At 65.2% G+C, this 56945-nt stretch carries 52 protein-coding genes and 2 tRNA genes (2 of these 54 running past the window's edge); 20 read left to right on the forward strand and 34 right to left on the reverse strand.

Translation table 11 applies throughout. The features are described 5' to 3' along the window. The 3 genes from CN97_RS04455 to CN97_RS04465 form a co-directional block, all read right to left on the reverse strand. Window positions 1–517 carry the 5' portion of an ATP-binding protein gene (locus CN97_RS04455; RefSeq protein WP_035707718.1) on the reverse strand. 992 nt of this gene lie to the left of the window's left edge, so the window shows 517 of its 1509 coding nt (coding positions 1–517); it begins with the start codon at window positions 515–517; its stop codon lies beyond the left edge, outside the window. Window positions 518–610: 93 nt separating this feature from the next. Next, window positions 611–2500, reverse strand: a complete 1890-nt coding sequence (locus CN97_RS04460; protein WP_035707721.1) for a propionyl-CoA synthetase — start codon at window positions 2498–2500, stop codon at window positions 611–613. A 72-nt stretch (window positions 2501–2572) separates the two neighbouring features. After that, a complete protein-coding gene (locus CN97_RS04465) occupies window positions 2573–4852 on the reverse strand; it encodes an NADP-dependent malic enzyme (protein ID WP_035707724.1) in 2280 nt (759 codons plus the stop codon). A 418-nt stretch (window positions 4853–5270) separates the two neighbouring features. Between CN97_RS04465 and CN97_RS21495 the strand changes: the two genes are divergently transcribed. From CN97_RS21495 to CN97_RS04495, 6 genes are read left to right on the forward strand one after another with little or no spacing between them, the layout of a single operon-like run. Further along, window positions 5271–5657, forward strand: a complete 387-nt coding sequence (locus CN97_RS21495) for a cytidine deaminase (protein WP_035708351.1) — start codon at window positions 5271–5273, stop codon at window positions 5655–5657. Then, window positions 5657–6964: a thymidine phosphorylase gene (locus tag CN97_RS04475; RefSeq protein ID WP_035707726.1), complete on the forward strand. Its 1308-nt coding sequence runs from the start codon at window positions 5657–5659 to the stop codon at window positions 6962–6964. Before CN97_RS21495 ends, CN97_RS04475 begins: the two co-directional genes overlap by 1 nt. Beyond that, a complete protein-coding gene (locus CN97_RS04480; RefSeq protein WP_035707729.1) occupies window positions 6961–8166 on the forward strand; it encodes a phosphopentomutase in 1206 nt (401 codons plus the stop codon). Before CN97_RS04475 ends, CN97_RS04480 begins: the two co-directional genes overlap by 4 nt. Continuing rightward, window positions 8163–9143 carry an adenosine deaminase gene (locus tag CN97_RS04485; RefSeq protein ID WP_035707732.1) on the forward strand — a complete coding sequence of 327 codons (981 nt, stop codon included), beginning with the start codon at window positions 8163–8165 and terminating at the stop codon, window positions 9141–9143. Before CN97_RS04480 ends, CN97_RS04485 begins: the two co-directional genes overlap by 4 nt. Further along, on the forward strand, window positions 9140–9772 hold the full coding sequence (gene upp / locus CN97_RS04490; RefSeq protein ID WP_035707735.1) for a uracil phosphoribosyltransferase: 633 nt from the start codon (window positions 9140–9142) through the stop codon (window positions 9770–9772). The genes CN97_RS04485 and upp overlap by 4 nt, the downstream gene beginning before the upstream one ends. Before the next feature lie 9 nt (window positions 9773–9781). Next, window positions 9782–10336 (forward strand): SPOR domain-containing protein, encoded by a 555-nt coding sequence (locus CN97_RS04495; RefSeq protein ID WP_084683991.1) that lies wholly within the window; start codon window positions 9782–9784, stop codon window positions 10334–10336. 6 nt (window positions 10337–10342) lie between these two features. Here the strand turns inward: CN97_RS04495 and CN97_RS04500 are convergent, their stop codons facing one another. The 7 genes from CN97_RS04500 to CN97_RS04530 form a co-directional block, all read right to left on the reverse strand. Beyond that, on the reverse strand, window positions 10343–11362 hold the full coding sequence (locus CN97_RS04500) for a hypothetical protein (protein WP_035707740.1): 1020 nt from the start codon (window positions 11360–11362) through the stop codon (window positions 10343–10345). A gap of 180 nt (window positions 11363–11542) precedes the next feature. Further along, on the reverse strand, window positions 11543–13741 hold the full coding sequence (locus CN97_RS04505; RefSeq protein ID WP_035707743.1) for a 3-hydroxyacyl-CoA dehydrogenase NAD-binding domain-containing protein: 2199 nt from the start codon (window positions 13739–13741) through the stop codon (window positions 11543–11545). 23 nt (window positions 13742–13764) lie between these two features. Continuing rightward, window positions 13765–14976, reverse strand: a complete 1212-nt coding sequence (locus tag CN97_RS04510) for an acetyl-CoA C-acetyltransferase (protein WP_035707745.1) — start codon at window positions 14974–14976, stop codon at window positions 13765–13767. A 10-nt stretch (window positions 14977–14986) separates the two neighbouring features. Further along, on the reverse strand, window positions 14987–15625 hold the full coding sequence (locus tag CN97_RS04515) for a glutathione S-transferase family protein (protein WP_035707749.1): 639 nt from the start codon (window positions 15623–15625) through the stop codon (window positions 14987–14989). A gap of 36 nt (window positions 15626–15661) precedes the next feature. Then, window positions 15662–17440 carry an acyl-CoA dehydrogenase C-terminal domain-containing protein gene (locus CN97_RS04520; protein WP_035707753.1) on the reverse strand — a complete coding sequence of 593 codons (1779 nt, stop codon included), beginning with the start codon at window positions 17438–17440 and terminating at the stop codon, window positions 15662–15664. A gap of 105 nt (window positions 17441–17545) precedes the next feature. Continuing rightward, complete coding sequence (locus CN97_RS04525) at window positions 17546–17998, reverse strand: MerR family transcriptional regulator (RefSeq protein WP_084683992.1); 453 nt, start codon at window positions 17996–17998, stop codon at window positions 17546–17548. A gap of 95 nt (window positions 17999–18093) precedes the next feature. Further along, window positions 18094–18489 (reverse strand): MerR family transcriptional regulator, encoded by a 396-nt coding sequence (locus CN97_RS04530; protein WP_035707756.1) that lies wholly within the window; start codon window positions 18487–18489, stop codon window positions 18094–18096. A gap of 114 nt (window positions 18490–18603) precedes the next feature. Here CN97_RS04530 and CN97_RS04535 point away from each other — a divergent pair, with 114 nt between their 5' ends. From CN97_RS04535 to CN97_RS04545, 3 genes are read left to right on the forward strand one after another with little or no spacing between them, the layout of a single operon-like run. Next, on the forward strand, window positions 18604–19029 hold the full coding sequence (locus CN97_RS04535) for a PaaI family thioesterase (RefSeq protein ID WP_035707759.1): 426 nt from the start codon (window positions 18604–18606) through the stop codon (window positions 19027–19029). A gap of 1 nt (window position 19030) precedes the next feature. Continuing rightward, window positions 19031–19537 carry a PaaI family thioesterase gene (locus CN97_RS04540; protein ID WP_035707762.1) on the forward strand — a complete coding sequence of 169 codons (507 nt, stop codon included), beginning with the start codon at window positions 19031–19033 and terminating at the stop codon, window positions 19535–19537. A gap of 10 nt (window positions 19538–19547) precedes the next feature. Beyond that, window positions 19548–20153: a zinc metalloprotease gene (locus tag CN97_RS04545; protein WP_035707765.1), complete on the forward strand. Its 606-nt coding sequence runs from the start codon at window positions 19548–19550 to the stop codon at window positions 20151–20153. Here CN97_RS04545 and CN97_RS04550 read toward each other — a convergent pair. From CN97_RS04550 to CN97_RS04590, 9 genes are all read right to left on the reverse strand, one after another. Then, window positions 20146–20979, reverse strand: a complete 834-nt coding sequence (locus CN97_RS04550) for a substrate-binding periplasmic protein (protein ID WP_165496672.1) — start codon at window positions 20977–20979, stop codon at window positions 20146–20148. The genes CN97_RS04545 and CN97_RS04550 overlap by 8 nt on opposite strands. A gap of 155 nt (window positions 20980–21134) precedes the next feature. Continuing rightward, window positions 21135–22895, reverse strand: coding sequence for a pyrroloquinoline quinone-dependent dehydrogenase (locus CN97_RS04555; RefSeq protein ID WP_035708358.1), 1761 nt, complete (start codon window positions 22893–22895; stop codon window positions 21135–21137). Window positions 22896–22959: 64 nt separating this feature from the next. Beyond that, window positions 22960–23559, reverse strand: a complete 600-nt coding sequence (locus CN97_RS19725) for a c-type cytochrome (RefSeq protein ID WP_051910954.1) — start codon at window positions 23557–23559, stop codon at window positions 22960–22962. Between the two features lie 145 nt (window positions 23560–23704). Further along, entirely contained in the window at window positions 23705–24535 is an 831-nt protein-coding gene (locus CN97_RS04565; RefSeq protein ID WP_035707771.1) for a type 2 periplasmic-binding domain-containing protein, read from the reverse strand. After that, window positions 24532–25347: an ABC transporter permease gene (locus CN97_RS04570; protein ID WP_035707773.1), complete on the reverse strand. Its 816-nt coding sequence runs from the start codon at window positions 25345–25347 to the stop codon at window positions 24532–24534. Before CN97_RS04570 ends, CN97_RS04565 begins: the two co-directional genes overlap by 4 nt. 310 nt (window positions 25348–25657) lie before the next feature. Continuing rightward, on the reverse strand, window positions 25658–26638 hold the full coding sequence (locus CN97_RS04575) for an ABC transporter ATP-binding protein (RefSeq protein ID WP_035707776.1): 981 nt from the start codon (window positions 26636–26638) through the stop codon (window positions 25658–25660). A gap of 14 nt (window positions 26639–26652) precedes the next feature. Further along, complete coding sequence (arsC, locus tag CN97_RS04580) at window positions 26653–27009, reverse strand: arsenate reductase (glutaredoxin) (RefSeq protein WP_084683994.1); 357 nt, start codon at window positions 27007–27009, stop codon at window positions 26653–26655. Then, on the reverse strand, window positions 27000–28058 hold the full coding sequence (locus tag CN97_RS04585; RefSeq protein ID WP_035707777.1) for a quinone-dependent dihydroorotate dehydrogenase: 1059 nt from the start codon (window positions 28056–28058) through the stop codon (window positions 27000–27002). The genes arsC and CN97_RS04585 overlap by 10 nt, the downstream gene beginning before the upstream one ends. Continuing rightward, window positions 28055–28393, reverse strand: coding sequence for a DUF952 domain-containing protein (locus CN97_RS04590; RefSeq protein WP_035707778.1), 339 nt, complete (start codon window positions 28391–28393; stop codon window positions 28055–28057). The genes CN97_RS04585 and CN97_RS04590 overlap by 4 nt, the downstream gene beginning before the upstream one ends. Window positions 28394–28559: 166 nt before the next feature. Here CN97_RS04590 and CN97_RS04595 point away from each other — a divergent pair, with 166 nt between their 5' ends. The 3 genes from CN97_RS04595 to CN97_RS04605 all read left to right on the forward strand — a co-directional run bounded on the left by CN97_RS04595 (window position 28560) and on the right by CN97_RS04605 (window position 31964). After that, window positions 28560–30134: a bifunctional metallophosphatase/5'-nucleotidase gene (locus CN97_RS04595; RefSeq protein WP_035707782.1), complete on the forward strand. Its 1575-nt coding sequence runs from the start codon at window positions 28560–28562 to the stop codon at window positions 30132–30134. Window positions 30135–30360: 226 nt separating this feature from the next. Then, a tRNA-Gly gene (locus tag CN97_RS04600) sits at window positions 30361–30434 on the forward strand. 87 nt (window positions 30435–30521) lie between these two features. Further along, on the forward strand, window positions 30522–31964 hold the full coding sequence (locus tag CN97_RS04605; protein ID WP_084683995.1) for a tyrosine-type recombinase/integrase: 1443 nt from the start codon (window positions 30522–30524) through the stop codon (window positions 31962–31964). Window positions 31965–31972: 8 nt separating this feature from the next. On the opposite strand, the gene CN97_RS04610 is transcribed toward CN97_RS04605, so the two are convergent. The 13 genes from CN97_RS04610 to CN97_RS04670 all read right to left on the reverse strand — a co-directional run bounded on the left by CN97_RS04610 (window position 31973) and on the right by CN97_RS04670 (window position 41650). Continuing rightward, complete coding sequence (locus CN97_RS04610; RefSeq protein ID WP_035707787.1) at window positions 31973–32314, reverse strand: hypothetical protein; 342 nt, start codon at window positions 32312–32314, stop codon at window positions 31973–31975. Further along, on the reverse strand, window positions 32311–32730 hold the full coding sequence (locus tag CN97_RS19730) for a BRO-N domain-containing protein (RefSeq protein WP_165496673.1): 420 nt from the start codon (window positions 32728–32730) through the stop codon (window positions 32311–32313). The genes CN97_RS04610 and CN97_RS19730 overlap by 4 nt, the downstream gene beginning before the upstream one ends. A gap of 281 nt (window positions 32731–33011) precedes the next feature. Then, entirely contained in the window at window positions 33012–33980 is a 969-nt protein-coding gene (locus tag CN97_RS04620; RefSeq protein ID WP_035707789.1) for a hypothetical protein, read from the reverse strand. A gap of 352 nt (window positions 33981–34332) precedes the next feature. After that, a complete protein-coding gene (locus tag CN97_RS04625) occupies window positions 34333–34719 on the reverse strand; it encodes a BRO-N domain-containing protein (RefSeq protein WP_051910956.1) in 387 nt (128 codons plus the stop codon). Next, window positions 34716–34919 (reverse strand): hypothetical protein, encoded by a 204-nt coding sequence (locus CN97_RS04630; RefSeq protein ID WP_035707795.1) that lies wholly within the window; start codon window positions 34917–34919, stop codon window positions 34716–34718. The genes CN97_RS04625 and CN97_RS04630 overlap by 4 nt, the downstream gene beginning before the upstream one ends. 213 nt (window positions 34920–35132) lie before the next feature. Next, window positions 35133–35318 (reverse strand): hypothetical protein, encoded by a 186-nt coding sequence (locus CN97_RS04635; protein WP_088217056.1) that lies wholly within the window; start codon window positions 35316–35318, stop codon window positions 35133–35135. A 291-nt stretch (window positions 35319–35609) separates the two neighbouring features. Beyond that, window positions 35610–36266 (reverse strand): recombinase family protein, encoded by a 657-nt coding sequence (locus CN97_RS04640; RefSeq protein ID WP_035707799.1) that lies wholly within the window; start codon window positions 36264–36266, stop codon window positions 35610–35612. A gap of 1103 nt (window positions 36267–37369) precedes the next feature. Further along, a complete protein-coding gene (locus CN97_RS04645; protein WP_035707802.1) occupies window positions 37370–37633 on the reverse strand; it encodes a hypothetical protein in 264 nt (87 codons plus the stop codon). A gap of 418 nt (window positions 37634–38051) precedes the next feature. Continuing rightward, window positions 38052–38492, reverse strand: coding sequence for a hypothetical protein (locus CN97_RS04650; protein WP_088217051.1), 441 nt, complete (start codon window positions 38490–38492; stop codon window positions 38052–38054). 14 nt (window positions 38493–38506) lie between these two features. After that, window positions 38507–38908, reverse strand: coding sequence for a MarR family winged helix-turn-helix transcriptional regulator (locus CN97_RS04655; RefSeq protein ID WP_207391653.1), 402 nt, complete (start codon window positions 38906–38908; stop codon window positions 38507–38509). Between the two features lie 138 nt (window positions 38909–39046). After that, on the reverse strand, window positions 39047–39418 hold the full coding sequence (locus CN97_RS04660) for a VOC family protein (RefSeq protein WP_035707810.1): 372 nt from the start codon (window positions 39416–39418) through the stop codon (window positions 39047–39049). Window positions 39419–40098: 680 nt separating this feature from the next. Beyond that, a tRNA-Arg gene (locus tag CN97_RS04665) sits at window positions 40099–40175 on the reverse strand. A gap of 59 nt (window positions 40176–40234) precedes the next feature. Next, window positions 40235–41650, reverse strand: coding sequence for a sensor histidine kinase (locus CN97_RS04670; protein WP_035707811.1), 1416 nt, complete (start codon window positions 41648–41650; stop codon window positions 40235–40237). Window positions 41651–41892: 242 nt separating this feature from the next. Here CN97_RS04670 and rpmH point away from each other — a divergent pair, with 242 nt between their 5' ends. From rpmH to CN97_RS04695, 5 genes are read left to right on the forward strand one after another with little or no spacing between them, the layout of a single operon-like run. Beyond that, complete coding sequence (gene rpmH, locus CN97_RS04675) at window positions 41893–42030, forward strand: 50S ribosomal protein L34 (RefSeq protein ID WP_035707816.1); 138 nt, start codon at window positions 41893–41895, stop codon at window positions 42028–42030. A gap of 25 nt (window positions 42031–42055) precedes the next feature. Further along, window positions 42056–42556: a ribonuclease P protein component gene (gene rnpA, locus CN97_RS04680; RefSeq protein WP_051910957.1), complete on the forward strand. Its 501-nt coding sequence runs from the start codon at window positions 42056–42058 to the stop codon at window positions 42554–42556. After that, entirely contained in the window at window positions 42553–42789 is a 237-nt protein-coding gene (gene yidD, locus CN97_RS04685; RefSeq protein ID WP_035707821.1) for a membrane protein insertion efficiency factor YidD, read from the forward strand. Before rnpA ends, yidD begins: the two co-directional genes overlap by 4 nt. Further along, on the forward strand, window positions 42789–43658 hold the full coding sequence (ttcA, locus tag CN97_RS04690; protein WP_035707825.1) for a tRNA 2-thiocytidine(32) synthetase TtcA: 870 nt from the start codon (window positions 42789–42791) through the stop codon (window positions 43656–43658). Before yidD ends, ttcA begins: the two co-directional genes overlap by 1 nt. Window positions 43659–43715: 57 nt before the next feature. Next, window positions 43716–45254, forward strand: a complete 1539-nt coding sequence (locus tag CN97_RS04695) for a VOC family protein (protein WP_035707828.1) — start codon at window positions 43716–43718, stop codon at window positions 45252–45254. Between the two features lie 4 nt (window positions 45255–45258). On the opposite strand, the gene CN97_RS04700 is transcribed toward CN97_RS04695, so the two are convergent. Together CN97_RS04700 and CN97_RS04705 are read right to left on the reverse strand one after the other, a co-directional pair. Continuing rightward, on the reverse strand, window positions 45259–45816 hold the full coding sequence (locus CN97_RS04700; protein WP_035707832.1) for an NADPH-dependent FMN reductase: 558 nt from the start codon (window positions 45814–45816) through the stop codon (window positions 45259–45261). A gap of 91 nt (window positions 45817–45907) precedes the next feature. Further along, the gene (locus CN97_RS04705; protein ID WP_140418224.1) at window positions 45908–54841 is read right to left on the reverse strand and encodes a GH36-type glycosyl hydrolase domain-containing protein; all 8934 of its coding nucleotides are present in this window, start codon (window positions 54839–54841) and stop codon (window positions 45908–45910) included. 707 nt (window positions 54842–55548) lie between these two features. Between CN97_RS04705 and CN97_RS04710 the strand changes: the two genes are divergently transcribed. The 3 genes in view from CN97_RS04710 to CN97_RS04720 are tightly spaced (at most 38 nt apart) and all read left to right on the forward strand, a layout consistent with a single transcriptional unit that may run on beyond the window. Continuing rightward, window positions 55549–56355 (forward strand): S49 family peptidase, encoded by an 807-nt coding sequence (locus CN97_RS04710; RefSeq protein ID WP_035708384.1) that lies wholly within the window; start codon window positions 55549–55551, stop codon window positions 56353–56355. 1 nt (window position 56356) lies between these two features. After that, window positions 56357–56542, forward strand: a complete 186-nt coding sequence (locus CN97_RS04715) for a hypothetical protein (protein WP_035707834.1) — start codon at window positions 56357–56359, stop codon at window positions 56540–56542. Window positions 56543–56580: 38 nt separating this feature from the next. Continuing rightward, window positions 56581–56945 carry the start of an SDR family oxidoreductase gene (locus tag CN97_RS04720; protein ID WP_035707836.1) on the forward strand. Its footprint extends 418 nt past the window's final position, so 365 of the gene's 783 nt are visible here — the first part of the coding sequence; it begins with the start codon at window positions 56581–56583; its stop codon lies off the right edge, out of view.

Here is a 56945-nt window from a genome sequence, read left to right on the forward strand (position 1 = left end):
AACCGGGGCCGGTATCCTCCACCCGGAAGAGGATCGTGTCGTCTGGAAGCCGGGAGACATCCATCGTCACGCCGCCCTGATCGGTATATTTGATCGCATTGCTGAGGATGTTGGACAGGATCCGCTCCAGCGATATCCGCTCCAGCCCGATCGTCTGTGGCAGATCGTCTCCCACCCGAAGCGCGAATGTCAGCCTGTGTTCCTGCGCCCGCCCGGACCAGCGCATCTCCAGATCGTAGAGCAGGCGGGCAAAGTGGATATTCGTCGGATGAACATCGGTGGAGCCGTCCTCTCCCGGCAGAAGGCTCAACCCCTCCTCCAGCAACAGGGCCATGCCTTCGCCGGCCGCCCGGATGCGCTCGAGCTGGAGGCGGGTCGCTGGGTCCAGCCCCGACTGGTCGATAAGGCGGAGCGCACCGATGATGTCCGACATTGCGGCGCGGAGGTCATGCCCCAGCAACGACAGGCGGGAGGCTCGCTCCCCCCGTGCATCAGACCCCGGCGCCCGTTCCGTCATCGTCAACCCTCTCGCAGAACGCCGTTCTGGCTGCCCGGATCGCAGGATACATCCAGGCGGTGAACAGGCGGTAAAGAGATCACCCACGCCGTCTCAGGCGTTTGCGTGCCCCATGCCCTGGAGCGCGGTGGCGATTTCGTCCAGCACTCCCGGATCGTCGATCGTCGCGGGCACCTTGACCCGCTCGCCGTCCGCGATCTTCACCATCGTGGCCCGCAGGATCTTGCCCGAGCGCGTTTTCGGCAAGCGGTTCACCACCACGGCGCGGCGAAAGGCGGCGACCGGGCCGATCCGCTCCCGAACAAGGGCCACGCACTCCCGCACGATCTGTTCTTCGGGCGTTCTGACGCCCTTCTTCAGCACGAGAAAGCCCAGCGGTACCTGCCCCTTCATCTCGTCCGAGGCGCCGATCACCGCACATTCCGCCACGTCGGGGTGGCTGGCCAGCACCTCCTCCATGGCCCCGGTGGAGAGGCGGTGGCCCGCGACGTTTATCACATCGTCGGTGCGCGCCATGATATAGAGATAGCCGTCCTCATCCACCAATCCGGCATCGCCCGTCTCGTAATAGCCCGAGTAGCGGCTGAGATAGGCCTTCTGGAAACGCTCGGGAGCATTCCAGAGCGTCGGGAGCGCGCCGGGCGGCAGGGGCAGGCGGATGGCCACGGAGCCGAGCATCCCCTGCGGCACGCATTCGCCATCCTCGTCCAGAATGCAGAGGTCGTAGCCGGGCATGGCAACGGAGGGCGAGCCGGGTTTCACCGGCAATTCCTCCAGCCCCAGCGGGTTCGCGGCGATAGCCCAGCCGGTCTCCGTCTGCCACCAGTGGTCGATGACCGGCACATGCAGGTGATGCTGCGCCCAGCGGATCGTTTCCGGGTCGGCCCGTTCCCCCGCGAGGAACAGGGCGCGGAACCGGCGGAGGTCATATTCCCCGATCAACTGGCCCTCGGGATCCTCCCGCCGGATGGCGCGGATCGCGGTCGGCGCGGTGAACATGCATTTCACCCGGTTCTCCGCGATCGTCTTCCAGTAGACGCCGGCATCCGGCGTGCCGACGGGCTTACCCTCGAACACGATGGTCGTCGCCCCGATGAGCAGCGGAGCATAGCAGATATAGCTGTGCCCCACGACCCAGCCGACGTCGGAGGCCGCCCAGAACACATCACCCGGCCCGATGTCATAGATATTCCGCATGGACCACAGAAGCGCCACCATATGCCCGCCGGAATGGCGCACCACGCCCTTTGGCTGGCCGGTCGTGCCGGAGGTATAGAGGATGTAGAGCGGGTGGTTGCCCTCCACAGGCAGGCAGGGCGCGGGTTCCGCGCCGTATTGGAAGCTGTGCCAGGGAATGTCGCGCCCCTCCACCAGCCGGGCGATTTCCTGCTCCCGCTGGAGGATGACGCAGAACTCCGGCTTGTGGCGGGAGAGGTCGATGGCACCGTCCAGCAGGGGCTTGTAGTGCACGATCCGCCCCGGCTCGATCCCGCAGGAGGCGGCGAGGATGGCCTTGGGCTGACAGTCGTCGATCCGGGTGGCAAGCTCGGCGGCGGCAAAGCCTCCGAACACGACGGAGTGGATCGCGCCGATGCGGGCGCAGGCCAGCATCGCCTCCACCGCCTCGGGCACCATCGGCATGTAGATGATGACCCGGTCGCCCTTGCCGATGCCGCGCGCCGCCAGCGCGCCGGCAAGCCGCGCCACCCTGTCCTGAAGCTCCGCAAAGGTGATGCCCTTGCGCAGATGGGTCACGGGGCTTTCATGGATCAGCGCGATGTCATCGCCACGGCCTGCCGCGACATGCCGGTCCACCGCGTTCCAGCAGGTATTGGACAGCCCGTCGGCGAACCATTCATGGAACGGCGCCTCGCCGGAAAGGGCGCGGGTCGGCTGGCGATCCCAGTCCACGGCGCGGGCGGCGTCGAGCCAGAATCGCTCCGGGTCGTCTCGCCAGCCCGCATAGACCTCCGCATATCCCATGACCGTCTCCTCCCGTTCCCTCGGAAGAAGACTAACGCCGCGCCCGCATCTTCCGCAACGGGCGCGAACGGGTCAGCCGTATTGCGCGACAGGCGTTCCCGCGAGCGCGGAGATGTTGAGCAGCCCCCGCGTGGTGATCGAGGGCGTCACCACATGCGCCCGGTTCGCAAGACCCATCAGGATCGGCCCCACTTCCAGCCCGTTGGCCCGCATCTTCAGGATGTTGCGGATACCGCTGGCCGCATCGGCATCGGCAAAGATCAGCACGTTTGCCGGCCCCTGGAAGCGGGCATTGGGGAAGATCCGGTCGCGGGTCGACTGATCCAGCGCGGCATCGACATGCATCTCGCCCTCATAGGCGAAATCGGGTTTCCGCGCGTCGAGGATTTCCAGCGCCTTGCGCATGCGCATACCGCTCGACGTATCGAGGTTGCCGAACTGCGAATGGGAGCAGAGCGCGACCTGCGGGACCATGCCGAAGCGGCGGACATGGCGGGCGGAGGCGATGACCGTCTCCGCGATCTGCTCGGGCGTGGGCTCCGGGTTCACCTGCGTATCGGCAATGAACAGCGGGCCTTCCTCGAGGATCATCAGCGAAAGGGCCCCGATCGGCACCCGCCCGTCGCGGCTGAGCACCTGACGGATATATTTCAGGTGCCACAGATACTGCCCGAAGGTGCCGCAGATCATGCTGTCGGCTTCCTCGCGGTAGACCATGATCGCGGCGATGGCGGTGGTGTTGGTCCGCATGATCGCGCGGGCCAGGTCGGGCGTGACGCCGTCGCGCTGCATCAGCTCGTGATAGGTGCCCCAGTAGTCGCGATAGCGGGGGTCGTTCTCCGGGTTCACCACCTCGAAGTCGCGGCCCGGACGAATGGGCAGTCCGGCACGTTCAAGCCGTGTCTCCACCACCTCTGGCCGGCCGATGAGGATCGGCTTGTCGGTGGTCTCTTCCAGCAGGGCATTGGCGGTGCGGAGAACCCGCTCATCCTCGCCCTCTGCAAACACGATGCGGCGGGAGGCGCTGGAGGCGGCCTCGAACACCGGACGCATGATGAGGGAGGAGCGGAAGACGGAGCCGTCCAGCTTCTGCTTGTAGGTGGCGATATCGGCCACCGGGCGGGTGGCGACGCCGGTTTCCATCGCGGCGCGGGCAACAGCGGGGGCAATGACGCCCATCAGTCGCGGATCGAAGGGCTTGGGGATCAGGTAATCCCGCCCGAAGCTCATCCGCTCCCCGGAATAGGCGGCGGCGGCCTCCGCGCTGGTGGTCGCACGGGCGAGGGCGGCGATGCCCTCGATGCAAGCGAGCTTCATTTCGTCATTGATCTCTGTCGCGCCGACATCCAGCGCGCCGCGGAAGATGAACGGGAAGCAGAGCACGTTGTTGACCTGGTTCGGGAAGTCCGAACGGCCGGTGGCGATGATCGCGTCGGGGGCCACCGAACGGGCCAGATCGGGAGCGATCTCCGGCGTGGGGTTCGCCAGCGCGAACACTATGGGGGCGGGGGTCATCCTCGCCACCATCTCCGGCGTCAGCACACCGGGGCCGGAGAGGCCGAGGAACATGTCCGCCCCTTCGATGACATCGGCAAGGCTGCGGGGTCCGCCGGGCTGGGCGAATTCCGCCTTCTGCGGCGTCATCTCCTCCTCCCGGCCCTCATGGACGAGACCGGCGAGATCGCAGAGCCAGATGTTCTCGCGCCGCACGCCGAGCTTCACCAGCATGTTGAGGCAGGCGATACCCGCCGCCCCGCCGCCGGTGGAGACGAGCTTGATGTCCTCGAACTTCTTGCCCGCGACAAGCATTGCATTGGTCGCGGCGGCACCCACGACGATGGCGGTGCCGTGCTGATCGTCATGGAAGACGGGAATGTTCATCCGTTCCCGACAGAGCTTTTCAACGATGAAGCAGTCGGGCGCCTTGATGTCTTCAAGGTTGATCGCGCCGAAGGTGGGTTCCAGCGCGCAGACGATCTCCGCCAGCTTCACGGGATCCTTTTCATCCAGTTCGATGTCGAAACAGTCGATCCCGGCGAATTTCTTGAACAGAACGGCCTTGCCTTCCATCACCGGCTTGGAGGCCAGCGCGCCGATATTGCCCAGCCCCAGGACCGCTGTCCCGTTGGAAACGACGGCCACAAGGTTTCCGCGCGAGGTATAGCGCCGCGCGGTGGAGGCATCTGCCTTGATCTCCAGGCATGCCTCGGCCACGCCTGGCGAATAGGCGCGCGACAGGTCGCGGCCATTGGCGAGCGGCTTGGTGGCGCGAACCTCCAGCTTTCCCGGTTGCGGGAATTCATGGTAGTCGAGCGCTGCCTGCCGGGCGTTCTCCTGCCGGGTTTCCTCCATCTGGACTCTCCTGCCCTCTGCCGCTTGCGGGATCTAGTTTAATGCTGAACTATCTGCGGCAAGCGCCAAACTGCCCCCTTTGGCGAGCGGATTCAAGGGCGGGTTTCGTGGGCAGGTCGCTTGCATCGGTGGAATGATCGCCGCAAAGTCTCATCAGACCCGCAAGGCAGAGCCATTCCACAAGCGGGGCCATGGCAAGGAGGCCGGTGTGTCCAAATCCGACGGATCGAAGGCGGAGGGGGCGAAAGCCGCAAGCACCGGCGCAGAGGATGCGGAAGTTGTCGCGGCGCAAGGTCGCGGTGACCCGGACGGACCCGCAGGCAAAGCGAGCAAGAGCCGGAGCAAAGGCGCCGAAGCCGCCGCGACAGCGGAGGCCGGGGAGGCGCCCCCCCTTGGTCATGGCGATCCCGATGAGGCGTTGAAGGATGCCGCGCGGCGCGTGCGCGAGAATGCCTATGTGCCCTATTCCGGCTTCAAGGTCGGTGCGGCAATCCGCAGTGCGTCGGGCGCGATCCACATGGGCTGCAACGTGGAGAATGCAGCCTATCCCGAGGGCACCTGCGCAGAGGCCGGAGCCATTGCGGCCATGGTGGCGGCCGGCGATCTCCGTATCGCCGAGGTCGCCGTGATTGCCGACAGCCCCCATCCCGTCCCGCCCTGCGGTGGCTGCCGGCAGAAGCTGGCGGAGTTCGGTGATCCGGAGGTGCTCGTGGTGATGTACAACACCCAGGGAGAGATGCTGCGGACCACCATCCGCGATCTGTTGCCGGGTGGGTTCAGCGTCGACTACATGCTGCGTTCCTGATGCCCGCGCCGCTTTCCCCGGCGGCGGTCATCGCTGCCATCCGGGATGGGCAGGCCGTGCCGCAGGGGGCGCTGGCGACTTTTGCCGCAGGGCTGGCGACGGACGAGGTGGGAGATGCGCAGGCAGGGGCCTTTGCGATGGCCGTGCTGCTGCGGGGCCTTGGACCGGCAGGCCGTGTGGGTCTGACGGAGGGGATGCGGGATTCGGGAAGGTCGCTGCGCTGGGATCTGCCCGGCCCGGTGATCGACAAGCATTCGACCGGGGGCATAGGGGATTGCGTATCGCTGGTGCTGGCGCCGCTGCTGGCCGCGGCAGGGGCTTTCGTGCCGATGATCTCCGGGCGCGGTCTGGGCCATTCCGGCGGCACGCTCGACAAGCTGGAGGCGATCCCCGGTTGGCGGGCGGAGCTTGATCCCACGGCCTTTGCCCGCATCGTGCGGGAGGAAGGCGCGGCGATCGTTGCGGCCTCCCCGGACATCGCCCCGGCGGATCGGCGGCTTTACTCGATCCGCGATGTGACCGGAACGGTGGAAAGCATCGACCTCATCACCGCTTCCATCCTGTCCAAGAAGCTCGCCGCCGGGATAGGCGGTCTGGTGCTGGATGTGAAGGCAGGCTCGGGCGCGTTCATGAAGACCTATGCGGAGGCGGAAATACTCGCCCGCGCGCTGGTGGAGACTGCGGTATGGGCAGGTTGCCCCACGATTGCCCTCATCACCGGGATGGAGGAGCCGCTGGCCCCCGCGCTGGGCAATGCGCTGGAGGTGGCGGAGGCCATGGCCGTGCTGGAAGGGGCGGCGGGCCCGCTGCGTGACGTGACGCTCGCCCTCGGGGCGGAGGCGCTGGTGCTGGCGGGGCTGGCCGCCCCTGCCGAAGCGGAGGACAGGCTGACACGGCTTCTCTCCTCCGGCGCGGCGCTGGAACGGTTCGGGCGCATGGTGGCCGCGCAGGGTGGTCCACGGAATTTCACCACCCGCTGGCGCGAGATGCTCCCGGTTGCGCCGGTCGTGGCCCCCGTGTTTCCGCTGGCGAGTGGCATAATGTCCGGCGTGAAGGGCGCAGAGCTTGGGCGGATCGTGGTGGAGCTTGGCGGTGGACGGCGCTATCTGGGGGATCGGATCGACCCTGCGGTGGGCCTGTCCGCCGTCGCGCGGATCGGAACACGGGTCGGCCCGGAGATGCCGATCGCCCTGCTTCACGCGGCGGACGAGGCGGCTTGGCAAAGGGCGGCGGAGGCACTGCGCGCAGCCGTCGTACTGGGCGGGGACGCAGCCCCGCCTGCACGGATACTGGGACGGATCGCATGACACGCGCCTTTCTGATCGTGATGGACAGCGTCGGCTGCGGCGGTGCGCCGGACGCCGCCGATTTCGGTGACGCGGGCGCGAATACGCTCGGGCATATCGCGCTCGCTTGCGCCGAGGGCCGCGCGGAGGAGGGGCGCTCGGGGCCGCTCCGCATGCCGGTGCTGGACAGGCTTGGGCTGGGCGCCGCCATCCGCCTTGCCTCCGGTCTGAAGGCCCCGGGGTTAGGGGCGCGCGGAGCGCCGGAGGGTCTGTGGGGCGCAGCGACCGAGGTGTCGCGCGGCAAGGACACGCCTTCGGGGCACTGGGAGCTGGCCGGTGTGCCGGTCCCGTGGAAGTGGCACTACTTCCCCGATGAGATACCCGCTTTCCCGCCCGAGATCACGGCGGAGGTCTGCCGACTTGCCGGAACGGCCGGTATCCTTGGCAACTGCCATGCCTCCGGCGTGCCGATCATCGAGGAACATTGCGCGGCACATCTGCGGACCGGCTGGCCGATCTGCTACACCTCTGCCGACAGCGTGTTTCAGATCGCGGCGCATGAGGAGGCGTTCGGTCTTGACCGGCTGCTGAAGCTCTGCGCCGATCTTGCGCCGATGCTGCATGCGATGCGGGTGGGCCGGGTGATCGCGCGACCGTTTACGGGAACGCTGGAGACAGGCTTCAACCGTACCGCCAACCGGCGAGACTTTGCCGTGGCGCCGCCCGCACCCACGCTGCTCGACTGGGCTCATGATGCGGGGCGCGTCACCCATGCGGTGGGCAAGATCGGTGACATCTTCTCGCATCGCGGCATCACGAAGCTGCACAAGGGGCAGTCGGATGCAGCGCTCTTCGACCATCTGATCCGTCTGGCCGGGGAGGCGGAGGATGGCTCCCTCACCTTCGCCAATTTCGTGGAGTTCGACAGTCTCTACGGGCATCGCCGCGATGTGTCGGGTTATGCGCGCGCTCTGGAGGGGTTCGACGCGCGGGCGGGTGCATTTCTCGACCTGATGCGCCCCGGCGATCTGGCGGTCTTCACCGCCGATCACGGCAACGATCCCACCTTCCGCGGCAGCGACCACACGCGGGAGCGGGTACCGGTTCTGGCCGCCGGGCGCGGCGCCGGAGAGATCGGGTTGCGCGGTTACGTCGATGTGGCGGCGAGCGTCGCCACGCATCTGGGCCTGCCGCACCACGGACCGGGAAGGAGCTTCCTGTGAGCCTCGCCGATCTGCCGAAGGTGGAACTTCACCTGCATCTTGAAGGCGCAGCCCCGCCCGGCTTCATCCGCGGCCTCGCGCGCGAACGGAACGTGGATATCGAGGGGCTGTTCGATGAGCGGGGCCAGTACCGCTTCGAGGGCTTCACCGGGTTTCTGAAAGCCTATGACGCGGCGACCACCGCGCTTACCTCGCCTGCGGACCATGCCCGGCTGCTGCGCGTCGTGCTGGAAAGCAGCGCGGAGCAGGGGGTGATCTACACCGAGCTTTTCCTTTCGCCCGATCTCTGTGGGGGCGCTGATCTTGCCGCCTGGCGGGATTACGTGGCGGCGTTCACGGAAGTGGCGGAGGAGATGTCGGGTGATATCGCCTGCCGCGGTATCGTCACCTGCATCCGGCATCTCGGGCCTGAGAGGGCCAAGCGCACCGCCCTCTGCGCGGCGGAGACGATGGGGGGGTTCGTCACCGGTCTGGGGCTTGCGGGCGATGAGCGGATCGGCGCGGCGAAGGATTTCGCCTGGGCTTTCGACCTTGGCCGTGAGGCGGGGCTGGGTCTTACCGCCCATGCAGGGGAGTTCGACGGGCCAGCCTCCGTCGGCGAGACGCTTCGTGACCTTGGTGTCAGCCGCATCGGCCATGGTGTCCGCGCCATCGAGGATCTGGCGCTGGTAGACGATCTGGCGGAACGCGGCGTGGTTCTTGAATGCTGTCCGGGGGCGAATATCGCACTGGGACTTTACCCCGGCTGGCGGCGGCATCCGGTGGGCGAGCTCTACCGGCGCGGGGTGCGGGTCACGCTCTCCACCGACGATCCGGCGTTCTTCCGAACCGGGATGGCGCGCGAATACGAACGGTTGCATGATGCCTTCGACTGGGACGAGGGCGTGTTTCGCGATATGGCACGTACCGCGCTGTCGGCCGCCTTCTGTGACGAGGCGACACGCGCAAGACTGATGAAACGTCTGGAGGACGCATGACCGAACATCTCACCGTCGTCACCCATCCGCTGGTGCAGCACAAACTGACCATCATGCGGAAGAAGGACACGTCCACCGCTTCCTTCCGCCGCCTGCTGCGGGAGATCAGCCAGCTACTGGCCTATGAGATCACCCGTGACCTGCCGCTGACCTCCACCCGTATCGAGACGCCGCTGCAGGAGATGGACGCGCCGACGATCGAGGGCAAGAAGCTCGTCCTCATCTCCATCCTGCGGGCGGGCAACGGCCTGATGGACGGTATTCTGGAACTGATCCCCGCAGCGCGGGTGGGCTTCGTCGGCCTGTATCGCGACCCGGAGACGCTGCAACCCGTGCAGTACTACTACAAGGTGCCGAGCGAGCTGGACGACCGGATGGTCATCGCCGTCGATCCGATGCTTGCCACCGGAAACTCCTCCGTGGCCGCCATAGACCTGCTGAAGAAATCCGGGGCGAAGAACCTGCGGTTCCTGTGTCTCCTCGCCTCTCCCGAGGGGGTCAAGCGGATGCAGGAGGCGCATCCCGACGTGCCGATCGTCACCGCCGCTGTGGATGAACGGCTTGATGACCATGGATATATTGTTCCCGGCCTAGGGGATGCGGGAGATCGCATGTTTGGCACAAAATAGGCGAAAAAGTTGTTGTCCTACAATCGCTATACGTGCAGTCTCCGTGAAAAGACTACCGCAGGGACAGCAGGCCTTCGGACGGTGCTGGCAGCGGGCGTGATCGCGGCCTTCGGGTTCCCCTCCGCCGCCAGCGCCGACGATGCCCCCTCCGTCCCTCCACCCGCAGGTTATGCGGCGGGCGAATTCACCGATACGCAGGGCTGTCTGTTTTCGCGCGTGGAGCAGGGCGACCGTCTGCTCTGGGCGCCGCGTTACCGTGCCGATGGCAGCCAGCGCTGCGACGGGCCGGTGGAGGCGGGCGCCGCCGAATGCCCGCTGCCGACGGACGTCGGGCGCTACGCACAGGCAGGGGTCTATGTGGATCTTGCCAATGCCCGGAACGCGGCGGCGGAGGTGCGTGCGCTGGGACTTCCCGTGAATATCGTGCGGCTGACCCGGAATCCGGAAGGGCGGCACTCCGTGGTGGCCGGTCCCTTCAACGGGCGGGACGCTGCGCGTCAGGGGCTGGGCGCGCTGCGGTGCAACGGCTTCCCGGATGCCTTCGGCCGGAACGGGCTGCGCTGAGCCGCATCAGCGCGCGCAGATCCCTTGCAGGCCCACCCATTCCGTATCAGTCAGGATAGGGGGCGCGGCGGCAGTGCGGAACGGATCGCCCGTCCGCAGAGCTTCGGTGTGGGCGTTTGTCGGATCAATGGCCTGTGCATAAGGCGTGGAAGGCACCTTTGCCGCCGCGAATCGCGACAAAAGGGTTTTGGGATCGACGTCGGACACAGGCGCTGCCAGCAGGGCATCGGCAAGGCCGCGAACGGCGGTAGGGGGCAGTTCGCCGGTGGTCAGCAACCGGAAGGTCGCCAACAGACCGGCATGCTCCAAGAGCGGCAACAGGGGATCGGCAGCATCCGCGCGCACCTGCTCTGCCAGCACATGGCCCGCGGCGACCTCCTCGTTGTCCTGATCCTCCAGAAGACTGCGACGCAGCAGGATACGCCCGCCTGGCAGATGGACGGCATCGGCAGACCCGTTCGGCACAACCGAGATGCCGCCCGGCCGCCCGTCGGAAAGCCGCGCCCACATCTTGCGCAACGCGCGATCACCGTTGGGCGTGGAGCAGACCGGTCCGGTGAGGCGGACCATGTCGCGCAGGACGAGTTCCCCGATCGCTTCCCGGGTGGCCTGCGGCACGGCGGCAGCGGTGTGGCGGGTAAGGGCGGTCGGCAGGAAAAGCACCGCCGCGATCAGCAACCCGCCGACAAGCAGCGCGATCAGCGGGGCCCGCAACCGACCCTCCTTGGGACGCTGCGATTCGATGACCCGGCGGACCTGTTCGATCGCGTTGATCATCAGGTCATCGTCGATCTCCAGCGTTTCGCCCGCCGAAGGGTCGGGGCTGTATCGCGCGGGAAGATCGCCGGGGTTCAGCCGCTCCAGCGCCGGCAGGGACCAGTGCGTAAGGGCAAGAGAGGTCTTGATATCCGACAGGATGAGCGAGGCGTCCCCAAAGGAAACGACCACCTCACGTGCTTCCGCGTCGGGCGCTTCACGCCACCAACCGAAACATTCCAGTCGCTGGTACCGGGTAAGCGCCGTCATCTTCCCACGGAACCTTGCTGCAACGCCGAAGAAATCATGGGTGCAAGATAGCCGAGCCTGCAGGGAGCCACAATCGGCCCGAAAGCAGATGCGCGACCTTCTTCCAACGCCGGCTAAACAACGAATTTTCAGAAATATTCGGGACGGGAGCCGGGATCGCGGGGATCCCGGCCCGCTTGGTCAGGCGGCTTTGGCAGCGGGGGCGAAGCGCCCGTAGAAGGTTTCGCCCTTGGCGGCCATGTCGCGGAGCAACTGCGGTGCAGCGAAGCGCTCGCCATACCGCGCGGTCAGATCGTCGGCGATCTCCACCGCCCGGGCCGCGCCCATCATGTCGAGCCAGGAGAACGGCCCGCCCGACCACGGCGCAAAGCCCCAGCCGAGGATGGCCCCCACATCGCCTTCGCGGATGTCGGTCAACACGCCTTCCTCCAGCGCGCGAACGGCCTCCAGCGTCTGCACGAACATCAGCCGGTGTTCGACATCGCTGAGCGCCGGCTGCTCCTCCACATGCGGATAGCGGTCGGCGAGACCGGCCCAGAAGCCCTGCCGTTTGCCCTTTTCGTCATAGTCGTAGAAGCCCGACTTCGACTTGCGGCCCATGCGGCCCTGATCTGCCATCCAGAACAGCACCTCGTCCACCGCGCCGTCGGGATAGGCATTGCCCATCGCCGCCTTGGTGGCCTTGGCGATCTTCACGCCGAGGTCGATGGAGGTCTCGTCCACCAGCTGCAGTGGGCCGAGCGGCATGCCCATCAGCTTGGCCGCATTCTCGATCAGCGCCGGCTCCGTGCCCTCCTTCACCAGCCGCACCCCTTCGTTGATGTAGGGGATGATGCAGCGGTTGGCATAGAAGAAGCGGGCATCGTTCACCACGATCGGCGTCTTGCGGATCTGGCGCACGAAGTCGAGCGCCTTGGCAACCGCCACGTCGCCCGTCTCCTTGCCGCGGATGATTTCCACCAGCGCCATCTTGTCCACGGGGGAGAAGAAGTGGATGCCGATGAACTCCTTCGGGTGGCGGGAGGCTTCGGAGAGCAGGGTGATCGGCAGGGTGGAGGTGTTGGTGGCGAAGATCGCCTCCGGTGCTGCCTCCTCCGCCTGCTTCGTCACCTCGGCTTTCACCTTCGGATCCTCGAACACCGCTTCCACGATCAGATCGACGCCCTTGAGCGCGGCATAGTCGGTCGTGGCGGTGATGCGAGAGAGCACCTCGTCCTTCTTCTCCGCCGTAACCTTCCGCTTCTCGATCCCCTTATCGAGGATGCCGGCGGTATACGCCTTGCCGCGATCGGCCGCTTCCTGCGTGCTGTCGATGAGCACGACCTCGATCCCCGCATTGGCGGAGACATAGGCGATGCCCGCGCCCATCATGCCCGCGCCCAGCACACCGAGTTTCTTGACGCTCTGATCCGGCACGTCGGGGCGGTTTGCACCCTTCTCCAGCGCCTCCTTGTTCAGGAAAAGCGAGCGGATCATCGCGGCGGAGGAGGGGTTCAGCATGACATGCGTGAACCACCGCGCCTCGATGCGGATGGCCTGATCGAAGGGGACGAGCGCCCCTTCATAGACGGCGGAGAGCAGCGCCTTGGCCGCCGGATAGACCCCTTGCGTCTTGCCGTTCACCATGGCGGAGGCGCCGACGAAGGTCATGAACCCCTGTGCGCTGTAGGGGGCGCCGCCGGGCATCTTGTAGCCCTTCGCATCCCAGGGTTTCACCAGGTCGGCGTCCTTGGCGGAAAGCACCCACTCCTTGGCCTTGGCCAGCAGCTCCTCGGGCGCGACCACCTCGTCGATCACGCCCTGCGCCTTCAGCGCCTTCGGCGACTGGAGCTTGCCTTCGAGCAAGAGCGGCGCGGCCATCATCGCGCCGAGCTTCCGTGCGAGCCGCGTGGTGCCGCCCGCGCCCGGAAAGATCCCGACGAGGATTTCCGGCAGGCCGAGCCGCGCTTTCGGATTGTCCGCCACGAAGATGCGGTGCGTGGCCAGCGGCAGTTCGAGGCCGATGCCCGCTGCCGTGCCGGGAAGGGCGGCGGCGATCGGCTTGCCGCCTTTCAGCGTCTTGGGGTCCATCCCGGCGCGTTCGATCTTGCGGAACAGCGCATGGATTTTCATGATCCCGTCGAACAGGCCCTGCGCGGGCTCCGCACCCGCCGCATCCTTCATCCGGCCCAGAACGTTGAGGTCCATTCCGCCGGCGAAGTCCCTCTTGCCGGAGGTGATGACGATGCCCTTCACGTCCGGGTCGGCAAGGGCCTTGTCCACAGCGGCGTCAAGCTCGTTCAGACCATCGAGGGTCATGACGTTCATCGACTTGCCGGGCATGTCCCAGGTGATGGTGGCGACGCCGTCGGCGTCCGTGGCGTAATGAAATTCGGTCATGGAAGTCTCCCTGCTTCGCCGGATCAGACGCGTTCGACGATGGTGGCCGCGCCCATGCCGGAGGCGACGCACAGCGTGGCGAGGCCGGTGCTCTTGCCCGACCGTTCCAGTTCATCAACCAGCGTGCCGAGGATCATCGCTCCCGTCGCGCCGAGCGGATGGCCAAGCGCGATGGCCCCGCCGTTGACGTTCACGCGATCTGCATCGACGTTGAACGCCTGCATGAAGCGCAGCACCACGGCAGAGAATGCCTCGTTCACCTCGAACAGGTCGATGTCGGAAATCGACATGCCGCTGTCGCGCAGGATTTTCTCCGTCGCGGGCACCGGGCCGGTCAGCATGATGGTGGGATCGGTGCCGATCTTCGCCGTCGCGCGGATACGGGCACGCGGCTTCAGGCCATATTTCTCCCCGAACTCCTTCGAGCCGATGAGGATACCCGCCGCGCCGTCCACGATACCGGAGGAGTTGCCCGCATGGTGGACATGCTCGATGCGCTCCAGATGCGGATATTTCATGATGGCGATCTTGTCGAAGCCGGGCATCTGTTCGCCCATGTCCTTGAAGGACGCCTTCAGTGCGCCGAGCGACTGCATGTCGGTGCTGGGCCGCATGTATTCATCACGATCAAGGATCGGCAGGCCGTTGATGTCCCGAACGGTCATGACGGAGCGGTCGAAGCGCCCTTCCTCCCAGGCCTTGGCGGCGCGGCGCTGGCTTTCCACGGCCAGCGCATCCACATCCGTCCGGGAGAAGCCGTATTCCGTGGCGATGATATCCGCGGCGATGCCCTGCGGCACGAAGTAGGTGGACATGGCGATGGAGGGATCGACGGCGATGGCGGCCCCGTCGGAACCCATCGCGACGCGGCCCATCATCTCCACCCCGCCGGCGACATAGGCCTGTCCCGCCCCGGCCTTGACCTGATTGGCGGCGAGGTTCACCGCCTCCAGGCCGCTGGCGCAGAAGCGGTTGATCGCAAGGCCCGGCACCGATTCCGCGAAATCGGAGGCCAGCACGGCCGTCCGAGCAAGGCAGCCGCCCTGTTCGCCGACCTGGGTGACATTGCCCCAGATCACATCCTCGACCGCCCGCGTATCGAGGTCGGAGCGCGATTTCAGTTCATTCAGCACCAGCGCCGAAAGGCGGGCGGCGGTGACCTCATGCAGGCTACCGTCGGTGCGGCCCTTGCCGCGCGGCGTGCGGACGGCGTCGTAGATGTAAGCTTCGGACATTGGTCCTCCTTCAGAGGCCGCGGTCGGAGGGCCGACCGGGCATCATGTCATAGGGATGTTTCCAGCCGGGCAGGGCGGCGATGTTATCGAGCCAGCGGTCGATATTCGGCCAGGCCTTCCGGTCGAAGGTGAAGGGTTCCGGGTAGTAGAGGTAGCCGCAGCAGGCGGTATCGGCGAGGCTGGGCAGATCGTTCACGATGAAGTCGCGCCCCTCCAGATGCGAATCGAGCACTTTGAACGCATCACGCAGGCGTCCCGACAACCACCGGATCACTTCCTGCGGGCGTTTCTCCTCCGGGACGAAGTTCATCAGGAACCGCAGGGTGCCGGCCTGAGAGGACATCTTGTGATTGTCCCACAGCACCCAGCGCATGACCTCCTGCCGCAGGTGGTGGTCCTGCGGCAGCAGTTTTCCGGTCTTTTCCGCGATATGGTACTGGATGAGTCCCGATTGGCTCAGCACCTCATCCCCGTCCCGCAGCACGGGAACCTCGCCCATCTCGTTCAGCGCGCGGAATTCCGGGGAGCGGGCGTCTCCGTGAAAGAAGTTCACGAAGACCGGCGTCCAGTCCACCCCCGCGAGGGTCATGGTGAGCGCCGCCTTGTAGGAATTCCCGCTTTCGCCGAAGCAGTAGAGCTTCATCGCCATTCCGTCATCCTCCCTTTGACGGGCGGCAGCATGGCCTCAGAACCCTGCCACGTCGAGCGTCATGACCGGCTCGGCCCCGGACGTGATCCGGGCAAGGTGCATCCCCGTCGCCGGAAGCTGGCGCGCCATGTAGTAGCGCCCCGTGGCGATCTTGGCGTTGAGGAAATCGGCGTTGCCATTGCCCGCAGCGAGCAGTTCTTTCGCCGTCTTCGCCATGCGCGCCCACATCAGGCCCAGACAGACATGCCCGAACAGGTGGACGAAATCGTTCGACCCGGAGAGCGCCGCATTCGGGTTCTTCATGCCGTTTTCCATGAAGAACATGCCCGCCGACTGCAGATCCTTTGAAGCGGCCTTCAGCGGATCGAGGAAGCCCGCCTTCAACTCGGCATCGCCCTCGTTCTCCTTGAGGAAGGTTTTCACCATGTCGAAGAAGGCCATGACATGTTTGCCGCCGTCCTGCGCCAGCTTCCGGCCGACGAGGTCCAGTGCCTGCACGCCGTTCGCGCCCTCATAGATCATGGTGATCCGTGCATCGCGCACGAACTGGGAGACGCCCACTTCCTCGATATAGCCATGGCCGCCGAAGATCTGCTGGGCCTGCACGGCCATTTCGAAGCCCTTGTCGGTCTGGAACGCCTTCAGCACCGGGGTCATCAGGGAGATCAGCCCTTCGGCATCCTGATCGTCGAGCCGCTTGGAGCGGTCGATGAGATGTGCGCCCCAGAAGGTGAAGGCGCGTGCCCCCTCGATGAAGCTCTTCTGATCCATCAGGCTCCGGCGGATGTCGGGATGCACGATGATCGGATCGGCCGGACCTTCGGGGTTCTTCACTCCGGTCACGTCGCGGCCCTGCAGCCGTTCCTTGGCATAGGTCAGCGCGTTTTCGTAGGCGGCCACGGCCTGCGCATAGCCCTGCAGGCCCACGCCCAGACGCGCCTCGTTCATCATGGTGAACATCGCGCGCATCCCCTTGTGGAGATCGCCGATGAGCCAGCCCTTGGCCCCGTCGTAGTTCATCACGCAGGTGGCGTTGCCGTGGATGCCCATCTTCTCCTCGAGCTTGCCGACGGAGAGGCTGTTGCGGGCGCCGAGCGAGCCATCCTCGTTCACGAGGAACTTCGGCACGATGAAGAGGCTCACCCCCTTCGTGCCCGCACCGCCGCCCGGTGCCTTCGCGAGAACGAGGTGGATGACGTTCTGGGACAGGTCATGATCGCCCGCCGAGATGAAGATCTTCGTCCCCGTGATGGAGTAGCTGCCGTCTCCCGCCGGCTCTGCGCGTGTGCGCATGATGCCGAGATCGGTGCCCGCATGCGGCTCCGTCAGGTTCATCGTGCCGGTCCATTCGCCGGAGACGAGCTTTGGCAGATAGGTCTGCTTCTGCTCCGCCGAGCCATGGGTATGGATGGCCGAATAGGCCCCATGGGTCAGGCCCTGGTACATGTTGAAGGCCATGTTGGCGGCCACGAACATCTCACCCGTGGCGCTGTTCATGACATAGGGCATGCCCTGGCCACCGTATTCCGGGTCGCAGTCCAGCCCCATCCAGCCGCCTGCGGCCATCTGGTCATAGGCCGCCTTGAAACCCGTCGGCGTAATGACGACGCCGTTTTCCAGGCGACAGCCTTCACGGTCGCCGACGGCGTTCAGAGGGGCCAGCACCTCGGAGGCCAGCTTGCCCGCTTCCTCAAGGATGGCGGCGGTCGAGTCGCGGTCGAGCTCGTCGTACCCCGGCACGTCGCTTTCGGTCACCTTGAGAACCTCGTGCAGCAGGAACTGCATGTCCTCGATAGGGGGCGTGTAGGTGGTCATGTCGGTCAGTCTCCGCTTTTCCGGGCCGGGGAAGATATGCCCCTCGCCGCAGGTGTCCTAGGCGCGCAGGCGCTTTCGCCGCGCGGCCTCTTTCGGGGGAAAGGATTATTGCGCCGCGGTCAGGTCGCGCCGGCCACCGGCCAGCACGTCATCTGCCCAGGCGATCTCTTCCTTCAGTTCGGCAATCGCCTCCTCCAACTCCATCCGACGCCGCTCAAGGTCATCGAGACGTTTGGCAGCCACATCCCGCGTGCGGCTGAGTTGGGTGAGCTGCGTGCCCTCCCTGTCATAGAGATCGAGAAGCTGGCGCATCTCCTCAAGGCTGAAACCAAAACGCTTGCCCCGCAGGATCAGCTTCAGCCGCCCGCGATCGCGCCGCGTGAACCAGCGCGTCTGCCCCTCCCGTATGGGAGACAGCAGCTCCTTTGATTCATAGAAGCGCAGGGTGCGTGGCGTGACGTCGAAAGCCGCGCACATTTCACCGATGGTCATGAGCCTGCCGGTCTCGTCACTGGCCGAAGCCAGGCTGTCCGGTGCGGAATATGTCACCCGCTGCATCCTCTTCCTCCTTCGCGCTCCCTGAGGAAATCGCGTCCCGGAGACAGGTTACACCAGAAGGTGACGTTTACGTAAACGAAACGTAGCGTAACGCCTTATCCTGACGTGACGTGAGGAGCGGATTGCAGATTCTCAAGCTCTTCCGCCACCTGATTGCGCAGATCCCGCAGGTCTTCGAGGGTCGCATGAAGCTCGGCGATCTGCTTGTCCAGCTTGTCGATCTGGCGGTCCGCCATCACGACCCAATCCTCCATCTGGGTGCGGGTTCCAGACTTGTCATAGACCTCCAGCCACTGCCGGATTTCCTCAAGGCTGAAGCCGAAACGGCGCCCGCGCAGGATCAGCGTCATCCGCGCCACCTCCCTCGGTCCGAACAGGCGCGAGCGTCCCTCCCGCACCGGACTGAGCAGTTCGATATATTCGTAGTAGCGCAGGCTGCGAGGCGTCACATCGAACTTCGCGCACATTTCCTTGAAGGTCAGCATGGTCATGGAGTGTCTCCTTGGATCACAAGGTAATCGCCACACCCGCGTAACGCAACGTCACGGGTGGCTTGCTCCCGCCCGCAGATGGGCCAATAACGGGAAGGATACCGGGAGTGACGCATGACATCTGAGCGACGCAAGAAGTTCTATGACGAGATCGGCCGCAGCCCGCATGCTGCGGCGCTCGGGCTCAAGGTGGAGGAGATCGGCGTGGGAGAGGCGCGGATTTCCATGCCCTATGACCGCAAGCTCATCGGCGAGCCTGCAAGCGGGGTGATCCATGGCGGTGCGGTCTCCGCGCTCATGGATACTACGGGCGGGGCCTCCGTTCTGAGCGCGGATGAGGGCGTGGTCGCCACGGCGACGCTGGATCTGCGGATCGACTACATGCGCCCCGCGACGCCGGGACAGGCGATCACCGCGCATGGCGTATGCTACCACATCACCCGGCTGCTGGCCTTTGTGCGGATCACCGCGACGGATGAGGATACCGCCCATCCCGTCGCCAGCGCCACCGGCACCTTCACCGTGGAAAGGGAGGACTGAGATGGCCCGCCCCGCGCCCGAACCCGTCGACGCCATCAAGGAGCGCCGTGACGGCGTGCTCCGCCGGCTGATCGAGGCGGTTCCCTATATCGGTTTTCTCGGCATCGACTTCGACCGGCGTGGCGATGAGCTGACCGCCGTGCTGAACTACAATGAGAAACTCATCGGCAACCCCTTCCTGCCAGCGTTGCACGGCGGGGGAACCTCCGCCTTTCTGGAGACGACGGCGATCATCACGCTCGCCTGGTCCACCCTGTGGGAGGATATGGAAAACGGCAGGCTCGATCCCGCCGATTTCTCTGCCGGGACCATGCCGCGCCTGCCGCGCACCATCGACTTCACGGTGGACTACCTCCGCTCCGGCCTGCCGCGCGACGCCTATGCGCGCGCTCGCGTGAACCGGTCGGGCCGTCGCTTTGCCTCTGTCCATGTGGAGGGATGGCAGGACAATCGCGACAGGCCGTTCATTCAGGCGACCGGCCATTTCCTGATGCCCCGGCGGGATTGAGACGCGGCGCATGTCGCTTCTTCAGGATCTGACCGTCCAGCAGATCGTCACGCGCATTTTCGCCATGCTAATCTATGCGGCGGTGCAGGGGGCGTTGCTGGCGTGGCTGGCCCGCGGTCTGGGCGATGTCCGCCCCGCACGGGAGGGGCGGCTGACGCTTAATCCCTTCCTTCAGGCGTCTGCCTGGGGCGTGGCCATGGGGGTGCTGTTCCGCATGGGCTGGATCGCGCCGCTGCGCCTCTCGCCTGCGCAGGGATTCGGCGAGCGGGTCAGGATCCTTCTGATCGTGGCGGCGGGGCTGGGTGCGATGCTCGCCCTCGTTCCGCTTCTCGACCTGCTGCGCGCCCCGCTGCAGCAGATGCTGCCGCGCACCGCGGGTTATTACGTGCTCTATGCACTCCAGATGGTGCAGGAGGTAACCTTCGGTTCCGTCGCGCTGAACCTGCTGCCGGTGCCGGGCCTGATCGCGGGCAACCTGTGGCGGGCGGTCTGGCCCGGTGGCGAGAGGTTCCTTCAGCGGGCGGAGCCGCTGGGGCTGGTAGTGGTGGGGGCGGCGCTGATCCTCGGCTGGGTGCCGCTGCCCTTTGGCTGGCTGGACCGGCTGCACCTCATCTGACCGGGCCTTCGCCCGCGACGCCCTCATAGCCGAAGCGTGTCATGATCTCCGCGATCGTGCCATCCGCCACCAGCGCGTCGATAGCCGCGTCGATCTGGCTGCGCAGGTAGCTGTCGCGAACCCCGACGAGCGCCCCCACCCGCGTGGCCGCAGCCGGAACCGGAGCCGTATCAATGACGCGGAGCGCCCGTGCCTCAGGGTGGCGCGCCTCCAGCGCCGCCAGAACCGGCTGCCACAGGAGCATCCCGGCCAGCCGCCCGTCCTCCACCCGCCGGAGCATCAGCTCGGGATCGGCATAGGGCAGGCGGATCCAGCGTTGCTCCTTGGGTTGCTGCTGGTTCCAGGTGATATAGACCATCTCGCCCATGCTCTGGATCGCGGTTCCGATGAGCCGGTCATGCGGTATATCGCCCAGCCGCGTCCACCCGCTCTCCTTCACGGCCAGAACGAAGGGGATCGTGGCATAGGGGCGGGTCACCATGGCCCAGTCGGGGAACGGCGACTCTTCCTGCACGGATATGCCCATGAGCAGGTCGCAGGTATTGGTCATGGCGATCTGCAATTCGTCCATGAAGCCATCGCCGCTCAAGGGGAACCCCTGGAAGCCCTGTGCGAATTTCACGTCGAGCAGGAGGGCGTCGCCGATGGCACGCGCCACCTCCCGGTCGAACTCGAGTATCTTGCTGCTGGCGTCGTTACAGACGGTCAGGCTGTCGCCCTGCTGCCTGCGGGTGGAGTTGAGCAGCTCCCCCGGCACGCCTGCCGTCTGGGCATCTGCCGTTCCGGTCATCGCCAGAAGCGCCCCGGCAAGGATGAGATGCCGCATGCGAACCCTTTCTGTGGAAAGAGGGGCGGACATGCCGCCCCATTCGGTGACCGTGCAGTTTCCTGTTCCGGCAGGGCGGCACCGCCGCCTCTCTCACCGGGCCGGGGCGGTTGTGCCGCCCGCGGCCTGTGGGTTGCCGGTCAGTTGCTGGCCCTTCAGTTGCTGGCCTTCGGCAGCTTGTAGACAAAGATCGAGTTGCCCGAACCCGTTGGCAGGGGTGTCTCCGGGAAGGCGGAGGAGATGGAGCTCGCCGCGTTGGAATAGCCGGTGGGAACGACCAGATACTGCTCCCCGTCGATCTCATAGGTGACGGGCGAACCGCCGATCGGGGCGTTCAGCCGCTGGCGCCAGAGCACCTCGCCCGTGTCCTGATCCCAGGCGGAGACATAGCGCGCGGCGTCGCCGCCGAACACCAGCCCGCCCGCTGTGGCCAGCACGGAGCTGGTCATGGAGGGACGCTCACGCGCCTGCCATTTCGACTCGCCCTGCTTGGGATTGATGTCGAGCGCCTGCAGCAGCCCCGCCTCCGTGATGCCTTCCGGCAGAATGCGGGGACCGAACTTCACCGAGCCGACGGCATTGCCGGCGGTGAATTCCGACTGGGTCGGGGTCACCGTGTTGCAGGCCTCCGTCAGCGGCACGAAGAAAGCCTTGGTATCCGGGCTGTAGGCCCCGGCCATCCAAAGCTTGCCCCCCGAGACGGAGGTGCAGGAGAGCTTGCTTTCCCCGATGGAGCTGGAGACGAGGTCGGTATTGATGTGGACCGTCCCATCCGGATCGATCTTGGAGACGACGTTCTGCTTCACCGTCTCCTTCGACCACAGGTATTTCCCCGTGTCGCGGTCGAGCGCGAAGGCGATGCCGTTCTTGCCGGGTACGGAGATCAGCATGTGGCTGGTCTTGCCGCCGACTTCCTGATCCACGAGAATCCGCTCGAACGGGCTGTCCAGGTCCCAGTTGTCGCGGGGGAGGTGCTGATAGTACCACTTCAGCTTTCCGGTATCGGCATCCAGCGCGAGCGTGGAGTTGGTATAGAGCACGCTGCCCTCACCCGAACCGCGCACCAGTTCCGAATACGGCCCCGGCATCCCGATGCCCCAGAAGGTCGTGTTGGTCCGCGCGTCATAGGAGCCAGTCGCCCAGGGCGTGCCGCCCCAGCGGTTTTCGGCTGGCACCGGTCCCCAGCTTTCCTGCTGCTTGGGATTGTCCGGGTCGTCGATCGTGTTGAAGCGCCACAGCTCCTCCCCGGTATTCAGGTCGTGCGCGAGGATGAAGCACCCGCCGGCCGTGCCCGCGATGGAGCAGCCGGAGATCGCGGAGATGATCTTGTCCTTCACGATGATCGGGCCGACCGTGTAGCTGTAGCCCTTCTGGTAATCCAGAACCTGCTTTTCCCAGACGACCTTGCCGTCCGCGGCGTTCAGCACGACGATCTTTGCGTCCGCGGTCGTCAGCACGACCTTGTCGCCCGTAAGCGCGATGGAGTTCTTCTGCCGCCGCGCCTGGTTGGCCTGATAGGACCAGGAGGCCGGGATCTCCGCCAGAACGTGACGGTAGGTCCAGATCAGGTCACCGGTCTTGGCATCCAACGCCTCGACGATGTTGTTGTTGGTCTGCAGGAACATGACGCCGTCATGGATGAGCGGCACTGTCTCCTGAATGCCCGCCTCTGCCATCGGCCAGGCCCAGGCCAGTTGCAGATTGCCGACGGTTTCCTTGTTGATCTGCTTGAGCTTGCTGTAGCCGGAATTGAAGCGGTCGCCCCGCCACATCAGCCACTCGCCTTCCGGCGGGTTGGCGAGCATCTCCTCCGTCACGGGTTTGTAGTTCTCACGGACGTTCTGGGCGAAGGCCGCGCCGCTCAGCGCCACGAGGGCGGTGGTGGCGGCAAGAAGCGGTTTCGAAAAGAATGACATCATGTCCTCCTCGGTGCGCATGGCGCGCGATATATGCTGGGCGCGGGCCGGTCGGCCCCGCGGGTCACTCGACGGTCGGGAGCGGTTTGCCCCAGGTGAAGGCCTGCGGAATACTGCTGGCGGCGGCGGCGCTGGTCTGCATCGTGTCCACGGCCGGGCCGCCTGGGAGCGGCTTGCCCCAGGTGAAGGCCTGCGGGACATTCGTGTCTGCCGCCATGCTGTCCGAGGCCGGAGCAGCTCCGCCGGCCGGACCGGCGGCGGTTTCCGCCGTCAGGCTGATGGCGGCGAGCTTCTCCTCATCCTCGACCAGCGGATCGGGGCCGGGCTGGGCGCCGTTGAACGCCATGATATAGGCGATGATGTCGAGATAGGTCGCGGCCCCGAGCTGACCGGGCGCGGAGGGCGGCATGGCGACGGAAATGAAATCGTAAAGCCCGCCGGGCGTATCCCAGTTGGCCATGATATCCGGCCCGACGAGGCCGGGCGCCTCCGGGCCTTCAAGCTGCATTCCGTGACACTGGGCACAGTTCGCATTGTAGGCGGTCTTGCCTGCCTCCGCCTGCTCCGCCGTGAACCCGGCGGCAAGGCCGGGCAAGGCGGAGGACAGAAGTGCGACTGCTGCCAGCACCCCCGGGATTGCGGATCGTGGTGTGAAAAAGATCACGGCTACCCTCCCTCCTGAAGATGTACGCGCGCTGGCGACGTGGGGTGTCGTAGCGGCAGGTGGCGCGACAATCTGTCCCACACCTTTGTGAGAGGTGCAATATCATGCAGCAGACAAGAGAAAAAAAGCCAATTATATTGGCATATTAAAGAGGATATGGCTGACCGGCTTCGGCGCTTAGGCCGTAGCGGCTCCTCAGGCTCGCGATTTCCCCCCCTTGCGCCGCATCCGATAGCGCGGCGGAAAGGGCGCGTTTCAACGTCACATCGCCCTTCCAGGTTCCAAAGGCGAGCGACACGGGAGCGAGGGCCGGATCATCGGGCCAGACAGCGGTGAAGCCCGGCGGGGCTTCTGCGGAAAGTGCGAAATTCTCGCCAACCGCAGCAGCGGCGCGGTGCTCCAGCAGCGCGTTTCGGAGCGCCACACCGTCTGGAGCCAGCAGGGGCCGGTAGCCCTCCCTCCGCATCCACGCGGAAAGCGCCAGCCGGTCGAGCCCGCTTGCCCCCGGCAGGATGGCGAGAGTGCTGCCTGACGGGGGAAGGGCGCCTGCGGGCAGCAGCAGGAGCCAGCCGATCCGCTCCCCGGTCGGCAGCAGTTGCAGAAAGCCGCGCGCGGTCGGCGTATCCGCGATCCCGCCGCCGATCATGTCGCATTGCGCGCGTGTGAGGTTCCAGTTTCGCGGGTTGAAGTCACGCCCGATGGTCGGCACCACATTCACCACAAGGCGCAGCCCGATGCGATCGGAGAGGATGCGCGCAAGCTCCACGTCGTAACCGGGCCGGTCCGGTTTTCCCGTCACCAGCGGCGGGTAGACGGGTGGAACGCAGAGTTTCAGCACACCTGCCGCCCGCCGCTCCGCGAGGGAGTTGTCCTGCGGCAGCAGGCTGGCGAGAGCGAGGATCGTCAGCACGATGCCGAGATTTCGGATCGCCGGCCACCATCGGCCCCGGAGCGGCGAGGGGGCACGCGTGCTCATGCCTTGCGGAAGTCGATCACGGCGAGGGTGAAGAACAGCGCGGCCATGCCGAAGATCACCATCGGTCCCGTCGCCGGGGCGAACTGGTAGAACCCGATCAGCACGCCCCGAAGCGCATCGACCGCATAGGTGATCGGGTTCGCACGGACCAGCGTCACCAGCCATTCGGGATAGGTCGCGACCATCTGAGTCCGGGTGAGCGAGGGATCCAGCGGAAAGACCGAGGAGGAGGTGAAGTAGAGCGGCAGGATGATGGTGTTGGAGAACACGCCGAACCCCTCGAAGCTGCGCACCCGCTGCGCCAGAAGCACACCGAAGGAGGTCAGCCCGAATGACAGCACGAACATCAGGCCGATCGCCGTGAGCGACTGCCCTATCGTCAGGGTCACATCGGCAAACCGCGCAAGGATCAGCACCAGCGTGCCATGCACCGTCGCCACCGTCGCGCCGCCCAGTACCTTGCCCAGCAGGATCAGCCATCGCGGCATGGGAGAGACGAGCACCTCCCGCAGGAAACCGAACTCCCTGTCCCAGATCACCGAAACGGCAAACTGGATGGACGTGTACATGATGTTCAGCACGATGACGGCCGGGAACAGAAACTGCAGATATGTGAAGGGGATGACGGTACGGACCTCTCCATAGACCTCTCCGCGGAAGTAGGGATTCAGCCCGATGCCGAGGATGAGGAGCCAGATCAGCGGTCGGCTTACGCCGCCCACCATCTGTCCCCGGTCGCGGGTGGCGCGCAGCACCTCCCGCAGCCAGACGCCATAGAGGCCTCGCAGAAGACCGGGGAGAGCACGGGTCATGATATGCTCCTTTGTGACTTGCGGGAGCGGGAGGGCGCTCCGGTAATCCGCGTGCGGACGGAGGCGTCCATCGTCCCTTCCCGTGGGCATGCAGAACCGGACGTTCCCGTCTCCCGGGCCATCCCTCGCAGGCTACCCCTGCATGAGCTGCGGCCCGGTGGCGTTGGACCCCGGGGGCGTGGCAGAATGCGCCGCGCGGCGCCCGGATGCGATGAACCGGGGGGCAGACGCAATTCCATTGCAAGGCGTCCGCGCTGACCGTAACTGGCCCTGCCATGCGCGGCCCGCCATATCGCGGCGAGGGCAGGGGTCATCGCCGCCCGCCCTTGCGCCCGGCGTCGCGCTCCGCCGCGCGGGCGCCTTCCCCCCGATCCCGAAGCTCGCGGCCCGTAAGGGAGAGGAATACGCTTTCCAGTGTCGGCTCCTCGAAGCGGACCTCCGTCAGCCGGTTGCCGAAGGCAGCGAGGAAGCTCTCGACCGTCGCGGCGTCGGGGGCGGGGATCGCGAGGTGCAGGGGCGCCACTTCCGTCGCCGCAGGGCAGGCGCGCCGTATGGCGGCGGCGGTTTCCGCCTCCCGCACGATGACGCGGAGCCACCGCTGGCCATGTCCTGCCTTCAGGCTCTCGGGGCTGCCTTCGGCAAGGATGCGGCCATTGTCGATGATGCAGACCAGGTCCGCGCTTTCCACTTCCTCAATGTAATGGGTGGTGGTCAGCACCGTCAGACCCCGCTCGAGCCGGAGCCCGTCCAGGTAGCGCCAGATCCGCGCGCGGGTCTGTGCGTCAAGACCGACGGTCGGCTCGTCGAGGAACAGGATGCGCGGGTGATGCATGAGGGCGCGGGCGATCTCCAGCCGACGCCGCATCCCGCCGGAGAAATTGCGCACGATCGTTTCCTGCCACTCTGTGAGTTCGACAAGCGCCAGCACTTCCGCCATCGCGGCGTGCCGCGCATGCCGGGCCATGCCATGCGCCAGTCCGTGGAAGTCGAGATTCTCCGCCGCCGTCAGCCGGTCGTCGAGGCTGGAATCCTGAAACACCACGCCGATGCCGCGCCGCGCGCGCAGCGGCTCCCGCGCCACATCAGCGCCCGCGACCGTCGCCGATCCGCTGTCGGGCCGAAGCAGCGTGCAGAGGATGTTGAGCAGTGTGGTCTTGCCCGCGCCGTTCGGGCCGAGCAGCGCGAAGCTCGCGCCGGCAGGCACGGAGAGGGTGACATCTTCCAGCGCCCGCGTGCCGCCGAAGGCATGTGAGAGGTGTTCGACCTGAATGGCGGGCGGTATTTTCGGCATGACGGCCCTCCCCCTCAGGGAGCGAGGACTTCCAGCACGGCTTCCGCCGGGCGGCCCAGCACGGCACGGGTCTCGGAGAAGACGATGGGGCGTTCGATCAGGATGGGATGCGCCACCATCGCGGCGATCAGCGCGTCATCGTCACTCTCCGGCGTCAGTCCCGCCTCGCGCGTCGCGTCTTCCTTCCAGCGCAGGATGTCGCGCGGCGAGCGGTCGAGAAGCGAGAGCGCGGCCCGGAGCTCCGCCTCGCTCGGCGGCTCGGTCAGATAGTTCCGCACCACGGGCGTCACGCCGTGCTCTTCCAGCAGCGCAAGTGCCCGCCGCGATGTACCGCACCGCGGATTGTGCCAGATCGAGATGGTCAAAGCCACCGCTCCCTCCCGGTTCCGACGGCCTCCGCCACAGTGGCGAAGCCATCGCGGAGAAGCCGGTCCTCAATGCCGCGGACCAACTCTCCTACCAGCGACAGTCCTCCGAAGACGAGGCCGGTGTAAAGCTGAACCGCGCTCGCCCCGGCCAGAATCTTCTCATAGGCCTGATCGGGAGTGGAAATGCCGCCGACGCCGATCAGGGGCAGCCGCCCCTCCGTCGCCCGTGACAGGCGGGCCAGAACCCGGGTGGACCGCTCGAACAGCGGGGCGCCGGAGAGGCCGCCTGCCTCTCCCCGCGCCGCGCCGCCAAGCCCATCGCGGGAGAGGGTCGTGTTGGTGGCGATCACCCCGTTGATGCCGGCGGCAAGCGCGACCGCGCCGATTTCGGCGATTTCATCATCCGTGAGGTCGGGGGCGATCTTCAGGAATACCGGCACCCGCCGCGGCAGCCCGTCCCGCACCTCGAGCACACCCGCCAGCAGCGATTCCAGCGCCGCGCGGCCCTGAAGGTCACGAAGCTTCTCGGTATTGGGGGAGGAGACGTTGACCGTGGCAAAGTCGATCCATCTGCCGGTGGCGGCCAGCACCTCCGCAAAATCCTGCGCGCGGTTCGCGCTGTCCTTGTTTGCGCCAAGGTTCAGCCCGATCACCCCCCGCTCCGGTCGGGCGGCCAGCCGCGCCGCGATGGCCGCCGCGCCCTCGTTGTTGAAGCCGAAGCGGTTGATGACAGCGCGGTCCTCCGGCAGCCGGAACAGCCGGGGGCGGGGATTGCCGGGCTGAGGGCGAGGCGTCGCCGCTCCCACCTCGATGAAGCCGAAGCCCGCGCGGGTCAGCGGATCGAGGGCGGTCGCGTTCTTGTCGAACCCGGCGGCAAGGCCCACGGGGTTGGGCAGGTCGATCCCGGCAAGGCTGGTGCGGAGCCGGGGCGATGTGATTTCCCCCGGCAGGGCGACCAGCCCCGTACGGAGCGCCATCAGCGACAGGCCATGCGCCCGCTCCGGGTCCAGCCGCGTGAGCAGGCCAAGGCCGAAGGCCTCATACCGGTTCACAGAACCCCCTCCGGAAAGATATGCCCCGTCGCACCAAGCGGCAGGGACTTGTCCCAGACCACGTCAGAGAGCCGGAGCGGCCGGTACAGATGCGGAAAAAGTGCCCCGCCCCGTGACGGCTCCCATTTCAGATCGGCCCCCAGAGGCTCGACGGAGACGGCGACCAGCACCAGATCGCTTTCCTCTGCGAAATGGCGGGCGGCGGTCTCTCCCACCTGCGTGGGCGTGGAGAAATGGATGAAGCCGTCTGCCACATCCACGGGCGCGCCGTGGGTGACACCTGCGGCGCGGAACGCATCCCATTCGGGGCGGCGGAAAATCTTCAGGATCAGCATGGCCGGGTGATGCCCTCAGTCGGTCATCCGGTCAAGGAGAACGTGTAGCGGAAGGGGCGCGGTTGCGGGCGCTGCAGTCATCTTCGGGCTGGCACTTCGGTGCGAGAAGCTTTGACAGAGCCGCCGCTGCTCCGCAGACTGCGGGCATCCGTACAGGGAGAACCGCATGTTGGTCCGTCTTCTCGCCACGGCAGGGGTGCTCGCGCTCAGCGCCGGGGCCGCCTCCGCCGAATACACGCTCACCATTCTGCATATCAACGACTTCCATGCCCGGTTCGAGCCGATCAACGGATCCGATTCGACCTGCGGGGAAAAGGATGCGGCGGAGAACAAGTGTTTCGGCGGCATTGCCCGTCTGGTCACGGCGGTAACGGATGCGCGTTCCCGGACCGCCAACTCGCTGCTGATCGATGCGGGCGATCAGTTTCAGGGCAGCCTGTTCTACAACCACTACAAGGGCAAGGTCTCGGCCGAGTTCATGAATGCGCTCGGCTTCGAGGCGATGGCGGTGGGCAACCACGAGTTCGACGACGGCCCCCCGGAGCTTGCGCATTTCCTGGAACAGATCCGCTTTCCCATGGTCATGGCCAATGCCGACCTGAGCCGGGAGCCGCTGCTGAAGGGCCGTATCGCCAAGTCTGTGGTGGTGGAGAAGGCGGGCGAGAAGATTGGAATCATCGGGCTGACGCCGCTCGACAACCCGGAACTGGCGAGCCCCGGCCCCAACATCATCTTCACCCCGCCAGCCGATGCGGTCCAGGCGGAGGTGGATACACTCACCGCGGCCGGCGTGAACAAGATCATCGTGCTCAGCCATTCCGGCTATGAGGTGGACAAGCAGATCGCGGCGGAGACAGCCGGCGTGGACGTGATCGTGGGCGGCCACAGCCATACGCTGCTCTCCAGTACGGATCCTGACGCCGCCGGGCCATATCCGACGATGGTGAACGGCGTTCCGATCGTCACCGCCTATGCCTATGGCAAGTATCTCGGGGAGCTGACGGTCACGTTTGATGATGCGGGCAAGGTGATCTCCTCCTCCGGTGCGCCGCTTCTGCTGGACGCCTCTGTGGCAGAGGATGCGCCGGCGCAGCAGTTGCTGGCCGAACTCGCCGTTCCGCTGGCGGAGCTGCGGGCGCGTGTCGTCGCGGTGAGTGAGGCGCCGATCGATGGCTCGCGCGATCACTGCCGTCAGCAGGAATGTGAGATGGGCACCCTCATCGCCGACGCGCAACTCGACCGAATGAAGGATCAGGGCATCACGATCAGCCTCGTCAACGGCGGCGGTGTCCGTGCCTCCATCGAGGCGGGTGATGTGACGATGGGCCAGGTGCTGACCGTGCTGCCCTTCCAGAACACGCTCGCCACCTTCCAGACCACAGGCGCAACGGTCGTCGCCGCACTTGAGAACGGCGTGAGCCAGTTGGACCAGGGAGCAGGGCGCTTCCTGCAGGTCGCGGGGCTGAAGTATTCGTTCGACCCGGCGAAACCGGCGGGCAGCCGTGTCACCGACGTGCAGGTGCGCGCGGGCGAGGGCTGGGCCGCGATAGATCCCGCAGCGAGCTATGGTGTCGTGGTCAACAATTATGTTCGCAGCGGCGGCGACGGTTTCGCGATGTTCACGACCGGCGTGGCGAATGCCTATGACTTCGGGCCGGATCTTGCGGATGTGCTGGCGGACTATCTGGCAAAGGAAGGGCCTTACAAACCCTATATCGACGGTCGTATCACGCGGAAGTAGAGGGTCGGGGGGTGCAGCGGCCGCCCGCATGTCTTCGTGGCTCCGATGCGGGAGCAGCTTCTGTGCGAATCGCGCATGCGGCGTTGCTGTTCTCGGCCGTGACTTTAGCCGGCCCATGAAATCCGCCTGTAGGATCGCTCATATCCCTGGGCGGTTTTATGGGCAGCTTGTCGGACTTCACCCCTTGAGCACCCCGCCGCCGGATGCTATCTCTCGCCCCGCGCTCGCGGGTATGGTGTAGTGGTAGCGCCTCAGCCTTCCAAGCTGATGGGGCGGGTTCGATTCCCGCTACCCGCTCCAATTTGCCTATTGCTATGGCATATTTCTCAATGACTTCCGTGACTTGCTCGTCCTCCCGGTGCACATTCAGGCACACACGGGGCACACATGGGACTCGTTTTGAAGAACGTTGAGCGGACCAAATCAGGCAGTTGGCAATATCGGCGCAGGGTGCCGAAGGATGTCGCGCATATCATCACGAAGCGGGAGTTCAAGGCGAAGCTTGGTGATTCACGGGAAGAGGCGCTGAGGGCCTGGCCCGCGTATCACGCTCGTGTGGAGCGGGAGATTGAGGCAGCGCGAAAGCGGATAGCCTTCGCGGAGGCAGCGGACATGGGGAGCGTGTCGGAGCGAGAGGCATATGCCGAAGCCCTGAGGCGACGTGCTGACCTGATCATGCTCGGCTCCTCGGCGGAGGAGCTACGCTTTGCGGGCGACCTGATCCTTGAACGCTTCCCGGAAAGTGCCACGGGGCCTGTCGGGCTGACGCCTGTAGAAAGCCATATGGTGAACCTTCTTCGCCTCGGTCCCGATGTTCATAAGGCCCCTGAACCGACACTTGGGGATGCCCTGCGACTCTATCGGAAGGAGCACCTGCGGGAGGACGATCCTGCCACGGACAGCCGCGTCGTTGGGCTTGCCAACCGGGTGGTGGGCGCTGCGGTGGAGGCCATGGGGCGTGACCCTCTGCTCACCTCCATCACGCGCGAGGATGCCCGCAAGGTGCGCGATGAGATGCTTGATCGGGTGAAGGTCAGGGGGCGGGGGGTCGGAGGGAAAGTCAGCCCTGCAACCGTGTCGCGGGAATTGTCCATCATCGCTGCGGTGGTCAGCTTCGCCAAGGTCGAGTTCGGCCTTCCCGACACTTTCCAGAACCCTTTCAGCAAGCTGCCGGTGGCGAGGGCAGCGAAGGGGCAGGGGGAGATGAGGTCGGACAAGCGCGACCCGCTGCCGCCCAAGGTGCTCTTTGCGGTGCGCAAAAGGGTGCTCTCTCTGGCAAGCCCGGAATTGGCCTTGATGTGGCGTATCCTGGAAGGGACCGGGGCACGGATTGCCGAAGTGTCGGGGCTCCGGGTGGAGGACGTGGACACGGCTTCACAGTTCCCGCACATCCGGATCGGGGCCAACGCGGTCCGCAGCCTCAAGACGGACGCTTCCCGCCGCGTTGTGCCCCTCGTCGGAGACGCCCTAACCGCAGCCAAGGAGGCCCTTTCGCTGGCTCGGCAGGGGGACATGCTCTTTCCCTCCTATGGCCGCAAACGGGGCTCAGACGCGGCCTCTGCGGCGCTGATGAAGCACATTCGGGCTGTGACGACTGACCAGAAGCACGTGGTGCATTCGCTGCGACACAACATGCAGGACAGCCTCGTCCTAGCCGAAGTCAGCGCGCTGGACCGGAAGCTAATCCTCGGTCACGCGGTGGAAGGGGTCGGGGATGCCGTCTATGGAGGCGCGGTCCGGAAGCTGCGTCAGACGACCCGAGCGATGAAGAAGGCGCTGGGCGTTCCCCTGACGGCGGAGGAGGACCAGGAAATGGCGGGGGCCGGATAACCAACCCTCTACCGCATCTCTTCCGGCCACCTAGCGCCGCCCAAGGTCTCAATCCGTCCCGCCTTAGGGGGCTCATTAGTCCGCTCCATCGACCGCCAGAACGTCTCTTCATCGACCACCCGGAAGGACTGCCGGGAGGGGTCCAGAGGGACGCGGTAGCCGCATTGTCCAGTGTAGGAGGTGAATGGGACCGGCCAGAGCTTCTTGCGCTCCGCAACGGCCCTCAGCGCCTCCGGTGCGGGGAGGCTGGATGTGGCCCGTTCGTCCGCTGCCTCAAGTCGGGCAATCTCCATGGAGTTCAGGGGGCGAAGCACCACGAAGTTGTCGAGGGAATGAGTGCCGTAGGTCATACCGTTCCCTCGTTGGCGGCGAAGAAGTTACGGGAGGCTTGCACGAACAACGCGGAAAAAGCCGTGGGGGCAATCTCCTTCTCAAAGACCACGTGGTTCATGAGGGAGGGGAATGTCTCTTGCACGATGATCTTGCGGAAGCGTTGAGCGGCGGGCTTCTTGGACCGCAGAATCAGCGCATACATTCCCGCCTCAGTGAGCACGATAGAGGGGCGACCCTGCCGGGGGTCGGTCTTAACCTGCCTCTTCTGCGAGGGGCTCACGCCCTTGGTGGCGAGGGCGGTATTCTGGATGCCTAGCGCCCTGCAAATGTCCTTGGCGACGAACCAAGTCTGGCCGTCGAGAACCACGCTCCGCAGTTTGCCGAAGCGGGTATCCGAGATAGTGACTGCGGGAAGGGTGGTCAGAGTATTCATCGTGTTCCTTTCGATGTGGGATATCGAGGTCATTCCTCGGCATGACGCCCCTGGCAGCCTTCCCACGGGCACCCGAAGGGCCGGAAAGGATCAGCCCCACGGGTTGCGCAGGGACGCCATGCAGAAGAATGGGTAGGTGGGGGCCTCCGCCCGGAAGAAAGCTCCATCGACCCCGACACGCGGGAGACGCACCACCATCGACCACAAGCCGGGTCGGAGCTTCCATCAAGGCGGAGGGATGCGCCCCTAAAGACTCGTTCAGGGGCGCATTACAGTTCTCGTCAGGCGGTCTTGACGATGCCAAGGCGGACGGCTGCACCGAAGGACATGGGCTGTCGTCCGGGAAGCGTGACCATCCATTCTCCCGTGTTTTTGTTCTGGTATAGGCACTTGCGCTCCGCTGCGGGCATCCCCTCAAGCCGCGTAAGGAACCTCTCGGGGTCCTTCTGGGGCTCCTGGGAGAGGCGTTCGACGGCAGCGTGGCCTAGGGATCGGAGGTGGTCCTTGTCCCCCATCACCACTGCCTTGCGGGCCAAGCGGAGTTCATCCGCCCCCAGCATTTCAGTGAGGAGGTCAACGCTGGCATTCACGGAGGCAAGGTCGTTGTTCGCCTGTGCTGCGTAGCCACGATAGACGGCTTGGGCCATCTCCACGGACACGCCTTCTGGCAGCGATGCGGCATCAATCTCACCGCGCTCCGCCGCATTGGCGACATGGTGATCCGTGACGCTGGGTCCATGAAGCTGTGAGACCCCATGAAGGACGCGGCTGGCCTCGTCCACGTGACCTTTCCAGACTTGTTCACGGGGTGTCATGTGCTCGTCAACGCTGCCTTTGGTGTCCTTCTGGGCGGCGTTGGGGGCCTCCGGGGTGGGCTTATGCACCCCATTGGCCCCGGAGGTTCCGTCAAAAGGGACGGGATCGCCCGCCTTCCAGTTGGCCGGGAGGAGCCCTGCGGTGATGGCCGCTGTGACCGTGGTCTCAAGTCCGCCGATCCGGACGTGACCGGGAGGGAGCGGGAAGGCAACGCCGACCTGGGTGTCCGGCCCCCATCCATTCTTGGTGCGGACAACCTCCGCCTCGCCTCCGTGGATCACTACCTCATGGCCCCACGAAGCGTGTGTGCGGGGGTCATGGACGGGAATGGCTTGGGCCTTCTTGCCTTGGATTGCTTCTAGCTGAGCTTGCCACTGGGCCATCTGGGCCTCGTCAGGGGCTTCGCTCATGTTGATGATGTTCTGTGCTGACATGGTGCGTCTCTCGTTTGTTGGTGGTGGATGTGCCGGTTTGTGCTGTCCCTACCGCTGGCACTGAGTGGGGCATCATGATCGGTGCATGACGGGGAAAGCTGTCTGTGGGAGACCCGGAAGGGGCCTCAGTGGTGGGGTCTCGATTAGGGCATCATGCGGGGATGCCATGTGTGAGGAAGCTGGGAGAGGGAGTCGGTGGTGGAGTCTCGATCAGGACAGCCTACCGGACCACATCGACCATACTCATAAGGAGTTGTTCGGGAATCTTCCTTCTATAGGGGCACCTAATTGCTCTCCACCTCCCTAGTTCCTCCCTAGTCCCTCCCCTCATCAGTACCCTCATGCTGCACCATCAGGTGCTCCCTATGCGCCCATGAGGTGTCCTTGATGAGAGATGAAGGAGATCCTCCTCCCTAGTCCCTCCATCCTTCCGGATCGCAGGGAGAACCACTTCCGTCACCCACTTCTGAAACGGCTTGGCTTCCTCCTTGTCGGAGCGGAGGATGAGCTTGTAGAGGCCCGGTTCGTTGATGAGCTTGTTCGGGCGTCCACGTCCGCTGGTGATTTTAATGTCAATAATGTGGGTCTGATCCACGTTATTGAGGGCCGCCCCAAGATGGACGATCCCCAACACGTCGAGGACGTCCCTCACCACGAACCACGGAGCCCCGTCGATGGTCACGGTGCGGATCGGGTGGGTGAGGAAGGTGAAGGTCTGGATTTCCTTGTTGGGGGTCATTCCACGCCCTCGAACGCGACCACGACGAGGTTGTTCGGAAGCACCACCGAGGACGTTTCGCTCCCCCGCTTACCGATCCGAACCATCTTCGGGGTCAGCCCAACGACATCGTAAGGCCCGCTGAGGCCCCCATACCGCCCGCCCACACCATGAACCACTGTGTCCCCGATGCCGATGTCTCGCTTGAGAAAGTCTTTCATACATCACTCCAAACACTCTCTTGGCGCTCCTTAAGCGCCCTCAGTTTTCCGGGATCGAACCCCGCCCACTCCAGAATGCCGTCCACCTCGATCACCGGAAGGCCGCGAAAGCCCGCCGATGCGAGGTATCCGGAGAGCGCGTCACGGCGCAGCAAAACGGCCCCCGAAAGGGAGCCGTGAAAGGTCGGTTAGTGATGCTGGAAGGGAGGCGGGTTAGACGATCCCGAGGAGCTTCAATGTGGCCCCGAAGAATGCAGCGCCAGCCGCAAAGAGGCCCGTCCCGACCACCAGAGGATACCACCAACGTTCCCGGTTGATCTTGGCAGTCTCCGCAATGATGCGGTTGACCTCCACCCTGAGCTTCTCAATCTCCACCGCCTCACGCGCTGTCATGCTCATGCTGTCCCCCTCGGGCATGAAAGGTCTCCTGTAGAAGATAGGCACGGTTGCCTTGACGATCCAGTAAAAAGGCCCCGAAGGAGCCTTGTAAGGTCGAGCGGGGATGTCGGAAGGAAGAGCGTTAGACTGTGTAGGCCTCGCACCTCAGCGCCAACCACGAAACAGATAGGGTCACCTACGGCTTTCGTCTGCGACCGATAGATATAGGCCCGAAGAGCCTCGCAAGGCCGACGACGGCTCCGACAAGCTGGAGGGCGATGACGGCATAGCCCACAACTTGGGCGACAGCGATCATGCCCCGACCCTCCCCCGCATTTCCCACTTCACGAGCACCGCCTCCGCCGCAACGAGGTCCTTAGCGATCCTCTGGACGGTCGGTCGGGTGAGGCCTGAGGCCTTCGCTATGGCCGATGCCCCGGCCCCCTGCGCGAGCATGTCCCGAACCACAGCCAACTGGCCCCGGTCATAGCTTGGGGCGCGTCCCGGATACTTCTGCGGCTCCCTATCCCTCGCAGCCGCTATGCCCGCCTTCTGGGCCTCTTTCGTGGCCTCCGCCTGTGCCTGTGCAGTGGCAGCCATGAAGCCGATGAGCGCGTCTCTCACGGCTTGCTGGACGGGGTCAGCGGTTGCCCCGTCGAAGGTCATGGAGTTGATCACGGTCTTGATGATCACACCACGCCGCATGAGGTCGCGTATGGTGTCCGTCACGTCCGCGTAATTGCGCCCCAAACGATCCACCCAACGCACCACGAGGACATCCCCGCGCCGGAGCATGTCGAAGAGCCTCCGCCCCTCAGCCCTTTCCTGGAGCAGCTTGGAGACGCCGGAGACACCGTGATCCGCTACGACTTCGTCTATCGTGAAGCCCGCCTTCTCCGCCTGAGTGCGTTGATGGTCTAGCGTCTGATCCGCAGTGGACACACGAGCATATAGGATGGTCTTGGACATGGGCAGCGCTCCGCCAACAAGGGTCATGCCCACATACATACATGCCCACAATAACGAAGCAACCCTTATGGGCGTCCCTGCGGGCATCTTTGCAGATGATCGTTAGGGTATACCCTGTGGGCAAGAGCCCGAATTCCGCTTGCCGCAGAGCGTCGGGGTGTTAACAATTCGTTAATATTTGGAGAAATGCTTTGCGTTGTTTTGCTTTTGCCACCGCCATTGCGGTCCTTTTGTCGGGCTGTGCTACGCCTCCCCCAACCGCGGGGTATGCTGCGATGACGACACCAGAGCTTTGGCGTCATCATCAGACCGTAAGCGCCCCTTATGATCTTGCCGTGATCGAAGCAGAACTCGGCTATCGTGGGGAGACCGCGAACGGATCGGACTACGTCGGAGAACTCACCTCGTCCGGAGTTGGCACGAGGAGCTATGCACGGACGTTACCCGTCACCAACGACATGAACTGCGGGGACTTCCCGTCGCCGGCTGCGGCGCAACGGTTCTTCCTGGCGAATGGAGGCCCCCTCCAAGACCGTCATGGATTGGATCGGGACGGCGACGGGATGGCCTGTGATTGGGGCAGAACCCTCAAGCGCAACGCCACGAAGGCCCGACCCAAGCCGGTAGTTACGAGTTCAAGAACCTACTCCAGCAGTAGGTGCTACGTTGGCCCACGGGGTGGCACGTACACGATCACCGCCAGCGGTCGAAAGAACTACGGGGGCTGCTAGATCGGCCCCACCCGGGGGGTATCATGAAGCCTTGCCGGTTGAGGTCGGGGCCTCGGATTTTTGTGGCAAATCTGGATTGCCTCGCCCCATCTTGTCTGTCACGACAATCGGGAGATCACGATTTTGAAGTTTACGCTCGACACGAACTGCCTGATCGACGTCGCGGAACAACGAGACTGAGCGGTTTATCTAGCGCGTTTGCTCGCTGCCGCAGAAGCGGGTGAGGCGGAGGTTGCTCTCGTTGCATCGAGCGCATCGGAGAGGCAGAAGGGCGGCACTTTCCTTTCCTCCTTCTCAGCATTTGATGAGCGGAGGAAGGGGCTTGGCTTCGGCGCACTTCCGTGCCTCCCGTCTATTGCACGCAGCGGTATTTCATTCTTCGGCAATTCCATCGTGGGTGGCGCCGAAATAGTTGCGAGAGAACGCGCGATATGCCTCGCACTCTTCCCAACTTCGCCGTTTGGATGGAGAGACTATGCTGCCGCGAAGGGTCATTCGCATGAGGACACGGATGGACGAGGTTTCGCGAGATGGCGGAACCAGCTTCTGAATGCGCAAGCGTTCTGGGCGCATGAATACGCGGGCCAAGATGTATTCGTTACGAGCGATGCCCGGTTCAAAGTCCTTGAGCGACATCCTGATTTTCCTGTCGCTGTGGTGAACACTCCGTTTGAGGCGATAGCGCTACTCTGATGCCACAGCGGACTTGCTTGGACGGCACGCCTGTGCGTAACGTCAAGCACACACGGCAATCGCTACCGGGAGTCAGCATAGACGTAAGTGATTGAGAATAGCTGGTAAAGTCCAGTGCGACTCGGTTCGATTTCCGAAATGTGTCGCCCGCTACCCGCTCCAACTGACCAAAGGTCAGGCGAGATTTATCAATAACTTCCGCAGTTTGCCTGTTTTACCGATTTGTATCGGCGGGAACTATGGTCTTCACTCGCGAAATGCGACAATGGCCGCTATCGGGTTAAGCCGGCAACGAATTCAGTCGGCGCGTTGCAGGGCATCGCAATCCCTCTTTGCCCGATCTGTGCCGCCAGCCGCGGCGCTAGGATGAAATGCTCTCATCGCCCGTGCGCAGCAACTCGGACGCGCGACTTGTCAGCGTTTCGAGGACGCGTCGCGTTGCTGCCAGATCGTCATTTGTCACGTCGGTCACAAGGCCGCTCGTCATCCGGCGCACGCTGTCCCGCAGTGGCTCAAACAGGTCGAGTCCATTCTGGGTCATCGAAAAGTTATGGCCCTGCGCGACGACTTCTTTCGCGACCAGATCGTTCACGACGCTCATTTCTTTCCCCGGGGGTACCACCCGCGCGGCGGCGATAGCCTGAGTGAACCCGTCCGCCGAGAGCGGGCCTGCAGAGAGGATCGTCAGAGCAACCCATTCCGGAAAACTAACGCCAGCCTTCTGGAGTTGTCTTTGCAGCAGGGCCTGCAATGTGCGTTCGGCTTCGCCGATAAACCGTGTGATCGGAGAGTTACCTGTCATGACCTTCTCCTTCTTCATTTGGGTTTGGGTTGACCAAGCAGATCTTGCAGCGCGCCCGCCAACAGGCGCGTTCGTTCGCCATCCGGGCCACCCAGCGGTTCGGTGAGGCGAGCGTCGAGTGCTTTGACAATGCGCCGGGCTTCGGTGACGATCGAAAAACCCGTCTCGGTCAAGGTCAGCGATACAGCGCGTGAGTCATTCTGGTGGCTTTCGCGTTTCAGGTAGCCTGCGGCTTCCAGCGTCCTGACGAGCTTCGATACATATATCGGCTGGAGGCCGGTATAGTCGGCCAGCTCCTTCTGAGACGGAGACAGCCCCCGCTCCACCAGACTGTGCAGGGAGGCGAGTGCGGAGTATTGCGCATGGGTAAGACCCAGCGGCGCAATGCTGTGATCGACTTCGTTGCGCCAGCGCATCGCCAGATGCCAGACAAGCGAGCCTGTAGTGGGGTGTTTCGTATTCATGAAATTTAGTATACATGTTTATTATATACATGGCTATAATTATTGTGCTGCATTGGTCCGATCCGCGCGGTTGAAGGCGCAGGGTGTCGCCTAGTCCCAGGAGCCGGTGTCTGCATCGAGAAGATGGATGATCGACGATGGGCTCGAAATCCAGAACCCGTCGAATTTCTCGCCCAGCTCCTCTATCTCGTCGCAGCGGGCAATGCCGGCCTTCTCAAGTACACGCGCAGCCTCGGCAGTGTCATTGGTGACGATTTCCAGCCAAATCTCGGCCTGACTCATGCCAGCGACATTGTCGATCCAGAGATTCTTGTCGCCAAACTTGAACCCCGTCGCATTGCCCGACGGCCCAGAAATCTGTTCGAAACCCAACAAGTCCCGATAGAAGCTGACCGTCGCGTCATATTGATGCGATGGAACTTTCATGGCGATGTTCTTACCCGCCGAAAATTTCGCGCTCATGGTTCAGTCCTCCCAGTCAAATTGTGGATGAAGATGCGTGGATCATATCCAATTGTGGCCGGCATGTTTCCACGGTGAAGGGTCCATCGTCTTGCCTCGCGAGAGCCATGCCGGAAGCCTTCGTTTAGGGAGCCCAATGCATGAGGCGGTCGGCATGGCCTCTGCCGTGCCATAGGCTCGTGACGTAGAATTAGCCCAGTCTCTGCCGCGGGCAATCTTGTCGGTGCGGCATGGCCAAACGACTGATCTGCCTGGGTGCTTATAAGCAAGCGCACGCCAGCCGCGTGGAAACTCTGCGAGACGAGCTTCCGAGATCGCAAAAAACGGCTTGAAGGCCTCAGGGGATTTCACAGTTGCCGCGCAGCGCAAACCGCTGGATCACTGCCATCGGCCATCGGCCATCGGCCATCGGCCATCGGCCATCGGCCATCGGCAGGATTTGCTGGGCTGAAGGCGCGCCGCCATAGGCGCTGGTATGGCGATCCCGCAAAATCCGTGCGGTGACAGGCCACAGCCTGCACTCCGCCACCCGAACTCCGGAAAAAGTATGCGGCCCGAACGCCGGTTACCTCGAAAGCTGCGATCCGGGTTTTCGTAGGTAGTACTGCAGCGGGTTTTGCAAACTGGACCGACCCTGTCCCGGTAGGACAGAAGAAACCCAAGGCAATCAACGCAATGATTGGCGCACCCGAAGAGATTCGAACTCCTGACCCCCAGATTCGTAGTCTGGTGCTCTATCCAGCTGAGCTACGGGTGCGCTGTGAGGGGGCATTTACCGCCCCGTGCGGGGGGATGCAAGGGCGAAAGTGAGGAAGTTCATTGCGCCGCGGTTTCAACCTGCACGCTGCCGCGGGGCAGGCGGATGATGAACTCGGTACCTTCCTCGTCGCTGCGGACAAGCTCCAGCCGTCCCCCATGGCCGCGGACAAGTTCGGCCGAGATGGCGAGGCCAAGGCCGAAGCCGCCCTTTCGCGCGCCGCCCTGAAACGGAGTGAACAGGAACTCCCGCGCCTTCTGTGGCAGGCCGGGACCGGTGTCGCCCACGCGGATGAACCACTCGACCTCATCCTCCCCGGCGCTGACCTCGATGACGCCGGGCTGGCCGGTGGCCTCGATCGCCTGCCGGGCGTTGCGGATGAGGTTGGACAGAACGCGGTGCAGCTGTTCCGGGTCGGCGCGCAGCCACAATGTCGGCGGTACGTCATTCAGGAAGCTGATCTGGCCGCCCGCTGCCTCATCCGCCATCGTTTCGCTTTCGAGGATCTCCGAGACCGTGCGGATCAGCGGGAATCGGGTAAGGCTGGGCGGCGGCTCCTCCGCCCGACCGAAGGCCAGCGTGCTTTCACACAGGTTGATGGCGCGGGAGAGGGACCCGACGAGCTTCGGCGCCGCCCTCTGCACAGCCGGGTCTTCGGAGCTTTCCATGCGGTCGGCAAAGAGCTGGGCGGCGGTCAGGATATTGCGCAGGTCATGGCTGATCCGCGCCACAGCCCCGCCAAGCTGCGCGAGCCGGTCCTTCTGGCGCAGCGCCTGGGTCAGCTGCGTCTGCATGGAGCGGAGCGCCACCTCCGCCTCGCGGATTTCCCGTACGCCGCGGCGGGAGGGTTCGATGATGAGCCGCGCATCCTCCGGCGCTTCCGCATAGGCGGTGACATGCTGGATCAGGTGCCGGATCGGGCGCAGCACCAGTCGGCTGACTGCCGCAAACAGCAGTACAGCCGTCACCACGGAAAACACGGCGGAGAGCAGTAGGATGCGCAGGCCGTATTCCACCATCGCGGCCCGGAGCGGTTCCGTTTCTGTCGTCACCTCGATCAGCAGGCCCGCGTCATGCACCGGATTGCCGATCACACGGATGATGCGGTTGTCGCGCTCCAGCAGGATGGAGAGTGAGTCGCGGATGAGCTGGAAGGGGCCCGCCTCGCGCAGATCATAGGTGCCATAGATCGGCTGGGTGATGGGGGAGGATAGAACGAGCTGGCGCACCTCGTCCCGGCGGAGAACCACGTTCATCACGCCCGCGGTGGCCAGCAGTTCCTTCTCCAGCGATTCGTCCAGCACGTCGTCGCTGGCCAGAACGGAGAGCGCGGCGATCTGCGCCCGCTCCAGCCGGAGATGCAGGTAATCCACCCGATAACGTGCGATGGAGGGGACGAGGATCAGCACCTCGGCCAGCAGCACGAACAGCGTCGTGACGAGGAGGAATCGGCCGGAGAGGGAGTTCAACACCATGCGAAGCGCCTGCCCCCGGTCGCAGCCCGACGCCGCCGGGGATTTTTCCCGGTTTTTTCACAGCTGCACGGCGGGATAAAGCAGAAAGCGACCTTGCGGCATCTCTCGGCGAGAGAGAACGAGGCTCGGATTGACTTCCTGCCGCTTTCCGCCTATTGGGCTGGCTTCGAACAACCCCGGCCTTCGAATCCGCGCGTTTTGCGGGTTTGGGTCGCATGACAGACGACGAACGGAGTGCCGTGATGAGCAAACGTACTTTCCAGCCGAGCAACCTGGTCCGCAAGCGCCGGCACGGGTTCCGCGCCCGCATGGCGACCAAAGGGGGCCAGCGCGTCCTCAACGCGCGCCGCGCCCGTGGCCGGAAGGTTCTCTCGGCGTAAGCCGGGACGACCCGAGGTCAGAGACATGACGCCGCCGGAACCCGGTCAGGAGGGCCTTGTCGCCGAACCTGATGGGGGGACGGCGGCGGTTTCGTTTGTGGAGCAGGCCGCGTGCGGGGGTGCGGAAGCGGACATCCCGCGCTGCACCGGTATCAGCATTCTGAAGCTGCGAGCGGATTTCCTGCGCGCGGCACAGGCGCGACGTCAGGCGACCGCCGGCTTCCTGCTTCAGGCCCGCCGCAGGGCGGAAGGGGAGCCGGGGGAGGGGATCCGCGTCGGTTTCACCTGCTCCAAGAAGGTCGGCAATGCCGTCGCCCGCAATCGCGCGAAACGGCGGCTCCGCGCGCTTGCGCGGGAACGGCTGCCGCTGATCGGGCGTGCGGGTTGGGATTACGTGCTGGTCGGGCGGCCGGGCGTGACGACGGATCGGCCCTTTGCCGATCTGCTGTCCGATCTCGATACCGCCATCGCCTCTGTCCACCGCGAAGGCCCGCGACCGGAAAGGCGGGAAAGGCGTCCCAAGTGACGCCGCTCGCGCATGTGGTGGCGCTTCCGGTCAGGGCCTACCGGCTGCTGATTTCACCGTGGCTGGGCCAGTCCTGCCGGTTTCAGCCCACCTGTTCCGCCTATGCGCTGGAAGCGCTGGAGCGGCATGGCGGCCTGCGCGGCGGTTGGCTGACGCTGCGCCGCCTTCTGCGCTGTCATCCGTGGGGCGGGTCGGGTTATGATCCCGTGCCGCCCGCAAGAAGGGACCGCTGATGCTGGACGAGGCAGACGACATCCACCCCGTGTTCCACGGCGCGCCGCAGAGCACGGAATTCCGCAAGCTGCGCAAGCGCCTCGTGCGCGAGGTGCGCGAGGCGATCGACGCCTATGGCATGATCGAGCGCGGCGCGCGCTGGCTCGTCTGTCTGTCGGGGGGCAAGGACAGCTATACCATGCTGGCGGTCCTGCACGAGTTGCAGTGGCGCGGCCTGCTGCCCGTCGATCTGCTCGCCTGCAACCTCGATCAGGGCCAGCCCGGCTTTCCGGCCACCGTGTTGCCGGACTTTCTCTCCCGCATGGGGGTGCCGCACCGGATCGAATATGCCGATACCTATTCCATCGTGATGGACAAGGTGCCGCAGGGCCGGACGATGTGCGCCCTCTGCTCGCGTCTCCGGCGCGGCAACCTCTACCGCATCGCGCGGGAAGAAGGATGTTCGGCGGTCGTGCTGGGCCATCACCGGGACGACATCCTCGAGACGTTCTTCATGAACCTCTTCCACGGCGGGCGGCTGGCTACCATGCCGCCGAAGCTGCTGAACGAGGATGGCGACCTGTTCGTCTACCGGCCCCTGTCCTTTGTGGCGGAGGCCGATTGCGAGAAATTCGCCCGCGCCATGAACTATCCGATCATCCCCTGCGACCTTTGCGGTTCGCAGGACGGGTTGCAGCGCCAGCAGGTGAAGCAGATCCTCGACGGGTGGGAGGCGCGTTCGCCGGGCCGGCGGCAGGTGATGTTCCGCGCCCTGATGAACGCCCGCCCCTCGCATCTGCTTGACCCCGCGCTCTTCGATTTCGCGGGGCTGTCCCGCGGCGCCGAGCCTGCGGAAACGGACCCGGCCATCCCGCGCCTCGCCGACTGACCTTGCCCCGCTCCCAGTCCGGGGCATATGCGGGGTGGGCGACGGAAAGGGAGCGGCATGGTTACGGGCATCCATCACATTACTCTGGTCACGCGCCGCGTTCAGGCGAATGTGGATTTCTATGCAGGATTCCTCGGCCTCCGGCTGGTGAAGCGCACGGGCGGATTCGAGGATGCCGAACAGCTCCACCTGTTCTACGGCGACCGGACAGGCTCGCCCGGCTCGCTGGTGACCTTCCTCGTGTGGGAGGATGGCGCGCCGGGCCGTGTCGGGCACGGGCAGGTGGCCGAAATCGCCTTTGCCGTGACCCGCGCCGCGCTTGGCGACTGGGTGGGCCGAGCGCTGGAGCGCGGGATCCCGCATGAACATCCCCGCAAGGAGTTCGGAGAGCCGGTCCTGCGACTGAAGGATCCCGACGGCGTGGTGGTGAAGCTGGTGGGCAGCGATCTCCCCGCGACCGCGCCGTGGACCGACACCGTACCGGAACCGCTGGCGATCACCCGCCTGCGCTCCGCCACGCTGTTCAGCGAGGCACCCGAACAGACGGCGGCCTTCATCGCCCGCTTTGGCTATCGCCCGGCGGCGGAGGAAGGGACGGTGCGGCGCATGGTGTCGGACACTGACGCCATCGACATTCGTGACGCCACCGGCTTCTGGCCCGGTGTGCCGGGAACAGGGGTCGCCGATCACGTGGCCTTCCGCGCGCCCGATGTGCCCGCGATTCGTAGCATGGAGGCGGAGCTCTCCCGCCTCAACGCCACGGAAACCAACCTGCACGACCGGAAGTATTTCGTCTCTCTCTACGCCCGCGAGCCTGCCGGAACGCTGATCGAATATGCGACGGATGGCCCCGGGTTCCTTCTGGACGAGCCGGAGGAAACCCTTGGGACCACGGTGATGATCCCGCCCTCGGATGCGGAACGGGCCAATGATCTGCGTGTGATGCTGCCGCAGTTCGCATTGCCGGGCGCGCCCCGCTTCCCCCGGCGCGATCTGCCTTTCGTCCACCGGCTTCATGAGCCGGAACAGCCGGATGGCAGTGTGCTCTTCCTGCTGCACGGCACGGGAGGGAGCGAAGCTGACCTGATGCCCTTTGCCCGCCGCGTGGCTCCACATGCCCTTCTCATCGGTCTGCGCGGACGTTCGACGGAGGAAGGGACGCTTCGCTGGTTCCGCCGGCTGGGGGAGGGGCGTTTCGACGAGGAGGATATCCGTTCGGAGGCAGAAGCGCTGTCCGCCACCGTCGCGACGGCGATCCGGGGCTATGGGCTGGATACGGCGCGGAGCGGGTTTCTGGGCTATTCCAACGGCGCCAACATGATCTGGGCGACGATGCTGCTGGAGCCGCGCACGGTGCAACTGGCCGTGCTGCTCCGCCCCGTGGCCGTGCTTTCCGCGCCGCCCGTGCCGGAGGGGAACGGAGCGGCGCTGATCGTGTCGGGAGCGCTGGACGAGGTTTCACCACCCTCACCGCTTGCTGCGGAAGCCCTGCGCGCCGCAGGCGTGGATGTGACGGAGGAGGTGGTGGAGGCGGGACACGCCCTGACCCCCGCAGATGCAGCCATTGTCAAAGCATGGCTGGAGCGACACCTCTAAGAGCTCAGTCGCCGGCCCGCACGAAATCGACGAAACCGGAGAGGAAGCTCGCGAGTTGCTTGCGCGTTTCCGCATTCTCAAGCTCGTGATCCGCGTCCATCAGCGTATGGGCGCGTGACACCATCATCCGTCCGCCGAACCATGGCCGTGTGCCCAAGGTGCGGAACACCGGCAGCCAGGCGTTCTGGGCAAGGATGGTGCCGAAGCCGCCCGGAGAAGCGCCGATGACCGCGACCGGCTTGCCGCCCCAGACCTGCGCGATGTCATCGGCGGGGCGCGTCATCCAGTCGATCGCATTCTTGAACACGCCCGGCAGGGAGTTGTTGTACTCCGGCGTCACGACCAGCAGTCCGTCGGCCTGCATCAGGGCATCCTTCAGGCGGGCCACCGGCTCCGGAATGCCGGAGGCGGACTCGTCATCGGCATTGTAGAGCGGAACTCCGGCGATGCTGCCCGTTTGAAGCGTCGCTCCCTCCGGCATCAGCCCGGAGGCCGCGCGGAGCAGAGATGCGTTGAACGAGGCGCGGCGAAGGCTGCCGGACAGCCCGAGGATGGTGGTCATCACGTTTCCCTTCCTGTTGCTCTGCCGGAATATAGCCTCGTCAGCCTTCCGTTCACCTCCGCGACGGGCTGGCCCGAGGGCGATGCCCCTGTCATGCCCGCGGTGTCTCCTCGCCCGAACGGCTGTGGGCCGTCGAGCCGCTGTCCGCCTCTGCCGCTTCGCGGGGCAGCGGCTGATCCACCGCCGGTCGTTCGGTGGCCTCCGTGCTCTGCCGGGTGACCTCGACGGTATGGGAAGCATCCCCTCTGGTCACGGCGATGTGGTAGCGACGACCGTCCGGAAGCCGGATATCCGCCTCATAGCCCGGCCAGTCGGGCGGGATGTTCGGCTCCACCCGCAGGTTTCCATCAGCCAGCGTTATGCCGAGGATCCCCTCCACCGCGGCCCGGTAGAGCCAGCCCGCCGAGCCGGTATACCAGGTCCAGCCACCACGCCCGCGTTTGTCGCCGATGCCATAGACATCCGCCGCCACGACATAAGGCTCCACACGGTAGCGATCCGCTTCCGCGGGACTCTCCGCATGCGAGATGGGGTTTATCATGTCGAAAAGGCCATGCGCATCCGCGCCCCGGCCCATCCGCGCCAGCGCATAGACCATCCACGCGGCGGCATGCGTGTACTGTCCGCCATTTTCCCGAACGCCTGGGGGATAGCCCTGGATATAGCCAGGGTCGCGGCCCTCGCCATCTGCGCCGCCGACGAAGGGCGGTTGGAACAGCCGAATGAGACCCGCTTCCCTGTCCACGAGATGAGACAGAGCCGCATCCACCGCGATCGTTGCCCGCTCGTCCGATGCGACGCCGGAGATGGCCGCCCAGCTCTGCGCGATGGAGTCGATGCGGCAGGCATCGCTTTCGGTGCTGCCCAGCGGCGACCCATCATCATAGTAGCCACGACGATACCATGCCCCGTCCCATCCGGCGGTTTCCAGCGCCTGGGCCAGCCGCGCGCGATGCGCGCGCCAGCGATCGGCGCGCTCCGCCTCTCCCCGCGCCTGGGCGAAGGGCGTGAAGGCATCAAGCGTGGTGGCAAGGAACCAACCAAGCCAGACACTCTCTCCCCGGCCCTTTTCGCCCACACGGTTCATGCCGTCGTTCCAGTCGCCCCCGAGGATCAGCGGTAGTCCGTTCGACCCCGTCCGCGCGACGGCAAGGTCGAGCGCGCGGGCACAATGTTCGTAGAGCGGCGCGGAATCCTCGCTGTGGCCGGGTGTGTAGAAGGCGTCATGCTCCCCGTCCTCCAGCTTCCGTCCCTCCAGCCAGGGAAGCGGATGGTCCAGCAAGGCGGTATCGCCGGTGGCCGCCACATAGCGCTGAGTCAGATGGCCAAGCCACACGACATCGTCGGAGATCATCGTCCTGACGCCTGCGCCCGTTGCAGGCAGCCACCAGTGCTGCACATCGCCCTCCGGGAACTGGCGACTGGCGGCATTCAGGATCTGTGCGCGGGCGAGAGAAGGGTCCTGCAACAGCAGGGCGCTGGTATCCTGCAGCTGATCGCGGAACCCGAAGGCGCCGGACGCCTGATAGAAGGCGCTACGCGCGCGGATGCGGCAGGCTATGGCCTGATAGGGCAGCCAACCGTTTATCATGAGGTCGAGCTTGGGATCGGGTGTCCTGACCTGCAGGGAGCCGGTGATCCCGTCCCATTCCCCCGCGGCGGCGGAGAGCGCGGCCTGCCATGCATCCTCGCCGAGCACACGCGCGGGGAGAGTGTCGACTTCGGCCTCCTCCCCGTCACCGAGCGCGAATGTCACGCTGCGGCTTGCACCGGGGGGAAGGGTCATTTCCGAGACGAGCACGGCACAGGGATCACCCTCCGTCTCCAGCGAGGATCCCGGCCAACCGTCCGCCAGCGCAGCCGGACGCCGAAGGTTGCCGCCCCGTCCGAAGAATGCGGTGCGGGAGCCGAGGAACCCCGTGACGACGCGGTCGCAGGTGAAGACGGCGGCGTGCCCCGCCGCTTCGGTCGCGAAGGGGTTTCGCGCGGCAAGCCCGCCGGAGGTGAGCCGCCGGAGCCGGATCATCGGCGCGGTGCGGCTGCGGTTCTGGCCCAGAACGCATTCCGCATAGCCCGCGACGCGGAGCCGCAACGTCCGTCCGGATCGGTTGTGGAGCGTGAGACGCGTAAGCTTCGCCGGCTGATCGGCGTGGAGCGTCTGGACCGCCTCCACCTCCAGCCAGTCGGTGAAGCCCCGGAAGGTCGTGTGACCGAAGCCGTGCCGCACCTCGTAGAGCGCCAGCGGATCGTCTGAAAGCCCGGCAAAGGGCGTTGCAATGCGGCCGGTCTCCGGGTCATGGATGAAGAAGCCCTCGCCCGGCGGGTCGATGACCGGATCGTTCGACCAGGGCGTGATCTGGTGATCACGGGAGTTGACGGACCAAGTGAACCCGGCCCCGGTGGCGGAGGTATGGAAGCCGAATGCGCCCCGCGCGATGACGTTGATCCAGGGATGGGGTGTTGCCTCTCCATGGCGGAGACGGATCACATAGCTTCGGCCATCCCCGGAAAAGCCGCCATAACCGTTCCAGAAGCGCAGGTTTTCCTCCGGGAAGGCGGGCGGCGGCAGGGCCTGGACGGCGGGCCTGGGCGAGGGCGGAGCCTTCGGGGCGGAAACCTCCTCTGCGATGGTGTCGAGGCGGTGGATCTGCTCCGACAGGCGCCCGTTGCGGGTATGCAAGGAAATGCGCGCAACGGCGAGCAGCGTGTCCAGCGTCTCGCGGCCCAGCATGTCGCGGCGCAGCACATAGACATTGCCGCCTTCGCCCGTCCTGCGGCGCTCGTAACTTTGCGAGAGCGCGTTGATCTCCTCCTGCAACTGCTCGGAATAGGAGGTGGCACGCTCGTTCAGGATCACCAGATCCGCCAACAATCCGCGCGCCCGGAAATAAAGATGCATCCTGAGCGCTTCCCGCACGATGGGAAGGTCTGCGTCGCTGTCCAGCCGGAGCAGGAAGATCGGCACATCGCCCGATATGCCCGCAGGCCAGAGCGCGGACTGCGGCCCCATCGCCGCCTGTGTCGCCGCATCCATAGCGGTCAGGGACAGGTCGGGATAAACCAGCAGCGCGGCATACCGGCGGAACAGCGCGGCTTCCTCCAGCGGAATGTCCAGATGGCGGAGCTGCACCTGCGAATAGGTCCAGGCGAGGCGGCTCTCGTGCTCGAAGGTTTCGGCGCGGCTGTAGTGCGCCACGGCCCGCTCCAGCTCTTCCGCCGTGTCGGTGACGACGGTCCAGAAGATCAGGCTCGCCTCCTTGCGGGGCAGGATGCGGATACGACGGCGGAGGGAGAATATCGGGTCCAGCGTGAAACCCGTCGCTCCTGTAAGCTCGGCGCCCTCATCGAAGGCGGCGGCGGTGCCGAGCGTGCGCCCACGGCCGATGAAGGCGCGCCGGTCCGTCTCGAACTCCGTGCCACGGCCCTCCGGCGGCCCGCTCAGGAAATGGGCAAGGTGCAACTGCCTGTCGCCCGAATTCCGCCGGTTGCGACGCGCGGTGATGATGCGGCCGTTCTCCCAGACCTCCGTGCGCACGAACATTTTCGAGAAGGCGGGATGGGCGGCATCCGACTCCGCCCGGTCGAGCACGATCTCCCCATAGGAGGTGATCTCTATGGTTCGCGCCTCGGTCCCCAGATTGCGGAGCACGATCCGTCGCCCTTCCGCATTCGCCTCCGCCGCAACGATGACTTCCATCCGGCTGTCGATGCCATGCGCGACCTTGTGGAACTCCGCCTTGTGGTCGGAGAAGACGGCGCCGGCGACCTCCCGCTTGGCCCGGCGCGGGCTGGTGCTGGCAGACCACCACTTGCCCGAGGACGTATCCCGCAGGAACAGGAAGCTGCCGCCGTGATCGAAGGTCGGGTCCGGCCGCCAGCGCGTGACCGCGAGCCGGCCATATGTCATGTAACCCGCCCCGGTGGTGGAGAGCATGACCGAGTGGTGTCCGTTGGAAAGGATGGCGACCGCGTTGCGGTTGTCCTCCGGCTCGGGCGCCACGTTCAGGGGCTGCGCCTCAGGCCCGGCGACATGGGCGGGGACCGTGGCCGCGTCGCTCCGGGTGAGCGGCACGATCTCTCGTGGCGCCTTTTCCTGCAGCAGCAACTCGGCCGCCTTGATGACAGGATCGTCGTGGAAGCGCGTGCGGTGGATGCCGTCGAGGATGGAGTTGCCGATCGCGACGATGCTCATGCCGTGGTGATGCGCCATGTAGTTCCGCACGACCGCGTATTTCGCGCCCTCCTGCAATCGGCTCGGAGTGAAATCCACCGCGTCATAGGCGCCCTGCGGGCCGAAGGCGCCCATCTTCTCCAGCCGCCGCAGGTTCGCCACCGCCGCATGGGGGCGGATCTGGCTGGCCAGCAGCGTGGCATAGGGGGCGATGACCACGTCCTGACCCAGCGTCCGCTTCAGGCCCAGTTCCGGCACGCCGAAGGCGTAATACTGGTAGTTCATTTCCCGGTCGCGAGCGTTGAAGGCGCTCTCCGACACCCCCCAGGGTATCCCCAGACGGTTGCCATGCTGTATCTGCACGGCCACCGCCATGGCGTTGGACTGGTTCAGGATACCGCCCACGCGCTCCTGCATCACGAGCGGCGGCATGAGATATTCGAACATCGAGCCGGACCAGGACAGCAGCACACCCCGCCCTTCGAAGGCAGTGACGGGCCGGCCGAGGCGGGTCCAGTGCTCAACGGGCAGATCCCCCTTGGCGATGGCAAAGAAGGAGGCGAGCCGTGCCTCGGAGGCCAGAAGGTCGTAGCAGGACAGGTCGCGCTCCCCAAGATCTGGCCTGTAACCAATGGAGAGGAGCCGCTTCTCCGGATCCATCAGGAAGCGGAAGTCCATGGCGAAGGCGAGAGCCCGCGCGCGTTCCGCCAGTGCGGCGAGGCGCTCTGCCAGACTGTTCTTCTCCTGCCATCCCGCGAGGGAATCCCCCGTCATGGCGTCGCATGTCGCCTTCAGCGCATTGGCCCACCAGACGAGCTCCGCGGTGGCGGCGTGGCCCGCCTCCCGATCGAGGTCGAGGCTCAGCTTGCGGATATCCTCGGCGATGACGGCGAGGTTGATCGCGCGCACTGGGGCAAGCTGCGGCTCATCCAGATAGCTGGCGAGGCTGCGGGCGAAACCGTCGATCCGCTCCTCGATCCGGCGGCGGAGCGGGCGGAGCGTGCGGCGGTCATCGGGCACGGCGTTATGCCGCTCCCGCACCAGCGCCAGAACGTCGCCGATGCCGTCCAGATTGCCAAGCATGTTGACGGAGGGGTTCCGGCTCCACTCGCGAAGTGCGGAGGACAGCGTGACCAGATGTCCGGCAAGGTTGCCGCTGTCCACCGCGGAGACATACCGAGGTTCCAGCACGGCAAGGTTCGCGGTGTCGTACCAGTTGTAGAGATGCCCCCGATACTTCTCCATCCGCTCCACTGTACCAAGGGACTGTTCGATACGACCGACGGCGGCCTCGAAGCTGATCCAACCGAAGTCCCGCGCGGTCAGGACGGAAAGCAGATAAAGCCCGATATTGGTGGGAGAGGTCCGCTCGGCAATCTTGGGGGCAGGGGCTTCCTGAAAGTTGTCGGGCGGCAGCCAGTTCGACTCCGCGGTGACGAAGGTTTCGAAATACCGCCAGGTGAGCCGCGCCGTCCGGCGCAGCGTGTCCCGGTCGGTGGGGCGGATGTTGAGCCGATCCTCCGTGGCAAGCGGGCGGCTCACCTCCCATGCCGCCAGCGGGGCCAGCGTCCAGATCAGGGCGAAGGGCAGCGCGACCGCCAGGCAGGCGGGGTTCAGCAGCGCCACCGCAGCGAGGAGGCCCAGCCCGATCACCGGCGATACCCACATGTAGCGCAGGTAATCCTTCAGGTCGGACCGTGAACCCACATGCACCTGCTGGGCCGTGCGCCATTCAAGCAGATGCTTGCGGGAGACGAACATCCGGTAGAGGGCGCGCCCGATGGCGTCGCCCATCTTCACCGCGAGATGCGCCATGAAGGTGAGCCGCAGGCCGAACTCCACCAGAAGGCCGCGCCCCTCGCTCAACACCACATGGACGTGGCTTCGGGGAGAGGTTCCGCGTTGCCGTGGCACGACGCCGATCAGGAAGTTGGCCAGTGGCACGAAGATGAAGGTCAGGACCAGCCCCACCTGCCACCAGAGCGCCGCGGTGAACGGCATCGTCAGCCAGCCGATGGCGGAGGCCAGCACCCAGGCGATGGGGACGAGCGTCCGGCGCAGGTTGTCCACCATCTTCAGCCGCGCCACGCCGTTCAGCCCGTTCGTCGGGTCGAGGATGAAGGGCAGAAGTTGCCAGTCCCCCCGCGCCCAGCGATGCTGGCGGGAGACGTCCACTTCGTAACGCGTCGGGAAATCCTCGATCACTTGCACATCGGAAACGAGCGCCGCCCGGGCCAGCGAGCCTTCGATCAGATCATGGCTCAGAACCGCGTTTTCAGGCAGACGGTTGTCGATGGCCGCGTCGAAGGCGCGGACGTCATAGATACCCTTTCCGGTGAAGCTCCCCTCATCCAGCAGATCCTGATACAGATCGGAAACGGCGAAGACATAGGGATCGAGCCCCCGGTTGGCGGAGAACACCCGCTGGAACACGGAGCTTTCCGCCCCGGAGGTGAGCGAGGGCGTTACACGTGGCTGCAGGATGCCGTGCCCCCGCGTGACAAGGCCCGTCTTGGGGTCGTTGCGGGGGCGGTTCACCGGGTTGTCGATCTTGCCGACGAGATCGGCGATGGAATCGCGCGGCAGACGGGTATCCGCGTCCAGCGTCACCACATAGCGCACGCCCTCCGGCGGGCGGGGGCCAGTGTCGAGGAAGGTGGTGTCGCCCTCGCCCTCCAGAAGTTGGTTCAGCTCGCTGAGCTTGCCGCGCTTGCGCTCCCAACCCATCCATACCCCCTCGGCGGCATTGAACAGGCGACGGCGGTGCAGCAGGAAGAACCGGCGCCGTCCATCATGGGCATAGCGCTCTGCCAGCAGGTCGATGCCGTTCCGGGCATAAGTCACCAGCTCCTCGTCGGAGGGTTGCGTCTCCTCCGCCGCGTCGGCCCAGTCGGAAAGCAACGCAAAGGATACCTCCCCGCGCGGGTTGGCCAGGTAGTGGCGTTCGAGATTGCCGAGCAGGTCGTCGATCGTGTCGTAATCGGTCAGCAGGCACGGGATGACCACCAGCGTCCGCGCTTCAGGCGGGATCGCGTCGGTGTAGTCATAGGCGGGCAGCCGTGCCGGCGGCACGAGCCGGGCGGACACAAGGCTTACCAGCGCCATCGCTGCATCGGAGGCTGGAACCAGCGCCAGCAGGATGAGTACGACAGCAACAGGGAGCGGCAGCATCGGGTCCGCGGGAAGCGTGAGGGCCAGCAACCCGGCGATGATGACGGAGAGCACCAGCATCGGCACAAAGATCGCCGGCCAGCCGAGCCGCCGTGCAAAGCGGAGACAGCGCTCCCCTAACCGCATCCGGTAGCCGCAGGCCTGTTCCAACTCGCTGAGCCTGTCGCCGACCAGAACACGTCCGACTTCTGGTCGGGCATCGGGCGGCGGCGGGATGTCGGCGGCGGTGCCCGCATCGCCCGCAGGGGTATCTCGAAATGCGGAGGGTGCAGCCTCTGCCTGTGGCTCCGGGGACGGGGCGGTGATGCGATTTGCATCAGTGCCGCTTGCCGGAGCGCCCGATGCGGCGGATTGGTCCGGAGCGCGCAGCGCTTCGGAGGAGGGGTCGGACAAGGGGAGGACGTTCTGATGCCCCGCATCACCCGACGCGGATGCCGTCCTGACCCTGTCCGAAGGAGAGGGGGCTGACAGGGGCGCCTCGGCTCCGCCCTCTGCCAGAGTATCGCGATCCACCGGTTCTGCGGAGGACGCGAGATTTTTCGCGTCATCGGATGCGGGCGATCGCGCTCCGCCCGGCGTCACGCCCGTGTTCAGAAGTTCTGACGGTTCGGGGTCAGGCCGCCGCTGTGACTCATGCGGCATATCTGTCCGGGCAAGGGCCACGGCCTTTTCCGCAACCTCGACCTCGTTGAGCTGGCCGTATCGCGCGACGCGTTCGACGGTATCGCGATAGGTGTTGCGCGAGGGCTTGTCGAGGCGACCATAGTCCGAAGACTGCCGGAGCACCCTGTCGACCGCGCTGACCTTTTCGAACCATGTCAGCCAGTCCACGTCGTCCATCAGCCTCAGGCTGCGGATGATATTGCCGCTCGAGACGTTGCTTGCCGACTGGCGTGCGTGTTCAAGCGCCACCATGCGCTCGGCGGTGGTGCCACGTTCCGCCAGCCGGGCGTCCAGCCAGGCCGTGCCCTCACGGGATATCTGCGTGCCGTCCCGGAAACGGTAGACGAGCTGGGACGCGAAGGTGTCTTCCCGCGCTTCCCCGGCGTGCGTGGCCAGAAGCAGGGCGACACCGCCGTCACCGGTCGCGATGAGCATCTGATCGGCGAGCGCATTGGCTGCCAGCCGCTGCCGGCGGGCGCTGTCCACCTGCTCTGACTGACGCCGGAGGTTTTCGAGCAGCACGAACCGCAGGAGCGCCGGTATCGCCCACAGCTCCCCGATCGTGAGAATCCGGCGTGTCTGATAGCCCTCGACCATCTCCGTCAACCCGGCGACGGAGATCTCGGAATCCGCGATTGCCACATACTGCCAGGCAAGGGCAAAGGCGCGGGGTACCCGCTGCCCGTTGGCCAGGGTGATCTGCGGCAGGTGGCGGTAGAAGGAGGGCGTGAGGTCGCGGCGAAGATGACGGAAGTTTTCCTCCACCACGTGATGGTTGTCGATCAACCATTCGGCTGCGGGGGTGATAAGCTCGCCATCCCGCGCGGCGGCCATGATCGAAAGGTAGTTCTTTGCGATGACCGCCTGATTCTGGTCCAGTCGCTCCATGATGCGGAAGGGCTGGAAGGCGTAGAGGTCGGGGCTTTCGCTCTCTGCGACGGAGGCACCCGCCGCGCGGAGGCTTCCGCCCGACCAGAACGGAATACGGATTGAGGATTGCTCGGAGTTCGTTCCGTCCACGATCAAGCCTGATGCCGGTGGGTCATGCAGCGCCTCCCTGAGAGATGGGCGGCGACCGGAATACTTCGCTCACCCTGGCCGCAACGCAGCGAAAGCGGCGTTGTTCCCTGCGCAGCGCGCGGCACTTCGGATACTGATCGTCGTGCACGGACTTTGAGCAATCCGGCACCTTCCACGTGTCGCTCGGGCAAGCCCTTCGCCATAAGGGCGAAGACTGAAAGCCGGGTCCATCGCTTCCAGCCGTTGCAGTAGCTCATCACCGCGGCGTAGTTTCCCGGCGCAGTGCGTCAGGGTAACCAGTTGTGGTTTATAAAGATTATTTCGATCTGGACACGGTAGCCATCGACACGCCAGTGACCGTGACCTTTGGAGAAGGAAGGTCGAAGGCACCTTACCCGCTCTTCGAGCAGCCAGTAGAGGTTGGCCATAAATCAGGTCTCCTTGCAGAGCCTGAATATGTCGCGCAGCTGAAATCAATATGTGGCTCGGCAGAAGCGACAAGCGGTGTGCGTCAGATGCAAATACATAGGCGAGGGCCTCCGGCATCTGACGATCGCTTTATCCACCCCTGCGGCTCTCTCCCCTTCGGCCCGCTGCCGATTTGCCGCCCTTGTAATGGGGCTACTGTCAATGAAAGGGCGCTCCTCCGGGCGTCGGTGCGGCGCCACCACTTGCCGCAAGGGGGTATCCGCGCATAGATGCGGCTCATGGCTTTCACATTTTCCCTGTCCCGTCGTCCCACCGTTGCTGTCATTCGCCTGCAAGGCACAATCGCTGCGGGTGGCCGGGGCGGGTTGAGCGATGCATCCCTTGCTCCGGTGATCACGCGGGCTTTCGCAAAGAAGCCTGTGGCGGTGGCGCTTGCCGTGAATTCTCCTGGCGGCTCCCCGGTGCAGAGCGCGCTCATCGCGGCGCGGATTCGCCGTCTGGCAGAGGAGAAACATGTACCCGTCCATGCCTTCGTGGAGGACGTGGCCGCCTCGGGGGGCTACTGGCTTGCGACTGCGGGGGATGACATCTGGGCGGATGAGAGCTCCCTTCTGGGATCCATTGGGGTCATCCATGCCTCCTTCGGATTTCCCGAGTTCATTCATCGCCACGGCATTGAGCGGCGGGTGCTGACGGCGGGTCGTTCAAAGAGCCTTGCCGATCCGTTCCGCAGCATGACAGAAGCCGACGAGCAGCGGATCCGGGCCTTGCTCGAACCGATTCACGGGAACTTCATCCGGCATGTGGAGATGCGGCGCGGTGCACGGCTGGCCAGCGGTGTCGATCTGTTTCAGGGCGATGTCTGGGTCGGTCAGCAGGCGGTGGCGCTGGGACTCGCCGACGGGATCGGTCATCTCGTGCCGCGGATGAAGGCGGTCTATGGTGACAAGATCCGCTTTCGCGCGTTCGGACCAAAGAGGTCTCTGCTCTCGCGGCTTGGCGTACAGGCGCTCGGCGCAGAGGTTCTGGCCGGGATGGAAGGGGCCGCAGAGGAGCGGGCGCTATGGGCGAGATACGGGTTGTGACATGCTGTTGAAGGTCGCGATATTCTTTCTGGCGGCGATCGTTCTGCTGGGCTTTCTGGGCCAGATGCGCTGGTTCCGCCCGTCCCGCAAGCGACAGCCGCCGCAGATCTCCAAGCCGCAGCGGTGTGGGGACTGCGGGACATGGCTCATCGGGCGTAAGACTTGCCCCTGCAAGGACAAGGCCTGACGCGTTTCCGGCGCATCCGAGGGCGGAAGGGAGAAGACATGGCACCCAAGGCACTGGTTACCGGCGCGGGGAAACGTATCGGGCGGGAGATGGCCCTCTATCTCGGCCAGCGGGGGTATGAGGTCGCGGTTCATTACTCGGCCTCCGCCAATGGCGCGGATGAGGTCGTACGCCAGATCCGGGAGGCAGGCGGTCAGGCCGTGGCCCTGCAGGCCGACCTGCTGAGCGCGGCGGAGACGGAAAGCCTCGTGCCTCGTGCGGTGGATATGCTTGGCGGGGCGCTGACCCTGCTCGTCAACAATGCGTCGATCTTCGAATATGACACACTCGCCTCGGCTACGGCGGAAAGCTGGGACCGGCATATCGGTTCCAACCTCCGCGCGCCGTTCTTTCTGACGCAGGC

This window comes from Haematobacter massiliensis, from assembly GCF_000740795.1.
In the GTDB taxonomy this organism is placed as follows: Bacteria; Pseudomonadota; Alphaproteobacteria; order Rhodobacterales; family Rhodobacteraceae; genus Haematobacter; species Haematobacter massiliensis.

Coding starts and splice junctions, on each gene's coding strand:
- CN97_RS04460 (WP_035707721.1), bottom strand. CDS start 2,500: ATGGGATATGCGGAGGTCTATGCGGGCTGGCGAGACGACCCGGAGCGA.
- CN97_RS04465 (WP_035707724.1), bottom strand. CDS start 4,852: ATGGAGGAAACCCGGCAGGAGAACGCCCGGCAGGCAGCGCTCGACTAC.
- CN97_RS04475 (WP_035707726.1), top strand. CDS start 5,657: ATGCCCGCGCCGCTTTCCCCGGCGGCGGTCATCGCTGCCATCCGGGAT.
- CN97_RS04480 (WP_035707729.1), top strand. CDS start 6,961: ATGACACGCGCCTTTCTGATCGTGATGGACAGCGTCGGCTGCGGCGGT.
- upp (WP_035707735.1), top strand. CDS start 9,140: ATGACCGAACATCTCACCGTCGTCACCCATCCGCTGGTGCAGCACAAA.
- CN97_RS04500 (WP_035707740.1), bottom strand. CDS start 11,362: ATGACGGCGCTTACCCGGTACCAGCGACTGGAATGTTTCGGTTGGTGG.
- CN97_RS04505 (WP_035707743.1), bottom strand. CDS start 13,741: ATGACCGAATTTCATTACGCCACGGACGCCGACGGCGTCGCCACCATC.
- CN97_RS04510 (WP_035707745.1), bottom strand. CDS start 14,976: ATGTCCGAAGCTTACATCTACGACGCCGTCCGCACGCCGCGCGGCAAG.
- CN97_RS04515 (WP_035707749.1), bottom strand. CDS start 15,625: ATGGCGATGAAGCTCTACTGCTTCGGCGAAAGCGGGAATTCCTACAAG.
- CN97_RS04520 (WP_035707753.1), bottom strand. CDS start 17,440: ATGACCACCTACACGCCCCCTATCGAGGACATGCAGTTCCTGCTGCAC.
- CN97_RS04525 (WP_084683992.1), bottom strand. CDS start 17,998: ATGCAGCGGGTGACATATTCCGCACCGGACAGCCTGGCTTCGGCCAGT.
- CN97_RS04530 (WP_035707756.1), bottom strand. CDS start 18,489: ATGACCATGCTGACCTTCAAGGAAATGTGCGCGAAGTTCGATGTGACG.
- CN97_RS04535 (WP_035707759.1), top strand. CDS start 18,604: ATGACATCTGAGCGACGCAAGAAGTTCTATGACGAGATCGGCCGCAGC.
- CN97_RS04540 (WP_035707762.1), top strand. CDS start 19,031: ATGGCCCGCCCCGCGCCCGAACCCGTCGACGCCATCAAGGAGCGCCGT.
- CN97_RS04545 (WP_035707765.1), top strand. CDS start 19,548: ATGTCGCTTCTTCAGGATCTGACCGTCCAGCAGATCGTCACGCGCATT.
- CN97_RS04550 (WP_165496672.1), bottom strand. CDS start 20,979: ATGCGGCATCTCATCCTTGCCGGGGCGCTTCTGGCGATGACCGGAACG.
- CN97_RS04555 (WP_035708358.1), bottom strand. CDS start 22,895: ATGTCATTCTTTTCGAAACCGCTTCTTGCCGCCACCACCGCCCTCGTG.
- CN97_RS04565 (WP_035707771.1), bottom strand. CDS start 24,535: ATGAGCACGCGTGCCCCCTCGCCGCTCCGGGGCCGATGGTGGCCGGCG.
- CN97_RS04570 (WP_035707773.1), bottom strand. CDS start 25,347: ATGACCCGTGCTCTCCCCGGTCTTCTGCGAGGCCTCTATGGCGTCTGG.
- CN97_RS04575 (WP_035707776.1), bottom strand. CDS start 26,638: ATGCCGAAAATACCGCCCGCCATTCAGGTCGAACACCTCTCACATGCC.
- CN97_RS04590 (WP_035707778.1), bottom strand. CDS start 28,393: ATGCTGATCCTGAAGATTTTCCGCCGCCCCGAATGGGATGCGTTCCGC.
- CN97_RS04595 (WP_035707782.1), top strand. CDS start 28,560: ATGTTGGTCCGTCTTCTCGCCACGGCAGGGGTGCTCGCGCTCAGCGCC.
- CN97_RS04605 (WP_084683995.1), top strand. CDS start 30,522: ATGGGACTCGTTTTGAAGAACGTTGAGCGGACCAAATCAGGCAGTTGG.
- CN97_RS04610 (WP_035707787.1), bottom strand. CDS start 32,314: ATGACCTACGGCACTCATTCCCTCGACAACTTCGTGGTGCTTCGCCCC.
- CN97_RS19730 (WP_165496673.1), bottom strand. CDS start 32,730: ATGAATACTCTGACCACCCTTCCCGCAGTCACTATCTCGGATACCCGC.
- CN97_RS04620 (WP_035707789.1), bottom strand. CDS start 33,980: ATGTCAGCACAGAACATCATCAACATGAGCGAAGCCCCTGACGAGGCC.
- CN97_RS04625 (WP_051910956.1), bottom strand. CDS start 34,719: ATGACCCCCAACAAGGAAATCCAGACCTTCACCTTCCTCACCCACCCG.
- CN97_RS04630 (WP_035707795.1), bottom strand. CDS start 34,919: ATGAAAGACTTTCTCAAGCGAGACATCGGCATCGGGGACACAGTGGTT.
- CN97_RS04635 (WP_088217056.1), bottom strand. CDS start 35,318: ATGAGCATGACAGCGCGTGAGGCGGTGGAGATTGAGAAGCTCAGGGTG.
- CN97_RS04640 (WP_035707799.1), bottom strand. CDS start 36,266: ATGTCCAAGACCATCCTATATGCTCGTGTGTCCACTGCGGATCAGACG.
- CN97_RS04645 (WP_035707802.1), bottom strand. CDS start 37,633: ATGTCGCTCAAGGACTTTGAACCGGGCATCGCTCGTAACGAATACATC.
- CN97_RS04650 (WP_088217051.1), bottom strand. CDS start 38,492: ATGACAGGTAACTCTCCGATCACACGGTTTATCGGCGAAGCCGAACGC.
- CN97_RS04655 (WP_207391653.1), bottom strand. CDS start 38,908: ATGCGCTGGCGCAACGAAGTCGATCACAGCATTGCGCCGCTGGGTCTT.
- CN97_RS04660 (WP_035707810.1), bottom strand. CDS start 39,418: ATGAGCGCGAAATTTTCGGCGGGTAAGAACATCGCCATGAAAGTTCCA.
- CN97_RS04670 (WP_035707811.1), bottom strand. CDS start 41,650: ATGGTGTTGAACTCCCTCTCCGGCCGATTCCTCCTCGTCACGACGCTG.
- rpmH (WP_035707816.1), top strand. CDS start 41,893: ATGAGCAAACGTACTTTCCAGCCGAGCAACCTGGTCCGCAAGCGCCGG.
- rnpA (WP_051910957.1), top strand. CDS start 42,056: ATGACGCCGCCGGAACCCGGTCAGGAGGGCCTTGTCGCCGAACCTGAT.
- ttcA (WP_035707825.1), top strand. CDS start 42,789: ATGCTGGACGAGGCAGACGACATCCACCCCGTGTTCCACGGCGCGCCG.
- CN97_RS04695 (WP_035707828.1), top strand. CDS start 43,716: ATGGTTACGGGCATCCATCACATTACTCTGGTCACGCGCCGCGTTCAG.
- CN97_RS04700 (WP_035707832.1), bottom strand. CDS start 45,816: ATGACCACCATCCTCGGGCTGTCCGGCAGCCTTCGCCGCGCCTCGTTC.
- CN97_RS04710 (WP_035708384.1), top strand. CDS start 55,549: ATGGCTTTCACATTTTCCCTGTCCCGTCGTCCCACCGTTGCTGTCATT.
- CN97_RS04715 (WP_035707834.1), top strand. CDS start 56,357: ATGCTGTTGAAGGTCGCGATATTCTTTCTGGCGGCGATCGTTCTGCTG.